Source organism: Microcoleus sp. K5-D4 (assembly GCF_036704575.1).
In the GTDB taxonomy this organism is placed as follows: Bacteria; Cyanobacteriota; Cyanobacteriia; order Cyanobacteriales; family Microcoleaceae; genus Microcoleus.
In genome coordinates, this window is sequence record NZ_JAUBSD010000046.1 from 1 (window position 1) to 54,744 (window position 54,744).

Consider the following 54,744-nt stretch of genomic DNA (forward strand, 5'->3'; position numbering starts at 1 on the left):
TGTCGCTCATGTTTCTGTGTCAAAAAAGCTTGAGGATGGGATCTTATCACGAATTGTTACTATTTTGGAGATGTCTATTGAGAATATTATTTTCTATCGGTAAGTAGATATGGCTTTGAGCGCGTTACTACTCCCCGATCGATCGCAGATGATAGAACTTGATATTACTCGTACATTTTGTAATTTTGCCGATCGACTTGTCCAGGCCCTTGAAGCTGTTTTAAACCTCCGGCGGCAAGTCCACGCTGTAGAGAATTTTGCCTTCAAGGTTGTGCAGCGCCACAGTCATCACCTGACTGTCGCCATTAATTTTAACCGTACCAAAGAACTGAAAACCTTTTGTAGGAGGTAGATTTTCTAATTCTCCCGGCGGCAAACTTTGGAACTTAACTAGGGGGCCAAAAGTATTGTCAAGCTTGTTTGGTCCGTAAGTTCCAGCGTGAAGCGGCCCGGCAACAAACTCCCAAAAAGGTTTAAAATCAGTGAATTGAGCTTGACCTGGATCGTAGTAGTGCGCGGCAGCATAATGCACGTCAGCCGTCAGCCAAACGACATTTTGGATATTGTTTTGCTGGATAAAGCGCAACAATTGAGCAAGTTCGAGTTCGCGTCCTAATGCAGGGCCATCTCCATTGGCGAGGTTTTCAAATTTGCCGCTGTTTTTGCCATCTTCAATCACCAATCCGACTGGCATATCGCTAGCAATTACTTTCCACCTTGCCTTTGAATTCTGCAATTTGTTCTTTAACCAGCTAACTTGGGCATTACCCAAAAACGCCGTTTCTTCACTTGCTGCTGTCTGACGGTTGGTAGTGTTTATTCCTCGGTAGCTACGCATATCCAGCATAAAAATTTCCAGGGAAGAACCGTAATTGAACGAACGGTAAATCCGTTCTGGGTCGTTGGCATCGAAGCGGATCGGCGTATACTCCATAAATGCTTGCTTGCCTCGCGCTGCCAGTAAAGAACTGCTTTTGACTTTGTAGCGGTCATCGCTCATTAGCATCTCGCCGGGATACCAGTTGTTTGTAGTTTCGTGGTCATCCCACTGAACTAGCTGAGGCACTTCGGCGTTGAAGCGCCGGATGTTATTGTCTAGCAGGTTGTAGATGTAATTTCCGCGAAACTCTGTTAAGGTTTCAGCTACTTTTGACTTTTCTTCTGTTGTGATGTTTTTCCAGATGCTACCGTCGTCAAGTTTTACCTCAGATTTAATCGGATTATCGGCATAGATGTAATCGCCAGAATGAATGAAGAAGTCTGGCTTAAGCTGCCTGATAGTTTCATAGATTTTCATGCCGCCCCATTCAGAATTGATACCCCAACCCTGTCCGGCGGTGTCTCCAGACCAGGCAAAAAAGATGTCGCGCTTGCTGTTTGGAGGTGTGCGGAAACTGCCTGTAACGGGGACGCTGTAGATGTTTGGATCGGCTAAATTCTGGAAGCTGACTCGGTAGAATATTTGCCGGTCGGCTGGTAGGTCAATCAGGTTAATACGCGCCGTGTAATCGCTAGTTTCCAACGCTGCTGGGCCGATGATGCGCTGCACGTTGCCGAAGGAGTCGGCGGTGTCATATTCGACTATCATCCGGGAGGAGCGATCGCACCGACTCCAAATCACCGCACTGTTGCCGGTAATATCACCGCTAGCAACACCGTATGGAATGCTGGGGCGCATCCGCTCCGAGGTGATAATTGCCGGTGCAGAAGATTGTGCTAATCCTGATTGCGATCGCAGGTTTGCGGCAATAATACCGCTACCTGCAATTGCCGAACCGAGTAGAAACTGGCGGCGGCTGAGTTGGTCTTGTTTTTTACGTTTCATGGCTACCCTCATCTTTAAAAATACCGAGACTGTACTTCTGCTAATTTGTGATGTACGCAACAATCAGCAAATTCACCGCTGTTTCTGAGACGCCCCGAACTGTGAGGAGTAAAACAAATCCCACAGACAAAAACAGGTTTTCAATCAAGTTTTAGTGGACCCAAAATAAAGGTAGCAGGCGGTCGCTGAAAAAGCAAGCATCTAGACTACCAAAGCACCATATTAACCAAGTGTCTTCGCTTTTTCCTCTGCTAGTGCTTTTGCTAAACCAGCAGCAGCTTCAAAAGAATCATATAAACCTTGAGTATCTATTTTGTTCTGAACATCCAATGGGATTAAACCTGATTCATTATTCAATAATTCGGCTACCACGAAATTTAGTAGCAACAGTTTAATGGGATTAAACCTGATTCATTATTCAATAATTCGGCTACCACGAAATTTAGTAGCAACAGTTTATCGGAGTGAGATAACTATTTGAGGAGGGATAAAAATTCTGTGAGAGGCATAAGTTAAAGGTTTAATAAACTTAGGTAACATTTATTTTAGATTCTTTAGCTCTCACCTTTACAATACTCTCAGGCGATCGGGTTAATCAGGCGGTGGATCGGACAGATTAGAGATATTGAGGTTTTGGTGCATGAGATCGATCGTTGTAGTTCAGCCTTTTGCCAGATGACAACCCTTAACTCATGAAAGCAAAATCGATAATATTTTCAGTCAGAGTCTATGCCACAATACTTCGGAAAACTCCAAATTACAGAACAGCCTTGGTCAACAATAGGCTCGGTAGAGTCCATAAAGAAAACCGATCGCACCCTTCACTTTAATTGCGGCGAAACTTCCCTAAACCTCAGTATCCTCGCGCCGAATTTAATCAGAGTGCGAATGTCCCCGACAGGTGAATTCAAAAGCCGATCGCACTCAATAACTGTCCCTGACGAAGAGTGGGAAATTATACCATTTGAAGTGCGAGAAACAGAGGAAAAAATAGAAATTGAAACATCACAAATAACAATTTCAGTCAAGCGCGATCGCACTTCCATCGAATGCTTGGACAAATCGGGAAAACCCTTTGCTAGCGACTGCGATCCCAGTATGGGATGGCGCACCGGCGCAACCGCAGGCTGGAAACGCATCGAAGCAGACGAACACTTCTACGGTTTTGGCGAACGCACCGGCTTTCTCGACAAACTCTCCGAAGTCAAGACAAACTGGACAATAGACGCGCTTGACTACAATTCCCTCAGCGATGAAATGTACCAGGCGATCCCATTTTACATCGCCCTGAATCCCGATCGCGCTTACGGCCTCTTTTTCAACACTACATTTTGGAGTCAGTTCGACATCGGCGCCCAACAACCGGGGGTTTTGCGGATGGAAACCAGAGGCCCGGAACTCGATTACTACATCATTTACGGCCCGGAACCCGCCCAAATTATCGCCACCTACACGCAGTTAACCGGCCGGATGCCGCTTCCGCCAAAATGGGCGCTGGGATACCACCAATGCCGCTGGAGTTACGAATCCGAGGAGGTTGTGCGGGAGTTGGCGAAGGAATTTCGCGATCGCGCCATTCCCTGCGATGTCATCCACCTCGATATCGACTATATGAACGGCTACCGCGTTTTTACCTGGAGCCCGAAGCGTTTCCCCGATCCCGCGAAACTTCTCGCAGACTTGAAAGCAGCCGGTTTTAAGGTTGTCACGATTGTCGATCCCGGTGTCAAGTACGAACCGGAAGGAGATTATGAAGTATTCGATCGGGGTGTGGAAAATGACTATTTCGTCCGCACCGCAGAGGGAAGGCTATTCCACGGTTACGTTTGGCCCGAAAAAGCGGTGTTTCCAGACTTCCTGCGGCCAGAGGTGCGCCAGTGGTGGGGCGAATTGCACAAAAACCTTACAGAGATGGGCGTTGCGGGGATTTGGAACGACATGAACGAACCTTCGATCGCAGAACGGCCTTTTGGCGACGGCCACCAACACGTCTGGTTTCCGCTGGATGCACCGCAAGGCCCGGAATCCGAGGGCGCAACCCACGCGGAAACGCACAATTTGTATGGGTTGATGATGGCGAAAGCTTGTTCGGAAGGGTTGCAAAAAGTGCGATCGGGCGAGCGATCTTTTGTGCTGACGCGATCGGGTTTTGCGGGCATTCAGCGTTACTCGTCGGTATGGATGGGCGACAATCTATCGCAGTGGGAATACTTAGAAATGTCGCTACCGATGCTTTGCAATATGGGGCTTTCCGGCGTGGCGTTTGTCGGTTGCGACATCGGGGGTTTTGCGGAGAATGCAACCGCTGAATTGTTCGCGCGGTGGATGCAGGTGGGAATGCTGTATCCCTTGATGCGCGGTCATTCGGCGATAAATACGGCCCAACACGAACCGTGGGTTTTTGGCGATCGCACTGAGAAGATTTGCCGCGAATACATGAATTTGCGCTATCAGTTGTTGCCTTACATTTACACCTTGTTTTGGGAAGCTGCGACGACGGGAACACCGATTTTGCGACCGTTACTATATCAATTTCCGCGCGATCGGGCAACTTATCATCTTTACGATCAAGTATTGCTCGGCCCGTCGCTGATGGCTGCACCCGTTTACCGGCCGGGAGTTGAGCATCGCGCCGTTTATTTCCCGGAGGGGACTTGGTACGATTGGTGGACGGGCGAATGCTATCAGGGCCCGACGCACATTTTAGCTTATGCACCTTTGGAGAGAATGCCGCTTTACGTGCGGGGTGGGGGCATAATTGCGATGGAACCTGTGAGGCAATTTGTCAGCGAAGAACCGCTTGAGTCATTAAAAATGCGAATTTGGCCCGGAAGCGGTGAATGGACGCTTTATGAGGACGACGGAGACAGTTTTGAACACGAACAAGGTGTCTGGGCAACGACTAATTACAAGGTGTATTTGGCAGGGGAAAAAATCATCGTTGAAATTGCCGCGCGCGAGGGTCAATTTTCGATTTCTGAACGCGAAGTTATTGTGGAAGTTGTTGGAGTTGGCGAACAGCGATTTACAGATGACGGTACGGTGCGGCGTTTGACATTTGGATAATTTTGGCATAAAGCGGTTTATGCTATGGTGGCATTCAGGGCGATCGCTCGATCTGGCAGAGTTTGAGATGGAAAGGGCGATCGCATCCCTCGATCAAGCTAAAAATATAATTATTCATGTACCTATCACTAAAGAGGCTTTCTGATGACTCAAACAATATCCAAGTTAATAACTTTTGATGATTTTCTGGAAGGAAAGCCAGAAAACGGACATTATGAATTACATAACGGAGTTATTGTTGAAATGCCAAATCCAACTGGTAAACATTCAGCCAGCGCAGGTTTTCAGGCGATCGAGTTTGGGTTAGAAATCAGGCGACTACAGATTCCTTACTTTATTCCCAAGGAATGTACAATTAAATTTAGCGATAACTCTGGCTACGATCCCGATGTAATTGTATTAGATAAACAAGCCGTAGCAGCCAATGAGTCTCGATGGGAAAGAGAATCAGTTATTACTCAGGGAAATTCCGTCAAATTAGTTGTTGAAGTTGTCAGCACAAATTGGCGGGATGATTATGGCCACAAAATGATTGATTATGAAGCATTAGGCATTTTTGAATATTGGATTGTAGATTATTTGGGTTTAGGTGGTAGCCGTTATATTGGTTCTCCGAAACAGCCTACTTTATCGGTTTATCAGTTAGTAGATGGTGAGTATCAAATTAAGCTGTTTCGAGGAGATGAAAGGGTTGAATCGGCAGTGTTTCCAGAGTTGAATTTGACCGCAAAGCAAATTTTTAACGGTGGGTAAGTGTAATGCACTGATAAATTTTCAACCAACCTGGGCGTGAGGATAAAGAAATAGAAATTATGTCATCATCATTTACAATGATTAACCGAGCATCTGGTATAATCTACATAAATAACTTAGATGAACTTTTATTATCACCACATTTACGGGAGAACCCTCTATCACCTAGCTAATTTGTTGCTTGTGGCTGCCCAAAAATCAGAAATTTAATGATTGGGAGAGAAATATAATGTCTACAAGAATTGAAGAAGTTAAGAAGCAGTTATCTAGTCCAAGTGAGCAAGAAAGACTTGCTGCTTTATCAGAGACTCTCAATTATGGTCAACAAGGTTTAGAACTATTGATTGAACAGTCTATCAAAGATGAATCAGACAGAGTTAAACAATTTGCCTACAGAGTTTTTCGTGGTGATAATTCTTATTTGAGGGCAAATACACCAGAAAACTTAACAACTTGCCCAACAGATGTTATTACTTGTCTAGCAATAAGTCCAGGCAATACTATTTTAGTAGGAGGGAGTTGGAAAAAAATTTGGGTATGGGATTTGCAAACAGGGGCACTGATTCGTAGTATTGAAGGACATTCGCATTGGGTTTTGTCTGTGGCTATTAGTCCGGGTGGAAGTATATTAGTTAGCGGAGGTGCAGATAAAACTATTAAGGTATGGAATTTAAAAACAGGGCAGATTATTCGGACGCTCAATGGTCATTCTAGTTGGATTACTGCTGTTGCTATCGCTGCTAACGGCAAAATTGTTAGCGGTAGCGCAGATAAAACCATCAAAATATGGGAGCTAAATACAGGTAAGCTAAGTAAAACCATAAAAAATGAAAAGGAACTATTTTGTGTTTTGAGCTTATGTATTAGCCATGATGGAAAAGTCATCGCTTGTGGAAGCACTAATAATAAAATTACATTATGGAATTTAGATAGCGGTCAACTCATAGGCAGTATTGAAGGGCATTCGGATTGGATTCAATCTTTAAGTATTACTTCAGGCAACACAACCTTAATTAGTGGAAGTCGTGATGGGGTTATCAAATTTTGGCAATCCAAAACAGAAGCAGTGTCTTCAAATCAATCAGCTTCAGTTTTGGGGAAAGGTTTAGTAGATGTAGCAGCTACGGTAGCGGGATTTTCATTAGGAGGGCCTATAGCTGTAGGGGCTTGGGTTTTAGGTAGAGTTATTGTTGGCGCATTAGATAATAAAGATTTGTCTACGTTACCTCTTCTAAATTTAGAAGATACCAATACTTACTCTCACAATCAATCAATTAATTCTCTAGCTTATCATGTCAATCAAAATATACTTGTAGTAGGCTTTTCCCAAAACATTAAAATATTTGATTTACGAGATAATTATAATAAAATCATCTATAATTTACCAGAAGAGTCTGGTTTTATTAGCTCTGTAGCAATTACCTCTAATGGAAAAACTCTGGCTGTTGCAGGTAAAGATTGGGTAACATTGTTGGAGGCAGAAACCGGAAAACCACTTCATGCTATTAAGGGATGTTCTTATCCTAAACTAAGCAAAATTGTTATTTATGAAACTTTCCAAGCACTCTTTTGTGGTCAAGAGCAGCATTTTATTGTTAAAGTTTTAGATCAGAATAATCGAGAGATGAACTTTAACGCTCAAGATATTACATGGGAAACTACTGGTGGTAAAATCGAACAGGGTTTATTTACCGCAGGTCAAAGAGAAGGAAGATTTGAAGTTAAAGCAAAGATAGGCATTTTTGAGACTTCTGTCACAATTACTATTATTCAGCCTCCTAGAATCACTGATATTTCTTTTGCTCCCTCTAGTATTACTTTAGAGTTTGGTAAAACGCAACAATTCACAGCACAAGTTTTAGATCAACGCAGAAATCCCATGCAGGAAACTGTATTATGGGAAGTAAGCGGAGGTGGAAGCATTGACCAAAATGGCAATTTTATAGCTGGAAGCAAGCAAGGTAAATTTGAAATCATAGCTTCAGTTAGTTCAATTCGTCGAGTTATTCCAATTACGATTATTGAACCTCCGAGACTAGCAGAACTAATTATTATATCTTCAATACCTCAATTAGAGTTTGGTCAGAGCTTTCACTTTCAAGTTAAGGGCTTAGATCAGTATGATAACAACATACAAACTGGGAAAATTACTTGGTCAGCAAGTAGCGGAGGTGGAACAATTAACCAAAATGGCAATTTTATAGCTGGAAGCAAGCAAGGAAATTTTGAAATTATCGCTTCAGTCCGTTCTATTCGTCGAGTTATCCCAATTACGATTATTGAACCTCCGAAGCTAGCAGAACTAATTATTACATCCTCAACATCTCAATTAGAGTTTGGGCAGAGTTTTCAGTTTCGAGTAAAAGGTGAGGATCAGTATGGTGACAACATAAATATTGGACAAATAACCTGGAGTACAACGGGTGGGTCAATTCTGAATAATGGAATGTTCCGCGCTAGTTATCAAGAGGAGGAAATAACTGTTACTGCTACTCTGGGAGAAATAAGCGTTTCTGCTGAGGTCACGATAGTTGAACCACCAAAACTAACGACATTAGTAATTTCACCAAACCAAGTAGAAATAAAGCCTGGACAGCATCAACAATTCAAGCTTCATGGTTTAGATGAGTGGGATCGTGAAATCGCAGTTGGGAGGATAGTTTGGAAAGCAACAGGCGGTACGATTGACCAAAATGGCAATTTTATAGCTGACATAAATGCTAAAGGTAAGTTTAGAGTAACTGCTACTTCCACGGAACACAATATCAGTACCTTTGCTGATATTACAGTAGTTTCTGTATTGATAGACTTTTCTATTTTTCCCAAGGAAGTAGCACTTCAACCCGAAGAAAATTTTACTTTTGATGTTATAGGATTTGATCAACAAGATGAACCAATACAGGTTAATCAAGTAGATTGGCAATGTACTCAAGGGGGAAGAATTAACGGCAATGGAACTTTTATAGGAGGTTATGAAAAGCGTGAAGTTACGGTTAATGCGACAGTCGAAGGAATTACTCAATCAGTTACAGTTACGTTGCTCCCAGTTTTAAGACGATTAGAGATTTATCCTCAAAAAGTAGTAAAGCTCAAGCCTGGTGAATGCCAAAAATTTACAGCAGTAGGCTTAGACCAATATGGCAATCGAATAGATACTGGAAAAATATCTTGGGAAACAACAGGTGGCAAAATTGACCAAAACGGTAATTTTACTGCTGGTCACAATGCTAAAGGTACATTTAATGTACGAGCTAATGTTTCTGAAATACCTGAATCTGGGGTAAGGGCTAAACTCTTAACTTTGGGAATATACATGAGGCTTTTAGAGCGTGTATTTTCATTTGTTAACTTTACCCAAAGTAATTTTATTGTCAAGTCTGCTATCGATTTTTTAACCACTAATTTTAATACTGGTGAAAAAACAGAACAAGCTGAAAATACCGAAACAGATTTTACAAATGAAGAAACTGATATCCTTGGTTTTGATATAGAAGCGTGGTTACAGAAAAACATCTTTAAGATTGTCGCTCGGATTCTCGACTTTGCGGGTCAACTATTTATTAATGCAGCTAAGATTAGTGCTTCTGTTGAAGTTATTGTAGTTCCTGTATTGAGACGATTAGAAATTTATCCTAGGGGCTTGCAGCTTAATACTATACCAATCCTTTGGTTGCTCTTTCGACAATACAATTGTATGGCTGGGATTTTATTTATACGCAAGTCCCCTAAAGAAGTACAACTTAAGCCTAATCAGAATTTAACTTTTCGTGCTAAAGGATCTGATCAGCAAGGGGATGTGATGGTGCCTGGGAATATCATCTGGCGTGCAACAAGTGGCAATATAAATTCAGATGGTAAATTTATCGCTGGAAAAAGTATCGGTCAAGTTAAAATAACCGCCATTGTTGGAGAGATTTATGATTCTACATTCATAAATGTAGTTGAGGATCAGAAATTAACACTACCACCATTAACACTTCTACCCAATCCTGCACCTGCACCTGCACCTGCACCTACAGAGACAGTTGATCGGGATCATGAACAAGATGATGATTTTGATGATGATTTTGATGATGATTTTGATGATGATTTTGATGATGACTTTGATGATGATTTTGATGATGATTTTGATGATGATGTCTTCAAAGATAATTTTTTTTATAAGTATTATTTTGCTGAATATATTTATGAGAATGATATCGATATAAGAGGTAATTATTTTCAGGACAAGTATTTTGATTGCGATAATATTCCGAATAAAATCGAGAAGTGGTTTTACAGAAGCCAGCTTTTTTACTACGATGGTTATAGTATTAATGATGTACTCGATGGTTATACTATTTAATGATATACTCGATAATGATGATTATTATTTAAATTAGATGGATGCTAGGAACTTTTTCGAGTATCTAATGGAGTAATGAAAAATTAATTGATGAATAGAATACCATAATTCACAGAGTAAACTAACTAAGGTATTTAATTTTAAATGCTTGGCAAACAGTTAATAAATACTGTTATAATATACCGTCGGGGGATGAGTAGACCCGACACCTACCCACAAACTATGCAAGCCATCCAAATTACCACATTCCAAGCTTTGTGGCGCAGCCTGGGCCTGATAATCAAAGCCGCACCAATAGAGCTCCGAAATTTAATAATACTCAACATCATCGGCGGTGCTGCCCCATCGGCCGTGCTTTTTTTAGATAAATTAATCATTGATGAAGTATCTAGGTTGCTATCGCAAACCCAAACAGCACAGCCCTTTGCTTTAATGCTTTCCCGGCCAATATTGCTGTGGAGTATTGCCGGAGTCTTAAGTCTCAGGTTAGTCGGCGATGCCCTAGACACAATGGGCTCTTTTGTCTCGACATCTTTGCGCGATCGCGTTCAAGGCTTTGTCGAAGGAAAAGTCATCGAAAAAGTCGCCAATTTCGACGATATTGCCCTCTTTGAAAACCCCGAACTATTAAATATAGTAGAATTAGCCAAAACGGGAGTATTCAAAATACAGCAACTAGCCTTTACCATCAGCATGACAGTCACGGGAATTTTTATATTTATTCCATCGATAGGCCTTGCTGCTGCGATAGCTTGGTGGGTGCCAGTGCTGATGTTGATTTCATCCTGCCCCTCAATTTACATCCAAAGAAAATATAGCAAAATCATCTGGAGAGTTCAAAGAAAGCAAGCTAAAATAACTCGTGAAATGAACTTATCCGCTAGAGTCTTGACGGGGGAAGAATACGCTAAAGAATTGCGTTTGTTTGGGTTGCAGGAACTTTGGCTCAAACGCTGGCAAGGTCAGTTTTTGCAGTTTTTTAGCGAGATGCAGCAAATCCGAAAAAAAGGAGCAATTGTTTTACTTTTGTGGTCAGTGTTTAGTAGAATCGGAGTAGCTTTGCCATTTGTTTATGTGGTAATTGGAGCTTTGGGTGGTCGCTATACTTTGGGAGATTTGGCGCTTTATTCGGGTTTGATTGTTCAGGTGGAGCAAAGTTTGCAATTACTTATAGGCAATTATGCTAATTTGTACGATATCTCTCTCGGTGTTAGCCCGATTTTTCAACTTTTGGAACTCCAACCAGAATTGCAGTCTCCGCTTGTGGATGTGGCATCTCGCCTGCCTAGTTTACCAGATGGCGGGCAAGATTCCCACCCCACAAAAGATAAAATTGGCATCGAGATTAAGGATTTATCTTTCTGCTATCCCGGTAGCAATAAAAGCACCGTTGAAGATATCAACTTAACGATTAATCCGGGTGAAATGCTAGTGCTTGTTGGTGAAAATGGCGCGGGTAAAACCACCCTTGGTAAACTCCTCGGTCGCCTGTACGACCCGACAAGTGGTACGATCGCCTGGAACGGCAAAGATTTGCGATCGTACTCTCTAGCATACGTGCGATCGCGCATCGCCGTAGTCATGCAAGATTACGCCCGTTTCCCCTCCACAGTCCGCGAAAACGTCGGTTTCGGCGACTTGCTTTCCCTGTCGGATGACACCGCAATTAACGAAGCTATTTCCGAAGCAGGGATTAGCGCAAAAGTCAACAGCTTAGAGCAAGGTTTAGAGACACCGTTGGGGAAACAATTAGAAGACGGCATCGACTTATCGGGGGGACAGTGGCAAAGAATTGCGATCGCCCGCGCCTTAATGCGGCTTTCTACAGCCGAAGTGCTCATTTTTGACGAACCAACCGCCGCCCTCGACCCCAAGACAGAACACGAAATTTACAGCATCTTCCGCCAAATTGCCGCCGGGAAAACAACCATAGTCATCAGTCACAGATTGGGATTAGCAAAAATAGCTGATCGCATTGCCGTCATGGAAAACGGTAAAATAGCAGAAATAGGAACTCACGACGAATTGATCGCATCAAACGGAATTTATTGTGCGATGTTCACACGTCAAGCTAGCAGTTATATTTAGAGTTAAACAAACAGTCCGCCAGGGGTTAAAACCCCCTCTCTCATAGCGAAAGTCTGTTGAAACCGACTGGGGAGATATTGCAATGCTTGTTCAAAAATGTGTCTTTCAGTCCTCTTTGAGAGGACTTTTGCTATGAGACGGGGGTTTTCAACCCCCGGCGGACTTGTGGGTTAGCGTGGGGAATTTGGCGCAGGTGATTGTGATAAATTATCGCGGATTTGCCATCTAATTTCTCTCGTTAGGTGGCGAGAAACCGAGTTTCTGCGACCATTTTCGGCCTCGTACGAGAAATATCGGAAGAAGCCCGGTTCCTGGGATTAGCTGCGTGGCGAGAAACCGGGTTTCTTCCACAATTTTCCGCCTCTCACGAGAAATATCGGAAGAAACCCGGTTTCTGAGCGGCGATCTTTTTGAGAAAATTGTCAGAAAGTGCGAGTTATAATAAAACAAACCTAGTTGGCGATAATATCAACGATGGAAACTATAACTCTCAACCTACCTGCCGCCGTCGCATTAACCGACGAACAATTTTATCAATTGTCCATCGCTAATGAAGAGTGGCGATTAGAACAAACCCCCGAAGGAGAACTAATTATTATGCCTCCAACAGGCGGCGAAAGCGGCATCAGAAATTCCGATTTGACTACAGACCTAAATTTGTGGAATCGTCAGACTCGATTGGGAAAAGTCTTTGACTCTTCCACAGTCTTTCAATTACCCAACGGTGCGAAGCGTTCCCCTGATGCTGCTTGGGTACTCCTAGAACGTTGGGAAGCATTATCCGCAGAAGATAAGCGCAAATTTCCTCCCCTGTGCCCGGACTTTGTAATTGAATTGCGATCGCAAAGTGATTCGCTAGAAACATTGCGGGCTAAAATGCGGTATTATCGAACTAACGGCTGTCGCTTAGGTTGGCTAATTGACCCCCAAACGCCTTTAGTAGAAATCTATCGGTTGTCTGAAGATGTAGCAGAAGTGATTAATTTCTCTTTTGACCAACCGCCTACACTTTCGGGTGAAGATGTACTTCCCGGATTTCTTCTAGATCTTACACCTATTCTCAATCCTTGAATCTAGATCCAGAACTGTCGCCCAAGTGGCGAGAAACCGGGTTTCTGCGACAATTTGGGTTGAGTACGAGAAATAAGGGAAGAAACCCGGTTTCTGAGATGAGCCTCCATCCACAAAAATGATGAGCAATTATCTCCCCGTCAACGTATCCGCATAAGGATCGGGCAAAGCTTGCTGCACCTCCAAAAGCGGCAAAGGATCTCCAGTCAACGGTTGGCTAATCAAATTTTTTTTTACCCCATCCCCCTTGCGATCGCGCTCTTGCAAATGCGATAATTCCTCTTGATAAACCGCAACAATCCGCGCCAAACTCGCCGCCAAATCATCCCAATTATCATCTCCTCCCAACTTCTCAGAAATTCCCTCAAATAACTCTCCCGCTTGCCTTTTTTGAACATAAGCTTTCAAAAGCTTTCCCGACTTTTGCAAAACGGCCTGATAAATATCCCCATCAGACCACCACAGACCCTGTTGACTCAGCAGCCAAGTCAAAATATACTCGCGAGCGTGTTGCTCCTTCACCCAGGCCGCGAGATACTGCAAATCTTCCATAGTTAAAACAGTCTCCTCAATTTTCCTCAAAATGTCCGCTTGTTTGTATCTACCGTTACCGCGATCGACATAATACCTGCCTTATCATCACCTGCCCGCGTCATTAATATCCCTTAAATCTTAAAAAAACCCTACTGATTTACCAAACAGCAATTCTGAGAATATAAAAATAAACCTAAACCTCCTAGGTCTATTGTCCAATACTTTTAGTCCACCGGAAAGCGCTACACCCCGCCTCGCTTTCCTCTCTCGCAAATCAATCCTCAAGCGGGAACAACAAGCGGGTTATTAGCATGACAAAGCAAAATTTTGGTTTAATCGGTCTAGCAGTGATGGGCGAGAACCTCGCGCTCAACGTCGAAAGCAGAGGCTTCTCCGTGGCTGTATACAACCGCACAGCAGCCAAAACCGACGACTTCATGGCCCTACGCGCCCCCGGCAAGAACATTGTAGGCACCAAGACTCTGACAGAATTCGTCGATGCCCTAGAAACCCCGCGCCGAATCTTAGTGATGGTGCAAGCTGGCAAACCCGTAGATGCGGTCATCGACCAGCTCAAACCCATGCTGTCACCGGGCGACATGATTATTGACGGCGGCAACTCGCTATACGACGACACCGAACGCCGCACCAAAGATTTAGAATCGATGGGGCTGGGATTTGTCGGCATGGGCATCAGCGGCGGCGAAGAAGGCGCGCTGAATGGTGCTAGCTTAATGCCCGGCGGCACCCGCACTGCTTACGGTCTACTAGAGCCAATTCTCACCAAAATTGCGGCTCAAGTAGATGACGGCCCCTGCGTCACATTCATCGGCCCTGGGGGTGCCGGCCACTACGTGAAGATGGTTCACAACGGTATTGAGTACGGGGATATGCAGCTCATTGCTGAAGCCTACGATTTGCTCAAAAACGTTGGTGGATTGAACGGCCAGCAATTGCAGGAAGTTTTTGCCGAATGGAATACCACAGACGAACTCAACTCGTTTTTGATTGAAATTACGGCTAATATTTTCAAGTACAACGACCCGGAAACTAAGCAACCCTTAGTTGAGGTAATTATGGACGCAGCCGGTCAAAAAGGCACCGGCCGCTGGACTGTTATGAGTGCTTTGGAATTGGGCGTGAGCATTCCCACAATTATCGCTGCTGTGAATGCGAGAATCATGTCTTCTTACAAAGACGAGCGCGTTAAAGCTTCCCAAGAACTGACGGGACCTAGTGGCAAGTACGAAGGCGATACTAAAGAGTTTGTGAACAAAGTTCGGGATGCGCTTTACTGCTCGAAAATTTGCTCCTACGCTCAAGGCATGGCGCTGTTGAGCGCGGCGTCGAAGTCGTACAATTACGACTTGAGTTTGAGCGAAATTTCCCGAATTTGGAAAGGTGGCTGTATTATTCGGGCTGGCTTTTTAGACAAGATTAAAACAGCTTTCAAGGACGACCCCACGCTGCCGAATTTGCTGTTAGCGCCGGAGTTCAAACAGAGCATTCTCGATCGCCAATCGGCTTGGCGAGACGTGTTAGCTACTGCTTGCAAACTGGGGATTGCAGTGCCAGCATTTAGCGCCTCGCTGGACTATTTCGACAGCTACCGCCGCGAAAGATTGCCGCAAAACCTCACGCAAGCTCAGCGTGATTATTTTGGGGCTCACACCTACGAGCGCACCGACAAACCGCGCGGTGAATTCTTCCACTCAGAGTGGACGCAGACTGCTAAAGAATCGCTGCAAACTGGTACTACCGATTAATTAATTTTTGTAGGGTGCGTTTCGGCGCACCTTACAAATAGACAATAATATTACTACCAACCGATCTTATTCCTGAATCCACACCGATACTGAACCGCCTTGACAGCGAAACTCGCCCCAACCCCACTCGTTAGTAGAAACAGGTTCCTTAATATGCCCTGTTAAATCCACAAACTTAGCATGAGGTTTACCAACTTCCATCCACTTGGAACCCTCCGGGCCGTCACTCATAATTACTGCCATTGCCTGTGGATGTTTCCCATTGCCCAATCTCGTCCAGCCAATGGTATTCCAATGATCGAAATAGTCATATTGAGGGCCGTAGGCGAAGTGTTTGCGAGCATGGAGAAACTTGTCAATTAGCGATCGATGAGACGGCATAAAAATTTTATACCGATTGCCATCACGCCCCCAGTCTTCATATTCTGCACCGTAATAATCGCCGTAGAAAACGCAGGGATAACCTTCTCTTCGCAATAGAATAATCGCATAAGCAAGAGGTTTAAACCAGGGTTCTACCACAGATTCAAGTGCTTGCAGCGGTTGGGAATCGTGATTTTCGACAAACGTTACTGCATGAGTCGGTTGCTGCTGCATCATTGTACCGTCTAAGATGCGCCGCATATCGTAGTTACCGCCCTGTTGGCTGGCGTAATGAAAGTTGTAATGCAGCGGCACGTCAAAAACTGACATTTTGCCCTTAACTGAACCGACATACCAGTGCAGGATATCAATATTTGGTGCCCAATACTCACCGACAACAAACAAATCTTTGCCGACATATCGCTCCATTTCATCCAACCATTCCGGAAAAAACCAAGACGATATGTGCTTGATTGCATCTATACGGAAACCGTCGGCACCTGTTGTGTCGAGATACCACTTACCCCAGCGTGTAATTTCATCTCGTACCCATTGATCCTGGAAATCCAGATCGCACCCCATTAAATATGCAAAATTGCCATTTTCTAGGGCAACATAGTCATCAAAAATTCTCCCATCTACCAAATAGACTGTGCCGCGATCGTCTTTATTGTATTCGTTGTAGTCTACTGCGTCAAAATGCCACCAGTGCCATTCAAATTGGGAATATTTACCTTTGCGTCCGGGAAAGTTAAAATGAGTGTAGCTTTTGATTTCTTGCAACCCACCTTTGGGATTTAGCCGCTCGTGGTAAGGATAAGGAGTTGCCTTAAATATCTCTGCTGCATCTGCACCCATTTTGTGGTTGATAACTACATCGGCATAGACTTGGATATGAGATTTGTGCAGGGCTGCGATCGCATCCAAATATTCCTGCTTAGTACCATATTTGGTGCGAATTGAACCTTTTTGGTCGAATTCTCCCAAATCAAATAAGTCGTAAACCCCATATCCAACGTCGCTTTGCCCGCCCATTCCTTTGTAAGCTGGGGGCAGCCACAGTGCGGTAAAACCTGCATCAGCCAATTCTTGTGCTTGATTTTTCACCTCATCCCACAGGGTTCCTCGATCGGGAATGTACCAGTGGAAATATTGCATCATCGTGCCGTTGATATCTGCCATTTTTCACCCTTGCCTTGAGATGATACTGACAATTTAAGGCGATCTTAGGCTACAGCCTTGCCCATTGTCACTGTATCCCCATTAATTTTTTCTAAAACTCCGGTTGGGGTGTGATTAAAGTTTTGTTACAGTTCTCAACTAAAACATCTCTTGACTTTCGCCTTACTCTTTGAACCATACTTGAACTTGAGTGCAGACAAAAAGCCCAAGTCCTAGATCGGGAATCTAAAAGAATCAGTAATTAAGATCACAATGTGCTTGTTATCTTACTTGTGATCTTAGTAGATAACTATACTGAGCAAATCTGTTACCATCATAATTACTCCTTTTAAAAAAATGTAATTTTATGAAATCTTTTATTGGAAGAGACGCTGCCGTTTTGGGTGTGATTGCGACATCGGTATTGGATACATTGAAAGAAGAAGAGGAAAAAAAGCGTTTATTAGACAGTGGTATTTTGGAAGTGGATGAAATGACGGGAAAAGAGTTTGAAAAATTTCTAGAGTTTCATTTTATAAATTTTGGTTATACTGTTACTTTAACTCAAGATAGTCAAGATTATGGGGCGGATTTAATTTTATACAAAGATGGCTCCAAAACCGTGGTTCAAGCGAAAAGAAGCAAAAATCCAGTTGGGATTAAAGCAGTTCAAGAAGTAGCAGGAGCCGTCAGACATTACAAAGGAAATAAAGGAAGAGTCATCACCAACAACAGATTTACCGAAAATGCTTACAATCTTGCTAAATCTAACGACGTAGAGTTATGGGATAGAAAAAAACTCATCGAATTCATCCTGACAGCTAAGAATTGTAAATAACTTATATACTAAACTAAGTAATATATAAAAGATGGACTGCTTTCCCAGTATCTTTAATTTCACTGATGATGAATCATGCTACAAATTTCTAATACAGTGTTCATAGACGATCGCGAAATCGAGATTAGTGCGATTCGCTCTCAAGGCGCGGGGGGGCAAAATGTAAATAAGGTGGCGAGTGCGATTCACTTGCGCTTTGATATCCCAGCTTCCTCATTGCCCGATCGCTACAAGGAGCGTTTGTTGCAAATCAACGACCAGCGCATCACCTCCGAAGGTGTGATTGTGATCAAAGCCCAGGAACACCGCAGCCAGGAACAAAACCGGGAGGAGGCTTTGAGACGGCTGCAAGAACTGATTAAAAGTGCGATCGTCATACCGAAAAGGCGCAAACCCAGCAAAGCAACTCGTAGTTCCCAGCGCAAGCGTCTCGACAGCAAAACCAAGCGAGGGCAGATTAAAGCTCTGAGAGGGAAAGTCACGGATTGAGCGATGAAAGGTCGATCGGGCTTCTGAGTTTTTAGTTATAGCCTTAGTATTTTCCGGGCTTGGGTGCATGACTCAAACCCATTTCCCTACACATTTCCGAACCCCTGCAGGTTAGTTGTCGTTAGGCGAGGGCGATCGACTTGGTAAGTCATCGGGAATTTTGGTTACGTCTAATCCTAAAACCTCAAACATAGTTTTTAGAGAAACCTGGTACAGGTTAGCCATAGCAAGTATGTTTTCAGCGTTAGGTAGAGCCTTGCCTAATTCCCAGTCAGCTTGTCTTCGCTCGGAAATTCCGATTTTTTCTTTGACTTGAGGGCGTGTTAGTCCAGCTTGTTCTCTGAGTAGTCTCAATGGAGACTTCTCCTTTTCTTGTAAATCTTCTTCTATCATAGGACGAAATATTCATGATGCAAACGTCTTGACAAAGACTTTGATAAGACGTAAACTTCATGTTGGTAGGCACAACAAAGGCCGCTCAACGAGCCTCCTTTCGTCAAAATGCAGGTTTGAAGAACCGCCGGATTTTTCGTGTCTATCAATTGTGCCTGCATACCCAAGCGTATTTTTGCGGCTTGGGCGCATACCTCAAGCCTCTTTTCCTCAACTCCGAGGAGGTGATGCCATGTAAAAGGTCGATCGACCTCACAGGACAACACAACTCAAAATTGTATCAAAGATCCAGACCAAAACTTCTCCTTTGCGATCGCACAACTTCCGTGCTATCGTGCCCTTTCTCGAACCATTCCAGATCATGTCCACATCAATTGACAACTTCTACCTAGGCGATGTCGCCTCCAACTTTCACTTTGCAGGCCCGCTGCTAGACTTTGAAGAAGAAATCCAGAATCAATCTCCCTTTCACGATTTAGACTACCTGACAGGCGAAATTAAAAGGGGATTTCTCGACTACGTGCGTCAAGGAATCATGCTAGACGCGATCCGAAAGCTGCGATTGTACAAAGACAAGTTCAAAACTTTTAAAAGTTACTGCGAACAAGCATTAGGCAGGCAGTATTTTTACTGCACGCAAATTATCAAAGCTGCTGGCATTTGCCTGCGCTTAATTAAAGCCGGATTTGAGATTTTGCCTAGCTGCGTTGCTCAAGTTGTTCCTTTGTTCAAACACGCGATTACCGACCAATATGGCGACTGTCGTTTACAGGAAAAGTGGCAAGAAGTTGTCGATGTTATACCAAAAGAAAGGATTACCGCAGTAACTATTGCCGAAACAGTTGACAACAATCCCAACCTCCGGCTCAAACAAATTCGCATTAAAACCGACACCTACGCCCTTTTAACCAAAAAAGCAGCCGCAGCCGGACTGTCTATTTCGGAATTTTTGGCAAGGTTGGTTGGCGAATACAATCCCAGAAATTTAGACCAGCCAGCCGAACATACTCCCGAACAAGAGGAGATTTTAGACCAATTAGACGCGGAGTTTAAGAAGCCGGCAACGGAACAGATTTCAACTTCTGCCCCAGGAAAAGTTAAGTCTAAAGGTTTTGGAGTCAAAGTTGGCCCTAAAGGTGGTAAAAGGGAAGTTAAGGCGAAAACTTCGGAAAGGGAAGTTAAGGCGAAAACTTCGGAAGGTGAAGTTAAGTTCAAAAATCGGCAAAGTGAAATCAAAGCCGAGAAACAGTCGAATTCATTTAATGAGAAAAATCATGAAGTCATCTGCCCAAAATCCAATCATGCGTCAACTGAAATTAATGGAGGCTCAACTGAACGAAATTCAGTGCCACCTTATTAAAGCCACAGTGTTGAATTGGTGGCAAATAGTTTTGCCTGACGGACAAAAGATTGCGATCGAACACGCGGGCGGCGGACACTGGATTTTTCGGGCCAACGGGCTTGAAAAATCTCATCCAGAAGTGCGGCTAGCGGTGTTAAGGGCGATCGCCGAAGGCTGTCGCCGATAAGTTACGGTTAAGGACACGGCGCGGTGCCGTGTCCTGAGATGGACTGGCGGACTGGTGGGCTGGGGGCGATCGACATTGCTTAAGGTTGCGATCGGAATTTCCCAACTGTGAGGCAAAGTTAAAATTTCCCGCGTTGTCGGCCCAGGGCTGGTGTCAAGGATATATTATCGGGTTTGGGGAGCAATGCCTTAGCAGAGCCTATTCATACATCTAAGCCAAGCAGCATTAGGCTAGCCCTCAATTCGTGACATTTTCGCAGACTATACTCAAAATACATCTCCAATAATCAATTTGAAATCCTTGTACCGAGGTAGCTGAATCTTACTTTCCACAGATGTCTAATACTCGGCCTTACTCTATTGGATGAAGCAATTTCTCAATTGTCTCCACTAACGTTTCAGGCTCAACAGGCTTGGGAAGATGCCTTTGAAATCCGGCTGCTAGTGCTTGCTGTTGATTTGTCTCCCCTGCATACGCTGTCAGGGCGATCGCGGGAATTTCTCCTCCCTCCTGTGTGGATAGTTGTCTGACTTGACGAATCAACATATAGCCATCAATTTGTGGCATCCCAATATCAGCAATCAAAACATCTGGCTTAGATTCATTGAGCTTTTGTAGCGCATCTTTTGCTGAAGATACAGAGATCACTGTGGCTCCCGCTTCCTCCAAAATACATTGAACTAACTCTAAATTGTCTACTTCGTCATCGACGGCCAGGATACATAATCTAGCCAAGGGTGAAGAGTGAGATTTGAGTGAGAGATTATCATTGCGATCGCTGTTTGCATCATTGCTTCTGGCTAATAAAGGAAGTGTGACAGTAAATGTTGATCCCTGTCCTTCTCCAAAACTTTCGGCTTTGACAGTCCCACCATGTAGCTCAACGACGTGACGCACGATCGCTAATCCCAGCCCTAACCCACCAAAGCTTCTGGTAATACTGCTATCGGCTTGTCTAAATGTGTCAAATACATAGGGAATAAATTCTGGCTTAATCCCTTTCCCTGTATCCCTGACTTGAATTTGAGCATAGGAATCAATTTTTTTTAGTTCAACTTCAACTCGACCTCCAGTTGGGGTGAACTTAATGGCATTGGTGAGCAAATTCCAGACAACCTGTTGCAATCGGGTAGCATCTCCTAACACATCGCCAACATTGGGTTCTAGATGAGTTTGAATTTGAATGTTTTTCGCTTCGGCGGCTAAACTAACTGTTTCGAGCGCAGCTTTAAAAGTTGTTTTCAAATTAATAGGAGTAGAGTCCAAACTCAGCTTCCCTTGCAGAATGCGAGAAATATCCAGCAAATCCTCAATCAGTTGAACTTGCAACTGGGTATTGCGTTCAATCGTTTCGAGAGCTAGCGCCGTCTTGCGAGAATCCAGGGTTCCCCTTCGCAGCAGTCGAGTCCAACCCAGAATCGGATTCAACGGAGTTCGCAATTCGTGCGACAAGACAGCTAAGAACTCATCTTTAATTCGGTTAGCTGCTTCTGCTTGTGTCCGTGCTTGCTGTTCTGACTCGTAGAGCCGTGCTCGGTCGATCGACTGCGCCGACTGCTGTGCCAGTGCCAAAACAAAAGCGCGATCGCTCTCGGAAAGTTGGGGAACATTCGAAAAACTCAGCGATAGTCCACCAACGGCTTGTCCTTCAATCAACAATGGTACTGAAATCCAGGCTTCTGAACCAGCCTTGGCATACGCTTCGGCTAAATGAGGATAACGGGCAATTCGGTTTTCAATAGTTTCTAGCCAAACAGGTTGCCCACTTCGCACGGCTTCTGCCAGAGGATAGGGTGCATGAATCGAAAAACTGCGGTGAAATTCTCCTACGTGCTCATAGCCAATGGCTTGAATAATCTCCAGTTCGCTTGCATCCTGATTTAATACGGCAACCAAACCAGAACTTGCTCCCAGTGCGGACATTCCCTGTTCAATAATCACCTGAGCCACTTGAGCCGAGGTTAGCGATTCAGACAAAGCCGTCATCACCGCCAGCAGTCGAGCCGTCCGGTTAGCAGCGAGTTCGGTGGCTAATTTCGCTTGTTGTGTTTCATTATAGAGACGAGCATTATCAATGGCGATCGCTGCTCGCTGAGCCAAATCTTCAGCCAAGGGAATGTCTTCCAGGCGATAGCGGCGATCGGATTCAGTAAACACAAAGGTAATGCTACCCAACACGCGCCCGCGTGCCTGTAGCGGTGCAATGATGCAGGACTTTAACCCAACTCCACGTAAGATTTCCAGGTATTCACCATTCGGCACTGTGGCAACTAACTGTTCATCTGTAATCTCAATCCCAATTTCAATCTGTCCTGTTTGCATGACTTTAGAAATGCCATACCCATCATCAAGATGTCTCGGAAAGCGTTGAGCCAACTCCCAGCCCAACTTCACTTTTTCGGGATCTGAATGAGCAACTGCAACCCGACCAATTGTGCGATCGTCATTCAGCACATCAACACTACACCAATCTGCAAAATAAGGAACTGCCAGCTTTGCAACGCTTTGGAGAGTTTGTTCATACTCTAGTGAAGAGGAAAGGACAGCACTGACTTGGGCTAAAAATGCTGATTGTTGTTGAGAATTCTCTGCTAAAGCACGGGCTGCCTGTTCTTGAACAAGTTGTACTCGTTCGTCTTCGGTTTGCTTGCGTTCAGTAATGTCGCTGAAAGCAGCAATGATATTGATAATTTGTCCCTCTGCGTCAAACAAAGGGGAAGCATTGATCGAGAGAATCGTGCGAGTTCCATCGGCATGGCTAATGCCATGTTCAATACCATAAACAGGCTCACCTGTTTGCATAACCCTCGCAAACGGCAGTTCCTCTTCTGGGAAAGGATGACCTTCCACGGTTGTAATGAACCAGGATGGATCGTTATAGCCTCGCTCCACAATTTCGCTGCTAGTTAATCTTAAAATCCTCTCTGCTGCCTTATTAGCGGCAATAATCTGTCCGGTAGAATCTAGAATAGTGATGCCATCAGGAATAGTTTGGAAGATGCTCGATAATTGCGCTTCACCCTCACGCACAGCAGTTTCGGCCTGCTTGCGTTTTGTAATGTCGTGCATCACCACAACAGCACCCTGTTTTTCGCCATTGGCGGCAATAATCGCCTGTCCAGTTGCTAACAGCATTCGCGCAGTTCCATGCTGCGGAACAATCATCATTTCCACCTCACGAACATTCTTTCCTTGCAATGCCTGAAACAGGGGAATATCCTCTGTATTCATCCGTGTTTTGCCGTCGGGCAAATACAAGTCATAATACTGGGCCCATTGATCCGGTGGAACTGGCTGCTGAGGTAATCCATGAAAATCTTTAGCTGCTTGGTTAAATACAGTCAATATGCCATCGGCATCGCAAGCGACAATGCCAGCTTGAACGTTGTTTAGGATTGCCTTCAAAAAGTCCTGTTCTTTCTGAAGAGTGGCTTCCACCTGCTGGCACTTGGTGATTTCGGCTTTCAATTGTCGATCGAGTTGAGATGTTTGAGTCGTGTCTTGGAAGTAAATAAGTAAGCCATCTTCACTCTTGATGAGGCGAATTCTCAACCACTTGTTGAGTGAGGGGTAGTGTTCTTCAAACTCGATCGCCGTTGGCGTTACGATCGCTCGATGACAATACTTATATAGCTCAGAGGTAAGATCGACCGAAAATATAGTCCATATATTTTTGCCTATCAGGTGTTGCCGCTTCCTGTTTAAAAGCTGCTCTGCTTTATGGTTGACATAGGTGCAGTGCCACTCTGAATTAATAGAAATAAAAGCCTCAGCCATGTGATCGACTATCACCGCAAATCGTCGTGCTTCGAGTAGTTGGCAGTGCGTACATAGCTCTTGAGAAAAATTTACAGTCAGCTCTTGTCCATCATTCAAGGAGTGTGTACGTTCTACATTCATTGCGGTTAGTCCTGCCTATTTACCTATTATGCCAGTTATTGTTAGGGAATCAAGATATAATATGCCCAAAACCTAACTCATTCAGTGTTTAAGCACACGGGCGATCGCCACTCATGGGACAGCACCGCTAAAAATTCGTCTTGAATCCGGTTAGTGGCTTGTGCTTGGGACCATGCAAGGCGAGCGCATTCTAACTGTTGTTCTCTTTCTTGTTCTGCTTGCTTGCGCTTTGTTCACGGATGGGGATAGTGCCGACGAAAATGGGGCTAGCGTTTCTTTAACAGCGAACTCATGCAAACTACGCAACTGCCCAGCAACAGCCTCGACAAAACGTGGCGACTGTACTAAATCTCTGCCCTAGACATATTCTGTCATTCCTAATTGATAATGCCAAATCTACCAGTTTGGTTGTAGAAAAAACAAAACCCGCTTTGTGGGCGGGTTTTAGGTGACAAAACTGGACTATAACAAGTGACCCCTACAATGCCATTGTAGTGCTCTAACCAACTTAGCTATGCGATCGCCTCAGCACTTATCCACCGTTAAAAATTTGCTTAGCGGTCAAATTTAACTCGGGAAACACCGCTGATTCAATCCTTTCCTCTCCCCGAAACAGCTTAATTTGATACTCACCATCTACTAACTGATAAACCGATAAAGTAGGCTGTTTGGGATAACCAATATAACGGCCACCCCCTAAACCCAAATAATCTACAATCCAATATTCAGGAATGCCTAATGCTTCATAATCAATCATTTTGTGTGCATAATCATCGCGCCAATTTGTGCTGACAACTTCAATAACTAATTTAACCGAATTTCCCTGAGTAATAACTGATTCTCTTTCCCATCGAGGCTCATTGGCTTCTACGGCTTGTTTATCTAATACAATCACATCTGGATCGTAGCCCGAGTTATCGTTAAATTTAATGGTACATTCCTTGGGAATAAAGTAAGGAAGTTGTAATCGCCGAATTTCTAAACCCAATTCTATCGCTTGAAAACCCGCGCTCGCTGAATGTTTACCAGTTGGATTTGCCATTTCAACAATAAGTCCGTTATGTAATTCATAGCGTCCCTTTTCTGGTTTCCATTCCAGGAATTCATCAAAAGTCATTAACTTGGATATTGCTTGAGTCATCGTAAAGTCTCCAATGCTCTAATATCATTTGATTCTGACTCAGTAGGGTGTGTCAGATTTGTTAGTTCATTATCTAACTAATAGGTTAATTGTCCAGCGAAAGACCACACTCTCGGTAGGACGGCCAACCTCAAACCCTGGATGTATAAATGATGGAAATTTATGGACACAACTGGACTCGAACCAGTGACCCCTACGATGTCAACGTAGTGCTCTAACCAACTGAGCTATGCGTCCTCACGAATTCCTAATGTAGCAGAACATTCGATCGCCTGTCAAGCAGAAATATGAGATTTTTTTAAGCGGGCACTCTTGACATCGCCCCTAATGCCCAATCCCCAGCCAAATCTTCACAGTTCGATCGCCCGCACCACTAGCCAAACTCCCCCCATCAGGACTAAACGCCACCGACAAAACCTCCCCCCCGTGGCCCGTCAGAATTTCCAGCAAACCCCCCGTACCCGCATCCCACAAATAAATCGTGCCATCCCGACTCCCCGTCGCCAAAACCCGACCATCGGGACTCAACGCCAGACACAAAACATCCCCAGAATTGTCCCTCATACTCCGCAACAGCGTCCCTCGCCCCTCTGCATCCACCCGCCACAGCTTCGCCGTACCATCCCGACTGCCGCTAGCCAAAATCAATCCTTCTCCTACTCCCCCCCTTACCAAGGGGGGGCTGGGGGGGGTCTGACCGGCCAGGGAGTTGGGGGAGTTCGCCGCAAAAACGATCGCCCGCACCCAATCCCCGTGCTCTGCTAAAGTACAAATCGATCGACCCTTTTGCCAATCCCACAACTGCACAGTCATATCCCGACTGCCACTAGCCAAAAACTCCCCGCCAGGACTAAAAGCCACCGCCTCCACCCCGCCAGCGTGACCCGTCAAAGCCGACATCCGCCTTCCCTTATTCAAATTCCACAACTGCACAGTTTTGTCCCGACTGCCGCTAGCCAAAACCTGACCATCCCGACTAAACGCCACAGCATAAACCCTGTCAGAATGACCCGTGAGAGTGTACCACCACTTACCCTTATTCAAGTCCCAAATTTGAATTGTTTTATCACGGCCGCCACTAGCCAAAGTAGCGCCATCAGGACTAAACGCCACACAAGTCACCCAGTCAGAATGACCCGTGAGAGTGTACCACCGCTTACCGGTCTCCAACTTCCACATCTCAATCGTCTTGTCCTCACTGCCGCTAGCTAAAGTCGCGCCATCTGGACTGAAAGCTACCGACGTGACAGCATTAGAATGCCCTACCAGAGTATGAACACACCTCCAAGTGGGCGCGCGTGCGGGTACAACCCGCTGCATCGGCGGCACAGGTAGAATTGTGCCTGCAACCGTTGGTGGCACTGCATTCTGCACCGCAGGGGTTCTCTGCGGCACGGAAATTTTAGGCGGTGGTAGGGGCGGTGTCCCCATGCCCGCCCCCGCCGACTGCAGCTGCAAATCTTTCAATACCTCAGCTACTGATTTGTAGCGGCGACTGAGACTTGGTTCGATCATTTTGTCGAGGATGCGACTTAATTTCGGATCGATTTGAACTTTTAAAAAGTCTCGCCAAACCCAAGCATCTCGATTGATATCAAACATATCAAAAGGAGATATTTGAGTCAGCAAATAAATGCAAGTTACTCCTAAACTGTACAAATCGCTGGCATAAACCGCTTGACCTCTAATTTGTTCCGGCGCCACGAATTCGGGAGAACCGATGACTGTACCGGTGTGTCTCAAACCCTCCACAACTTTTGCAGCGCCAAAATCAACTAAAACTAATTCCCCGGTTAATGTTGGGTAAGTATAAATGGTGGGAGTTTGAGAAATGCGGCGGCGGATAATATTGGGCGGTTTAATATCTCGGTGAATTACACTGCGATCGTGCACGAACTGCAATACTGGCAATAAATCCTTCAGCAGACTGAGAATCTGACTTTCGCTAAAAGGCCCAGTCCGCGCCAACTCTTCCTGTAAATTCTGACCTTCTATAAATTCCTGTACCAAATACTGATAGCGTTCCTGCTGAAAGTGCGCCAGCAGTTCGGGAATTTGCGGGTGTTTCCCCAATTCGTCCAGCCGCACCGCTTCTCGGTTGAATAATTCTGCTGCTTTCTCGCTGCTGCTGGTACCTTGAGATAGCGGGAAAAACTGTTTAATTGCACAGCGGGGTTTTGAGGGTTTGTCTTCGTCTATTGCTAAAAAAGTGCGACCAAAACCGCCGCGCCCCAGGGGTTTGAGGGCGCGGTAACGCTCTCTCAGCAACAGTTTGGAGCCGCAATTCAGGCAGAATTGGGTACGATCGGCATTTTGCGGGTTTTGACAGGCGGGGTTTAGGCAGTAACTCATAACTGAACCGAGAAGGAATCAGCAGCACATCTCTATGATACTGAGGCCGGGGGGCGATCGACTCTCGCGTTACAATTAAAAACCAAACGACTTTAGTCCTCAGAATTTAAGATGTCGCTTTTACTTTCAGAGCATACTCTTTAAACCTTTCCAAGTCAGCCTGAATTGTCGATTCAACCACGCGGCCCAGAAATAGGTTATCCATCAATTTTCCCAGCCAGCCGGGAATTCCGTAAGCCACTGTCAGCTTGACGATACTGCTGTCTTTGCGATCGTAAAATCTTACCGCACCTCGATTTGGCAAACCGTCTACCGATTCCCACTGAATTATCTGATTCGGCACTAATTTGAGAATCCGAGAAAGCCAGCTAAATTCTAACCCGCCAGTTGCGAGTTTCCAGCGAGACAATTCTGGATCTTCTTCGAGAACATGAACAGATTCTATCCACTTCATCCAGCGCGGCATTTGCTCTAAATCTGACCAGAGTTGCCACGCTAATTCGATGGGAATTGCCACTTCTACTTGGACGCTGTGTTCTAACCAATCAGTCATGCGATTTTAGATTTTAGATTTTAGATTTTAGATTGAAGAATTGTTTGTTTCTTGTTACCAGGCATAGCCGGGTAACGCAGATCCAGAGGCTCCGCCTCGCTTTTCCTCTCGAATATTGGAGGCAGAGCCTCCTGATCGGCATTCCCAGGCATAGCCGGGGAACTAGGAATATCACTTGTAGTCGATTTTTCGATCCCCCTAAATCCCCCTTAATAAAGGGGACTTTGAGAACGCTCTTTTCCCCCCTTATTAAGGGGGGTTAGGGGGGATCGAGACGACTGATGACTAATGACTGTAAGCTTCGAGAATTGCCTTAGCCGCTTGATGGCCTGAAAGTGTCGCTCCTTCCATGCTATCAATGTAGTCTTGCTGAGTGTAACTTCCTGCTAGAAAGAAATTGGCGATCGGAGTTTTTTGAGCAGGGCGGAAAACATCCATTCCCGGTGCTTCGCGATACAAAGATTGAGCTAGCTTAACTACACTGTACCAAGTCATGTTTAATTCCCGCGCTGACGGGAATAAATCCTGAACTTGCTTAAGTACGTGTTGGGCGATCGCCTCATTGCTTTGTTTAATAAACGGATCTCCCGGTGTCAGCACCAACTGCAACAGCGAACCTTTTCCTTCTTGATAATAATCCTTGGGGCTTGTCAGCGCCAAATCTGCAAAACAAGAAAAATCTGCATCTGCTGAATATAGCAAATTATCGATTCCTACAGCGTGGCTCAACTGTTTGCGCTTGGCTTCGTCTTCCAGTTCCGTTACCCAACCGTCGAACCGCAATTGTACTGTAGCAACCGGCACAGCATCTAATTTATAAATGTTGTCAAATTCTGACCATTTGCGCCAAGCTGGGGGCAATATTTTCTGAATTCCGGGCACGTCGCAGGCGAAAACGTAAGCGTCTGCGGTAATATTTTCTTCTGTTTCGCCGTTAGCTACTACCAAGCCTGTTACGCGGGTTTCTTCGCCTTCTTCAAACTGAATTTCTCTCACTCTGCGCCGCGTGTAAATTTTTGCTCCTTTCTTTTCCAAATATTCCACAATTGGTTTGTGCAAATATTCGTTGGGAGAACCAGCCAGCATCCGCATGACAGAGGCTTCGGTTTTTGATGCAAAGAATTGAAAGATTGTCAACATACACCGGGCAGAAATATTTTCTGTGTCGATAAAACCCAGTGCGTAGGCGATCGGATTCCACATTCTTTTGAGCGAGTTTTGGTTGCCACCTTGGCTGCGGAACCAGTCAGCAAAGCTAATTTTATCCAAATCGCGGATAGTTTTCATGGCCCCGTCAAAGTCTATCAAACCTCGGACGATCGGGCTAGTTCCCAGGGCGATCGCATTTTGAATTTTGTCTTGTACGGATAGCTGAGATGTCGTGAAAAATGCCTTCAAACCGTGCAAAGGAGCACCCACGGGAAAGCGAAAATCTAAAGAACCAGTTTCGCCGCCTCGATTAATAAAAGTGTGGACGTGTTCTTTGAGGAGCAAATCGTCAAAAGCTCCCACTTTTTTCATCAGCGCAAATAAGTTATAATAACAGCCGAAGAAGACGTGCAAACCCATTTCAACGTGATTGCCGTCGGGATCTACCCAACTGCCGACTTTGCCGCCGACAAACGGGCGGGATTCAAAAATTTCTACTTCGTGGCCGGCCTCCACTAAATCGACTGCTGTGGTCATTCCAGCTAGTCCCGCACCTGCGATCGCAACCCGCATTTTACCTATCCTTTACAGTATTTTTACAAATTGTAACAAAATTTAGAATATCAGAAATATTATTAAAGTTCGTAAATGCCGATCGACACTTGTACAGCCCTCTGAATTCTTGCCAAAGACACAGCACTAATTTGACCGTAAGGGCCTTGTTCTAGAAATGTCTGTCGCAAAGCAGAAACGTTTTCACATACAGCTAGAGAATCAGCTTGCAATCCTCCCTCACCCGCAGGAATCAAGACGCGAGTAGGATTTTCTACTCCTGCAAGGTTACTGGTGAAAGGAACAACAATGACAGAATCCGTAAACTCGTTGCGGATATCGGGAGAAACCACAACTACAGGTCTTTTTTTGGTATCTCCTAACTGACGCAAAGCTCTTGAAAGGTAAATCTCACATTGGCGAGGATAAGTGTTCGCTATTGAGTTAGAGTCCATCGCTGCTCCATGTTTCTTCTATCTGTTCCTCTACCAAATTAAACCATTCTTTTTCATCCTCAATATCTTCTTGGCTGCGGTTTTGATAAAATTTCCGCAACTTATCTTCTATTTGCTTAGCGTACCAGAGACGGAGAGCTTGTTCGATCGCCTCCGTCCAATTATCAGTAAATTGGTCTATTTTCTCCGCGAATTCAGCATCAAGGGCGACTAACACTTCTCGCTTTTGAGTAGAATTTGACATAATCATTCTCCTTAATAATTTAAAAACTATGGTGCGCCCCAGCGCACCTTACAAATTACTTTTACCTCTTTATTCTCAAAACAGTCAACATTCAACAGTCAACTAACTTCAAAACATCGGCATCAACTGAAGTGGCCCAATTCCCAAGTCTTTAGCAGACACCCAGCGCACCTCAAGCAAAGCGATCATATCCTTAAACTGAGGCTGACCGCGAGAAGCACCCATCAACCCTTTAGCAATAATCAAACCGCACCAACCGTTGGTTAATTTACAGCGGCGATCCCACTTCTTGCGAGCTTCCTGATGCACCGGATCGTCTTCATTAAACTCTCCAAACAAATACAGCTCCCCATTTTTGGTTTGCAAAATACCCAAGTCATATTGCTCATCCTGAAAAGGATTTTCGCCCGGATTAAAACCAATCCCCTTGACGCCTCCAGCTTCTTTCAAATCCTGAATCATAGTTTTTGCCTTCGGATGAGAAGTTTGGATCATCACCACCGGCAAACCATCTCCGGCGGTATTAATATCAATTTCTGCACCTTGGTGAAACTGGACATTTTGGCGCAGGAACTCTACCGTTTCCCAAGGTACGGCGCCGAGACTCAAAAATGAATTTTGCGGCACCAAATCGTCCCGCAGCAGTGGCTTGTCAAAGTCATCATCATCCTCATCCTCGTCATCATCCTCATCACCGAGCATCTGTAATAATTCGTCTGACACATCCGGCATCGTTGAAACTTTAACGGATACCTGTTGAATTTCTCCGTCAGGCTGCGGAACTGGGATGCGGTAGCGGCTGCTAAGACTGGGAAAAGTGTCTGATCCCAATTTCCGGCGACCGTTGCGGAAAAAGCGATGAAATGCTTCGAGAGCAACTAACATCGTGAGGGCTTCTTCTTCGTAAAGAATCGATCGCAATCCTTCTAAAGGATGCAGGTTGCCGAAATTTGGTTCAATTTCCGATGGAGGCAAATCAGCTAAATCAATTTCGTCGTCGTCCTCATCAATATCTGCTGCACTTTCAAAGGTGAGAAACAAACAGTCTTGCCCTAAAAAAGCCTGTTCTAAATCTTCAAAAGATTCATCATTATTGACGACTCGTTCTCGAAACCGTTTCAAGGATTCTAGAGAACGATACAGTAAAACTCCGTAATCCATTCTGCCTTGGCCTAATACGGACACGTAGAGGCTGGCGACATCCCATTGATTGATTTCAATAGATATAATTTGGTGTTCGCTCAAAGTCCGCCACGGAGCGTCCTGCCAAATTTGAGCCGCTTTTTCCATTAAAACTTCAGCATACTGAGGGGGCAACTCAGGAGGTCTGTTGATCGCGACCTCTTCCATGCCGCGAAAGATTTCGTCAATTAGGGGCAATTCCGGCACATAGTCAATGGAAATGCCTAAATCTTGAAGTACGCCCCGCAGATAAAATTGAATTTCTCGGTTTTTGACTACTATTTTTTGGGGGCGGACTGCGGGAGCCGGACTTTGGGGATGTTCCATTGCCCGTAGCAGGGCCCGGACGATCGCCTCTGGGCCGGCATCTGGGCCTACCATGTCCATAGCCCTCACGACTCCTTCGGAGCCATCGACCCAGAGAATGCACTCGCCACCAGCTTCTAGAACGTCATCGTCATCTAGCATCATGTGCGAGTCAGCATTAGATAAGGGTCGGCGATCGCCCTCCCACACGCTGGGAATTTGAGGTAAGTTTTGTAGCCGACGAAGAGTAGAGCGATTCAGCGCTGCCATAGAGTAAGCCCGTTGGGTGAAGCATTGTTGCGGTGCCGGTAGCCGGTCAACCGCTGCTTCTCAATCATAAACCCTATAGGGGGAGAGGGCATCAAGCTTGGGAACGAGGCCCCACGGGAATTAAAAGTTAGAAGCTAAAAATTCGGCCTTCAGCATCTAACCGAATGCCTTCCGGCGAATGCCTGTACAATGGAGGGATAAGATTAAACTCTTAGCATTAGACAGTCTCAGGAGTTCGGCAAATTATGACTCAAGCGATTTCTGAAAAGCGCGGCATTCAAATGACGGACTCTGCTGTCCGTCAAGTTTTAGCCCTGAGAGAAAAACAAGGTAAAGACCTCTGCTTGCGGGTAGGGGTGCGCCAGGGCGGATGCTCTGGAATGTCCTACGTGATGGATTTCGCAGATCCAAGCACTGTGAAATCCGACGATGAAGTGTTCGACTACGACGGTTTTCAGGTAGTTTGCGATCGCAAAAGCATTCTTTATCTCTACGGTTTGGTTCTCGACTTCAGCGATGCTATGATTGGGGGCGGCTTTCAGTTTACTAACCCCAACGCAACTCAAACTTGCGGTTGTGGCAGTTCTTTTTCTACATAAATCGGAAAAGAGGGCATGGGGCAGAAAGTTGTTAACTGCCCCATGCCCTTTTCCATGCAACATCCCAAATCTAAAATCTAAAATCGAATGACCCCTGAAGAATTGTTTAAAGACGGTTTCGATCGCTACCAAGCTGGCGAAGCCCCGGCTAATCTGATCCCCGTGTTTAAAGAAGTGTGCGAAAAAGCTCCCAAAAATGGCAATGCCTGGGCTAGCCTCGCGTGGCTCTACCTGTTGGAAAATAAACCTGCACCGGCTCAAAAGGCAGCGAAAACAGCCGTTAAATTGAACCCTCACGACCCCCAAGCTCGCATCAACCTAGCAGTAGCGATCCTGGATCTCAAAGATAAAGGAGTGCGCCCCCACGTCGAAGTGGCTCAGCAACTTCTCATGGCTTCCGAAGAGTTGCTCGACGAAGTTAAAAAAAATTTTGAAGAAGGATTAAAGAGAAAACCCGACTGGAAGAGTCTCGCCCGCGTTAAACAGTGGCTTCTGGAGCCGTAACCGCGCAAACAAGTCAATGTGTGGGCGGGGATCGACGAAAGTGGCTTTGCGGTTTATTACGACATCGTAATAAATCAATAAATAACTTTATGGAAAACTCAGAAAGTCAGTGCTAGTATTTGAAGACTTAGACGATTGACAAACCCGCTCAGCGGTTTTCAGATTTTACTACGATAATACTAGGAGTTGTAAAAACATGAGCAATGACAGCCACGTTAACATCAAACCAGCAACCCGCAACCACAAAGGTTTCTTTATTCAGCCAGCTTCTTACAAGTTGATGAGCATCGATAAATCCGGCTGGGCCTTGATTTGCATGGACAAAGCAGTTTGTCACTACGTAGACCCGGATGATTTGCAATTGCCGAATAAATCAGGAATGTCTGAAGGTTAATTCTGAAGTTTTGAGAGACTTTAAGATGCTTTATTTGAGTAGCTGCCCTCCATTGAGGGCAGCATCTTTTTTTGGTCAGAAAAAAGTCCGGCAACAAAGCCGTGTACGGGATTTAACGGATAGAAAGAATTAAGGAAGAATTACCGATTACAAATTAGCGATTACAAATTCCCTAATTGTTAGATTTGAAGGCAAAAAGCATCTCCAACTCAGCAGTTGTCGGTTGCGTAGAAGCTGTGGCTACGCTAACTCCTCGGAGAGAATTCAGCAATTCAGCGGCGGGGGGCGAAACTAAATTTGGCTGTACTGCGAGCAAATATTGGTTAGCCCAAGACATGGTTTTTTCCATATCTATGTAAAAATAACCTTGATTGGCCCGCGGTAAAGAAGTAGCGATCGCCTGAAAACTCGGACTGCTGCTTAACGGTTGCGGTGGCGTCGAAGTAATCACATCAACTAAAGGCCCGCCGAAAGCTACAAACACAGAATTTTCATTCAGCCAACCGTGCCCGAATAAAGTGCCTTGCTGGGGTATTTGCCACTCCGTAACTTCTTTGCCTTGAACTTGTCTGGGGGCGACACTGACTGTAGGATTGCTTTTGGCGATCGCATCGAGTTTTTTCAGGGTTGCTTCTGCAGCAGGGCGATCGTTCGTTTCAAAAATCATCGCCGCCCCCATCCCCAACTGAGACAAAATCCCTTGATTGGAACCGATCGCCCCGATCGCAAATTCCCCGTTCATCCAACCAAAAACATCACGATCCGCATCCAAATCCAACCGCTTAAAACTACTCCTCACCTGCTGAACTCCCCTGTCAACTTCCGGACTATCTTTCGCCTGGGCTGTCGCTTGCGACCAAATTTGATCTAGTCCCTTGCCGCCGACTAAAGCAATAGTTTCGCCGGGAAATCTGGGTAACAATTTCGATGGGACTTGTGGATTTTGCTGGACGAATTTAGGATCTAACTGAGCGATAGTTTTTACCCTCAATCCCGCACTATCCGCACCAATTCCCGCAACCATTGACTTGACTTGTTTGAACTGCGAAAACACTGTCCAAGGCAACTGGATATCTGCGGGTAAATTAGCTTTTAATTGCTCAATTGCAGCAGGATAATCAGCAATATAAACAGTTGCGATCGGATTCTTGACACCAGCACTCTCTGCAAAAAACTTAGTTGTGCTCTGCTGCGTAGCGAGAGAGGGTTCTCCTTTAAAAGTATCGATCGCCAATTCCACAGGCTTTTTCAAAGGAGCCATCACTAATTGGTCGTTCAGCAAAGCCACACTGTAGCGCTTGCCAGTTGGCTCTGCAATCTCAAAAATTTTAACTCCTTTATACTCGGTTTCTTGAGTAGTTGCACCGGGCTGAGATTTTAATTTATTAGCAAAATTCCAAGCGCTAATTTTATTTTTCACGCTGACGACTACCAGTAGTTTTGGAGGCTCTGTATTCGTCACAGCATCAGGGGGCAGCAAAGCGACCATCACCCCCCCTAACCAAGGCTTTAAGTCCCTGTCAAAGTCGATTTGAGTGCCTGCCAAGCTTTGTTCTTGAAAGCCCTTCAAACCCTGACCGATCAACTTTTGAGCTCCTGGCGTGCCAAATCGCTGCAACTTGGACAACGCTTGCGGATTGGGGGAGATAAACGCGGCCATCATTGCTTCGTCGGGCACAACTTTGGCGCTGTCTTGAGGGTTGGATACTTGTTGGCTCAAACCCTGGAAGTAAAAGTAGACCGCAGCGCTACCTGCTGCGACGGTGGAGGCAGCAATTAGAAGCTTTGATTTTTTTGCTGGCATGGTTTGTGTTCCTCGCGTCCATATCAGTTTAATCAAAATACAGAAAGCTTGTGGGGAGGCGATCGGGCAGGCTCTCTAGTTTTGTATAATTCAAAACAAGTTTGGACGATCGTCTAAACTGCTAGAACTGTGCATTATTGGTAAAAGATGAAAGTAGCGATCGCGGGAGCAACGGGATTTGTAGGTAGCCGGCTGGTGGAGAAGCTGCAAGCTGCGGGACATCAAGTGGTGGTTTTGAGCAGGGATGCGGCGAAGGCTGGCCGAGTTTTTCCCGCTTCAGCTTATCCGAATTTGGAAGTTGTCGCCTACAGTCCAGCGGAGTCTGGTGATTGGCAAAAGTCGATCGCGGGCTGCGACGCTGTTGTCAATTTAGCCGGAGTGCCGATTGCAGAGGAAAGGTGGACGGAGGCGCGCCAGCAAGCAATTCTGGACAGTCGCAGACTGACGACGGCAAAATTGGTCGAGGCGATCGTCAATGCTAATCCTAGACCATCGGTGTTTGTTAGCGCATCGGCGATCGGCTATTACGGAACCAGCGAAACCGCTGAATTTGACGAAACTAGCCCTGCTGGGGATGATTTTTTAGCAGCAGTTTGCAAAGACTGGGAAGCAGCCGCCCAACCTGCAAAAAATGCGGGAACGCGGCTAGCAATTTTGCGGCTGGGGATAGTTTTGGGAATGGGAGGCGCGCTGGCAAAAATGCTGCCACCTTTTAAACTATTTGCTGGTGGCCCCCTCGGCACTGGGAAACAGTGGTTTTCTTGGGTTCATCGCGAGGATGTGGTTGATTTAATTTTGTACGCTTTGCAAAATCCGCAAGTTGAAGGTGTTTTGAATGCGACAGCACCGAATCCGGTGCGGATGAATGAATTGTGTCAAACTTTAGGGGAAGTTTTAAAGCGGCCTTCTTGGTTGCCGGTGCCAGGTTTTGCTTTAGAAATGCTGTTGGGAGACGGGGCAAAACTTGTTTTGGAAGGGCAGAAAGTGTTGCCGAAACAAACTTTAGCTAGTGGTTTTCAATATCAATATCCGACGCTGAAATTAGCACTCGAAGAGATTTTATCGGGAAGTTAGTAACCTACGGAATAGAACCCGGCGAATAGAATTCGGATGCTCCACAAACAAAGTCCGCAAAGGCGGACTGGAATAAATTTCCTCGTTACCAGGCTCTGCCTGGTAACGCAGTTCCAGAGGCTCTGCCTCGCTTTTGCCGAAAGCAGATGAACAATCAAGAAATAGCAACCGCATTTAAAGTTCCCGCAGAACTCCCATTTCTTCAAGCTATTTGCTGGCAAATTGCTGATGTCAAAAAATTGAGTTTCAAGGAAATGCTATGCCGCTACGAATCTGGCTGGCATTATTGGGGAGTTTTGGGAAAACCTAGCTCCGAGGAACTGGCTTTTATTCAAGCAATTAGCCAACAGCATCAATCTTGGTTAATAGCGGAACTGGGAAGCAGTTGCTCGCCCAAAACTCCCGAAAATGGGGTAAGTTCTCAAGCAATGTTTAAACGCGAAATTCATCAAAAGATATTAACTGTACTCAGCCACTTGAATGTCGAATTTCTACAGGAATGTCGGGCGTATTTTGGCGGCGGAACGTTGGTAAGTATGGAACACGGAGAATATCGGTTGAGCCAGGATATTGACTTTATGTGTCCGATGGATGATGGCTACCGTCTCCTGCGCCGAAAAGTTGCAGAAGGGGGCTATGATGCGATTTTTGCTAGTCGCGATTCCCTTGGGGATAGCTTCGCTTCACGAATTGTTCTCCCGAACGATATTCAAGCCAACCAGTATGGGATAAGATTTCCTGTTATTGTTGACGGCACTACTATTAAATTCGAGATGGTTTGTGAAGGGCGAATTGAGTTTGGCCAGCCCAATTATCCAAATTGGTCGCCTGTTCCTTGTTTGAATCAAATTGATAGTATAGCAGAAAAGTTGTTGGCAAATGCCGATCGATGGCCGAGCGATCGGGTAAATTCTAGAGATTTAATCGACTTGGCTGTGCAAAGGTTAGCGACTCCGATTCCCCAAGAGGCGATCGACAAAGCTGAAGCAGCTTATCAAGTTATGGAACCGCTCGATCGAGCGATTCAGTATTTCCAAGATCGTCCCGATTATCGGGAAAAATGCTATGAGGTTTTGAGTATTGCAGAACCAAATAAAGTTATTGACGGTATCGATTTACTAGCTCAGGATTTAGGCCGGGAAATAACAGTCAGGACATTTAGCGAGACTATTTCCTCGTTCCCCGGCAGGCTTGAAGATTAGATGCTTAGATGCTGGATTTGGTATTGCTCTCCTTCCAGGCAGAGCATGGGAACTTGAGATTTCCTGTTTAAATTATCACACGATCGTAATAAAGGTGTCAAGATAAAAATCTTAATACTCCTCTACAAACTGCTCGTGAACCCACAGAAATTCGCGGCGTCTGTCCTGCACCCGCTCCAAGCCACCAAAACCAGGATCTTCTTTTTTTAGCTTGGCGTGTAATTCTCGCAAAATCGAGCCTTGGGCGCGGATGGCTGCTTCGGCCTGTTGCCAATCAGGGGCATCTGTTTCGGCAGACAAATTAGTAGCTAACTCACTTCCTTTCAAGGTAGATTCGATGCTTTTTTGTCCTAAATCGAGTCCCTTTTCAATCCCTTTGTAAGTGGTCTCATCTAGCATGAACTTAGCTCCGGCAACCGCTACAGGTGAGACTAGACTCAGGGTTCCGGTCAAAATTTTGAGATAGGGGGCTGCTTTGATAAACCATTCGCGGGGCACTTCCAATTCATAAACCCCCTTTTTCTTGTCGTTAGGATTTAAGGCGGGAAGGGGCTGACGAGAGTGTTCGCACCAGAGGGTAATTTGCAATTTTGTACTTATCCATTTGGGGCGATCGAGAAACTTCGGATCGACGGGCTTGAAACTGAACAGGCGCGGGCCATCTTTCGCTTCATCTGTGAACATTTGCATCAGCGACGCAAATTCCTCATCGATTTGGCTGAGAATCTTGCGCTGATCTTGAGACAATGACTCAAAACGTTCTTGACCTCGACGATCGAAAATTACTAAATCTTTGCGGATAATTTTTAGCTCGTCTTTGACAATATTTCGGAACTGCTGAATGCCGATTTCTTGCGATGGGGGTTGAGTAGTCGGCGCGTTATTCAGGAGACAATCGATGTTTTGCCATTCACCACAGCCTGAAATGGGACAGGGATACTCATGACGATTCTTCTTTTTGCTGTCAATTAGTGTCTCTACCTCAAATAGCCCATTTCCAGGCGAATTTTTACCGCAAGGCGCAATGCAGGGAACCATCACATTACATTGCAATCCTTTCCACTTATACTTGACTAGCCATTTAATCTCTTCCGTGAGATAAGACAAGAACCGTTCTGGATAAGCCGCCCGCACGGTAATTTTTACATCAGTGTTAACATATTCCAGCAATGCCCGACCGTTGTACTCATTATCAAGCATCAAACCCCGTTGCCAATGGATACTTTTTTCGTAATTGCAGCGCCCCAGTGAGTATTTGTGCAAGCGCACAATCAACTGGTAAAACAATCCTTCTGCTACTGCAAGTTGTCCTCGATCGTCCACAATCCGGCAGATTTGCACTTGTTGTCTGTCTCCCGCTTCCGGTTGCTCTCCCCAATTGGGCAATTCCGGGCGTGTATCGCGTACAAGTTGAGCAATCAAACTGGTATTGCTGGGTTTAGCGGGGTCGAGCACCACCCGGTAGGACAAATCGAAGCGTTCCATCAGCTTGAGAAAGATGGGATGTAGTTCTTGGGGGTAGCCGTTCTCGCCTGGAAACGGGGGATTACTCCATAATTCGCCCAGATGCTCAAAATCTACTAAACCGTTGCGACGGCGTGTCAATTCATCATCGAGTACGAAGCTGATTGCCTTTGCTAGCCAGTCGGGTTTGAGGATGACGATATCGCGCAGTATTGGATCGTAATCGTAATGGATCAAATACCCCAACCTATCGGAAATGCGAAGGAAAACTTCTGCTTGTTCCTTATCGATTCCGTGTTGAGCGCAGATGGCAAGGACATTATCGTAGGGCAGATAGGCTTTGTCGTTTGTCTGCAAGATTTCCCGCACTCGCTGCCAGTTTGCGGGAACAGAACGTCCCATTTCGGGAAGAGATGCGGCGACACTAGCAATCTTTTGTTTTAATTCTGCCAGCCCGGTGCAGAAGTTCCGATCGTCAGGTTTGCTGTCTATATGGAAGAAGCCAAGCACCGTATCGCTGCCGAATCGATCCTGAATTTCCTGTCTGTCAATGTCGGGTTGTCGCTGTCCGGGGCCGCCGTGGGTTGCGACTACTAGCACCTTGGCATCCGGTGCGCGATGCTTGATCAGGGTAATCCACTCTTTGACAAAGCCTTGCTGGGGGCCTTCTCGCGGCTTCCACACCACCAGATACACGGCTCGTGCACTGAAAAACAACTGGTGTGTGGGTCGATAAACCGGTTGACCGCCAAAATCCCAACCATTGAGTGATATCTCTGTGCCACTGTCGGGATGGGTGACAATAACTGGCTTAATTTCAATGCCGTGAGTGGTGGGACGACTTTCTAGCCATTCATCCTCGCGCAATGCTCCCAACAGACAACTCTTGCCCACCTCGCCTTCACCGATCAAAATCAGTTTGGCTTCATTCTGGGTGATTTGTGCTTGTGCTTTTGCCCGCAGGTATTGCAAGACGGCTTCAGTGCCTTGCTCATAGGCAGCAGCGAGGTCAGGATTCAGAGGATTGTTGCTGAGGTAAATCCCTTGCAACTGGGTGAGGGATGCGAGCGCCTCTGGCAGTTCCCTCAGTTGGTTGTTGCTGAGGTTAAGCTCTTGCCACTGGGTGAGGGATGCGAGCGCCTCTGGCAGTTCCCTTAGTTGGTTGTTGCTGAGGTTAAGCTCTTGCAAATGGGTGAGGGATGCGAGCGCCTCTGGCAGTTCCCTCAGTTGGTTGTTGTGGAGGTTAAGTAGTCGCAACTGGGTGAGGGATGCGAGTGCCTCTGGCAGTTCCGTCAGTTGGTTGTTGCTGAGGTCAAGCCTTACCAACTGGGTGAAGGATGCGAGCGCCTCTGGCAGTTCCGTCAGTTGGTTGTTTTGGAGGTAAAGCACTTGCAACTGGGTGAGAGAGGCGAGCGCCTCTGGTAGTTCCCTCAGTTGGTTGTTTTGGAGGTAAAGCACTTGCAACTGGGTGAGGGATGCGAGTGCCTCTGGCAGTTCCCTCAGTTGGTTGTTGCTGAGGTTAAGCCTTTGCAAATGGGTGAGGGAGGCGAGATCCTCTGCCAGTCCGCTCAATTGCATGTTGCTAAGATCAAGTGTTATTGCTATCTGTCGCCGTGCCCGTTCAATGCGCCACTGTGCTACCCGATCGCCCTCAGTTTCTAACATTGCCAATTCCTTGTTTGGATTTTTGTATATAAGTACGATCGCCTTTTGAGATAAAAGGGCGATCGCCAGACATGATTTGATTTTGAATATTGCTTAATCTCACTTCAAAATAACATCAATATTTTGTCGATCGTGAGGTTTGAGTAAAGGAGAGAATGGAGCGTTTGTTAGAGGGTTAAGGCGAGGCAGAGCCTCTGGGAATGCGTTACCACGCAGAGCCTGGGAACGAGCTAAACCCGGTTTCTGATTCCCTGCGCGATCGCCCAAGCATCCAAGAAACCGGGTTTCTGCGATAATTCTGGCATCTTCACGCCCGATTTTGTTAAGAAACCCGGTTTCTGACTCCTGCGCGAGCGTGAGGTTTGAGTAAACTCGCCGGATCGGGCCCAGCGGGGATAATGCAGCCGGGATTCAGCGGGAACAAATTGCCGTAATAATCGCGCTTCACAGCCTCCAAATCGCAAGTGCCAGCAACTCCCGGTAACTGGTACAAGTCGCGCAGATAGGCTCCCAAATGCTCGTAATCTTGAATGCGGCGCACATTGCATTTGAACAAGCTGTAATAAACAGCATCAAAACGGAATAGAGTAGTAAAAAGCCGCACGTCTGCTAAAGTCACCCGATCGCCACAAAGGTAACGACTCCTCAAGAGCGAGCGATCGATCTCGTCTAAAACAGCAAACAATTCACTGCAAGCCGAGTCATAAGCAGCTTGAGATTGCGCGAAACCGCAGCGATAAACGCCGTTATTCACCGATTGGTAAATCTTCTCATTCCACTCGTCAATTTGTTCTCGCAAATCCAGAGGATAAAGATCCATTTGAGGATTGCTAGCAAACTCGTTAAACTCCGAGTTTAGCATCACAATAATTTCCGAACTCTCGTTATTGACGATCGTCTTTTTCGACTCATCCCACAGCACCGGCACCGTACACCGCCCTTGATAGCCCGGTAAAGCCAACTGGTAAAGTTCCGGCATCGTATTGCAGCCAAATGTCTGCGACTCCATCACCCACATTCCCCCTTCCGAGGGATAGACAATCGACACCGATATCGCATCTTCAAGCCCTTTGAGGGCCCTCGTCACCAGAGTGCGGTGCGCCCAAGGGCATCCCGTACCCACAAAGAGGCGATAGCGTCCCGCAGCGGGCCCGTGAGGGTTGTCTGGTGCAGTGCTGACAAAGTTGCGGAAACTGCTGGTGGGGCGAATGTATGCTCCGGTGCGATCGGGCGGCGCTAGTTTTGACATCATTAATTGCCACATTGATGTCCAGACAAATTTGCCTAGCTTGACTGTTACGGATGAAGGAAGCGATTTGTTTTTCACAATGCGATTAAAACAGGTTTGCTAAACATAACCTGCTTATTTTAACTCACATTGCGAGGTTTATTCCCTCGTTCCCATGCAGAGCCTGGGAACGCATATCCCGAGGCTCTGCCTCGCTCTGTTCCCTCACCTGGGAACGACTTTTCTAGTCTCTGTCAGAGGCTATTTCGCGATAAGCTCGATCGATCAATCGGCGAGCAACCGTCTGAATTCCCGTATGTTCGTAATAATTGGTAGTCATGTCTAAAAACGCCGCCACATAATCCAATTTGTCATCAGTAACATCAACGTATTGCTTGAGATTGCCTAAAACTATGGCCGGAGTTAAGCCGCGAGACTGTACTAAATTGTTCATCCAACCTTGGGCTGAGGCGAAAGTTGCTGTCACAAATCCGAACTTTTGTGAATTATTTGCACCCGGAATTAGGTTGCTGATATTTTGGAATGTGGAGTTTTGCTGCAAGGTTGAAGGATTCAATCCGCCTAGGGTATTTTGTGCTACTCTAATGAAGTCCGGGCCAAGGGGAATTAAACCGTCTGCACACACTAAAGCAGCCATCCGCATCACAGATTCGCCTTTGTAATGAGATAAATAATTACCAAAGCTTCCCACATTGTCAAGGGAAATATTGTTAAGTTTGCAGAAGGCAATTAGCTCGATCGCCACTTTGACGCACAAGTCGATCGTTTGAGTGGTGTCAGCTTTGGGAGTGAGGCGGTTCAGAAAGGAAAGAAAGCCGATGTTTTCGCCGATTTTATTCGCCATAGCCGTTGCACCTAACGCACTGTCGGCGCTGTCTGCTAACTGATAAAGCCTGACTGCGCCTTGATATGGCTCGTTGGGGTTAGCGTAAAGATTGATCGCGCGATCGCGAATTTTTTCAACTAATTTGCGCTTGGTTTCCCCAGTCACCGCTTGAATAGTATTATCAAAAACCGTTAGATTATTCCACTCCCCCGGAACCACAAAATCGAGAGATTTTAACATCATCACAGTCACGCCACCAGACGGCAAATTGTCAACCAGTTCCGCAATAGATTTACTCACAGCAAACTCCTGAATAGCCTGATTTAAAAATGTTCTATCAAATACTCCAACTTCGGGCAAAGGGATTCCAGAAAAGTCTAAATTCTGACGGATGCCAGCGGTTAATAGTTTTGAGTTATAATAATTCCCAAGCAGCGAACTTACATATGACAGTCATCATGGCAAAACTTACACTTCAAGTCCGAACAAATGATAATTTGCTAGATCTGCTTGCCAAGTCAGAGTCTGGGGCTTGGGTTATTGCAGAAGACAGGGTTCAGAGAATTACTCATGTTCAAGTTATAAACTTTGTCGGATCACAGATGATTGAAGGTATATTTGACCGAAGCGCCAGCTATAGAGAAGAGGATAATAGGCTTGTTGTAAAGTTTTTAGACGGGCGTATTGTCAATTGCAATGTTCAGTTTGTTGGACAAAACCCTGTCCGCTATATTTGAGATGTACTAATTCATTACCTCCATGACGCTTAACTAAAATTTATGGATTTCACAGCCACTTTAAATCAGATCGTCGCCCTCAGCATTCAAGATCGGATTCGTCTTGTACAAGCAATCTTGGAAAGTATAGCGGCAGAACAGGTTCACCCCGACCTTACAGAGTTTCAAAAGCAGGAACTCGATCGCCGAATTAATGATTCTGAAGCAAATCCTGAAAATGTGCTGACTTGGGAAGAAGTTAAAGCTTCAGTCAAAGCACGAAAATGAACTATGAATCCAGTGCCGTGGTAAAATAACTATCGCCAAATAGAAACAAATAAAATATGACTGCTGCTGTTAACACAAATCCAGGATTAGCATCGCGCTTAGTAAACGGCGTACTCTCCATCAAACCTTTGGCCGATTTAGCTAAGCACCAAGCGCGGGAAATGATGATTAAAAGAGCCGAAAGAATCGGCGTGCATTGGCGGCAAGATGCCCAAGCACTTTTAGCCCGGAATTGGGATGCAGAATTGTTCAGCGTCCAAAATCCCGCTCTTGTTTACCCGAAATATTATCTAACTTCATTCCACGCTTATGAAAAAGGTAATATGAGTTGGGAAGCGGCTACAGAAGTTGAAGTTGCCGCCCGTACAGTTCACGCGGGAATTTGGCCCGAAGCGGGTGCAGAAGGCGATGCTAAACTCCGCGCCAGCTATCACGAAGTCATCAAATCTCAAATTGCTTCTTCGCCGCAAGATATTGTTGATTTGGGATGCAGTGTGGGAATGAGTACCTTTGCCCTTGGGGAGGTTTACCCGGAAGCGAAGATGACTGGGGTGGAGTTGTCGCCTTATTTCTTAGCCGTTGCTAAATACCGTTCCCAACAGCGAGAATCTGAATCTTTAAATCAAAAATCTACGACTTGGGTTCACGCTGCTGCTGAATCTACTGGTTTGCCTGCGGCTGCTTTTGATTTAGTTTCTATTTGTTTAGTTTGTCACGAATTGCCGCAGAAAGCTACTAGAGAAGTGTTCCGGGAAGCGAGGCGTTTGCTACGTGTTGGTGGACATTTGACAATTATGGATATGAATCCTCAGTCGGAAGTTTATGCCAAAATGCCTCCTTATATTTTGACTTTGCTCAAGAGTACGGAGCCTTATTTGGATCAGTATTTTGGGTTGGATATCGAGCAAGCTTTAGTTGATTCGGGTTTTGCACAGCCGACAATTACTTGCAATACAGTCAGACACCGCACTATTGTTGCTGAGGCAATGTAGCGCTTTTCAGTATAGTGAAGTACAGATATCGGGTAGGACACGGCAGTGCCGTGTCTAAAGCTGTATTTATTTAATTCGATTGAAAACTGCTATAAATGGTAAAGTTACATAGATATTATTCAATCCTTGGGACGGTGCCTGAGTGTAAATAGTCTAATCTGTGGATTTAAACATTCCTGCGATCGCGCCCCCTACCGATAAATAATTCCCATCCTACCGGATTTGATATTGGACAGCCGTAGAAGCTATTCACAGCGCCATTTGTTAGACATTTTGATAGAACCCTAAAAGAAGGACATCTTCATGAACCCGACAGCCCCCTCTCAAAACATCATCGATTGTTTGCAGGTTATCTTGGATGCCACTGCAACGAAAAATTACGAGCTTTTTACTACAGTCGGTGATGCAGGCTACAAAGCGAGCATTACACAAAAAATGTTTGACGACGTTAGCGAGCAGCTTGCTTCCCGCCTGCAAAAGGGATACTCAATTAATTATTTTGGTGAGATAAAACAAGGTAATTTTCCGATTTATTTGTGGAAGCTGAGTTTTGAAGATGGTGGAGATGAATTTGTGGCACACATGACTATGAATGAAGACAAAGTTGCTGGGATTTTCATCGAATAACATATCTTGCTTGACACGGCGTTTCACTCTCATCTAACGCCGATCGCCCACAACTGTTAATCGAAACCGATCGGGCGGCACAAAGGTGATTCCCCGGCGGGCCGGACGAATTGGCCGATCGAGATTCGATACAAACTCACGGGAAGACAAAACCGTTGCTAAAACCAGCTTCATTTCAAACATCGATAACGCCATCCCGATGCAGCTTCGACTCCCGCCTCCAAACGGTAAAAACTCAGAGGCGGAAAACTTGCGATCTAAAAAGCGATCGGGATTGAACTCGGCGGGATTTTCGTAGGTTTCAGGGCGACGGTGCGCCAAATAGACACAGGGGATTAAAATCGTTCCCGGTTGATATGTATAGCCTTCGAGTTCGATCGTCCGTTTCACCTTGCGCGGCTGCGAAATTAAGGCAATTGGATAAACCCGCAGCGCTTCCTTGCAGACTGCTGTTAAGTAGGGCGACTGCGAAAGCGCGATCGGATCGGGATTCTCGCCCAATTCATCCAATTCCTGCCGCAATCTAGCGAGACATTCGGGAAACTGATGCAGCCAGTAAAACGCCCAAGTCAAGGCCGATCCAGTCGTTTCATGTCCCAACAACAACAGCGTCATCAACTGATCGCGCAATTCTCGATCGCCGAGGGATTCGCCGCTGTCGTCGCGAGCCATCATTAACACTGACAGAATATCCGTGCGAGACGAATCGAGAGAATGCGATCGCCTCTCGGCAATTTCCGCATAAATCAGCGAGTCAATCTGCGCCATCTGCTGCAAAAACTGCCCCCACGGGCTCCAAGGCCCTAAATTTTGCTGCAACGGTTCAAAGAAAAATTGCATCGAGTACAGTTCAGAGGTAATAGCCTCTAAAAGATTGCTGAGCAATTGTTTCAGCCGTTCGTAGCGCTCTCCCGGCACTAATCCAAACACGACTTGCAAGATTACTTGCAGCGAAATTTCTGACATTTCTTCGCGGACTGCGATCGCATCTGGGGCTTTCCAGTCGATCGTCTGCTTTTTCGTCAAATCAACAATCAAATGCCCTTGACTGTGCAACTGTTCCCGATGCAGCGCGGGCATTAATAGCTGTCGCTGTCGCAGATGTCGCGGCCCTTCATTCATAATGAGGGATTCATTTCCCACCAGCGGGCGAAATACGTTGGTCACTTTGCCAAACTCAAAGGCATCGGCTAAGGTCGTAAACACCGCCTGAATCGCTTCTGGACGGCCCAGAAACACCACGGGGGGCGAAGCGGGCCCCAACACGCGGGCGGTAAATGTATCGCCGTATTTGGCAGAGTAGCGATCGAAAAATGCGATCGGGTCAGCTACCAGCGAAAGCGTTTGGAACAAAGCAGGAGAACGAGATCCGGTAGGCAGCGTCATTGAAAAACTGGCGATACACAATGTTTCTAGTGTATATCGATCGACCTTGCACCCTGAAATTTATCTGCGATCGATCGACATTGGGTAGAAACCGGGTTTCTGAGCGTAAGTTACACCAGAACTATGAAGAGAGCATTCGCTTAAAATAATCTTCAAGAATTAGGTAACAAAATAGATGAAAGCCAAAAAGCATCTTTTTATCAATTTAGCTTCTGGTATCTCAGCATTTCTAGTGGTTGGCTATTTCGGCATCTCAGCTTATGCAGGACATACTCTTTCAAAGCCAAACAGATGCTTTGACCCTCTTAAAGCATCTGTTTTTGCTGTTCCTCCTGAAAATGTAAAATTTCGTACACCTGATGGCGTGGAGATTGCTGGTTGGTTTATTCCAGAAAAAGCAACAGACAAGGTATTAATTTTAGTACATGGATTGAATTCCAGTCGGACTTGTGAGCTGGCTGGAAAGTTTGCCGAGTTTGGTTCAGCTATGAATCAAAAAGGCTTTTCGATACTTATGATCGATCTGCGAGGACATGGGCAAAGTGCTGATTCTCGCTTCACCTTTGGAATTACAGAAAGGCGAGATGTTATTGCAGGAGTGGATTGGCTTAAAACCAGGGGCTTTAAGCCAAAAAAGATTGGGGTTTTAGGTTTTTCAATGGGTTCTGCTACTGTAATTGGAGCAGCAGCAGATGACTCAGACATCGGAGCAGTGGTCACTGACAGTAGTTACGCAGAGGTTTATCCAATTATTCAGAAGCATTGGCAGTCAGCTTCAGGATTACCTGGGATATTTCTTCTTTCTACCATGATGTTTGGACATTTGTTGACTGGATACGATCTAACTTCTTCTAAGCCAGTGCAGGAGATAGGTCGTATTTTCCCTAGGCCTGTTTTAATTATTCACAGTGCGATCGATCCTTATACGCCTATACAAAACGCTCGCCAACTCCGAGAAGCATATCCTTCGGCAGAATATTGGGAAACCAATGCGAAGAAACATCCAGAAAGCTACAATACGAACCCCAAGATGTACGTTGACAAAGTTGCTGATTTCTACAATAGGAGTCTAAATTAGGGCGGCTCCTAGAGCAAGCAGATATCCAGATGCAGCTTAAGTTTTCCGTTAGGAAAATTTAATTTTTGCTCGCCAGATCGCAGCCTGAAATTTATTTGTGGCTGATGGCGAAGGCAAGTAGCAAAAAGAGTAATGCTATCCCGAGCGATCGATGATCGATCGCAGATTGTATGGCTAACTTGCCAGCCTAAACTGCTAAAAGTTGTAGTTTTAGATGAAATGGATGTTGGCGATCCTTTGGTTTGGCATTCTGCTTACGAAAATCAAATGACTTTGGGATACAATTGTTGTAAAAGCTGGTAGCCCGTTGGCTGAATTTGTTATGACATTAACATCCCGTGTTGTTCATAGCGACCCCGATATTCTGGGGGGAACCCCTGTTTTTGTTGGGACTCGTGTACCAATGAGAACCCTACTTGATTATCTTAAGGCTGGTGATTCATTAGAGGTATTTCTAGACCATTTCCCTAGTGTCAGTCGGGAACAGACAATAGCAGCTCTTGAATTAGCAAAGGAAATGTTGACAGCCTATGCGAATCCTGCTTGATGAATGTGCCCCACGACCTTTAAAGCGTGAACTTGCTGATTACGAGATACGCACAGTTGTTGAGATGGGATGGTCAGGAAAAAAGAACGGTGAATTACTGCTGCTTATGAGTCAAGAGGGCTTCACGATTCTGCTTACCACCGATCAAAATTTGCGTTATCAGCAAAACTTGCAGCAAGCTGGAGTAGCAGTCGTTGTTCTTGTAGCATCCAGCAACAGACTTCCTGATTTACTTCCTCTGCTACCAGATGCTCGTAACGTTTTGAATACTATTACTCCGGGGGAAGTGATTGAAGTCGGAGGTTCTTAAAAGTTCTCTAGGTGACGCAGCAAAACAACGCCCATGCACCCGATCGCACAGAGGTTATGTGTTGGGAACGGAGGTAGTCTGCTGCGGGTGATTGACACCGTTAGATCGCTCTATTCCTGCGAGGGTGGTTCCGCAGATTGTATGGCTAGCTTCCCAACCTAACATGACTGTTTTACGCTCTACTCCCCAGCCATAGCCACCAAGTTCTCCAGATTCTCGAATGACTCGGTGACATGGAATTAGATAGCCGATCGGATTGTTACCGATCGCATTTCCTACAGCTCTAGCAGCAGTTGGGCGAGCTACCATTTGAGCTATAGTTTGATAGGTGGCGATCGCCCCAAATGGCAATTGCAAAAGTGCTCGCCAAACTTGAATCTGAAAGTTAGTGCCTTTTACCAAGAGCGTTAGTGGTTTTTGCTCGCTGAGAGTTTCTGAATTGAAAATCAGGTCACACAATGATTGAGTGGTTTGCTCATCACGAATGATTTCAGCATTTTTCCATGCCAATCGCAGTCTTTGTGCGGCGGTTTGTTCGTCTGTTGTCTCCAAGAAATAAAGATTACAAATACCACGGGCAGTTGTCGCGATTAGAGATGTGCCAAACGGGGTATCATGAATACCATAGCGAATTTCTAAACCTGCTCCGCCTGCTTTGAACTCCCCTGGTGACATTGCTTCTAAGTTCACAAATAAATCGTGTAATCGTCCTGGACTCGATAGCCTCACGTCCAATGTTAGGTCGAGAAGGCTTTTAGTCTGAGTGATTTTTGACTTGGCATATTCAACTGTCAGATATTGCAAAAACCGCTTGGGGCTAATGCCGGCCCATTGAGTAAATAGCCGTTGAAAATGATATTCACTCAGTCCTATGTGTTGGGCCACAGTTGCCAGATTGGGCTGGTTGAGGTGGTATTGTCGCATAAAGGCGATCGCCCGAGCAATCCGGTGATAATCTTCGCTAGCATAGACACTCGCATTCTGCATCGAAATCATCTAGTCTAAATCGAGGGAATTTTGATGTTTCCTTACTTTAGCCATAGAGCAGGCTCAAAGCCACCCGTTTCTTGCGGTGAATGCAGTCAGTCGATTTTAGATTTTAGATTTTAGATTGAAGAAAGCGAGCTCACTGCTAAACCTGGGGGCTGGCGATGAGGATGAGCGAGCTTTTTTCTCGCTCCACGGATGCCTCGGGCGACTTGTAACCAAATTTCTTGATTGTCAGTCACTTAACCGAACTTTCGCTCTCACCCTCCCCGCAACTGCGTCACCAAGTGAACTAATTCAGGTAAAATTAGCTTTTCCACAGCTAGTTTTACACCATTGCTAGAGCCCGGAAGAGAAAAGACTAACTTGCCTTGATACACCCCTGCAACTGCGCGAGAGGCGATCGCCCTCGAACCAATTTCTTGATAGCTCAAAAACCGAAATATTTCACCAAATCCTGGTAAAATCCTGTCTAGCAAACTCTCCATCACATCATAAGTCGTATCTCGGGGAGCGATGCCCGTGCCGCCGTTAAAAATGATTGCATCTACATCTTCACGCTGGGAAAAAGCCTGCATTTGCAATACAATTTTGGCCGCATCATCTTTAACAACAGTGTAAGCTACCACAGAGTGACCCGCATCTTTTAGCAGCTTCTTAGTTAACAAGCCACTATTGTCTGTTTCCGCCGAGCGGGTGTCGCTAACAGTAATGATAGCGCAGTTTACGGTTATTTTAGATAAGTCGGGGTGAGGAATTTGCGTCATAGTTTCTTCTTCTAAGCAATCGGCAACCGGCAACCGGCGATCGGCTAACTACCAATTACCAATTACCAATTACCAACTACCCATTATGCCTTGCTAAATCCTAAGCCGTTTGATTCCGAGTAGCGTTCCATAAAACGCATAAATCGATCCCATTCTGCGGGACTTCTCATTAGATAAAGAGCTTCCAAACCTGCAGGCTGACCGTTGATGAACTTAGCCTTAACCTCGCGAGTGAGGAGTTCGCCTTCTTCGTCGATCATGTACATTCCAGTAATGTCTTCGGTACTGGTGCTGCTGAGAGCTTTGGGATTTTCAAAGATAAACGTGGCAGTGCCTTGAGCTCCCGTTTTAGAACGGGTTAGGCGCACTTCGGGCACAGCATCTTCGTCTATACCCCGAGAGAATTGAATTTTAGCCATAATTTGACAGTCGAACCTTAAGGATTGCTTAATTTCTTAATGTTTAATCATAAAACGATTCGGGTACTCGCAAATCAAGACTTGGGAGAGTGGCAGTGGGTGAGAGTGGGGCAGAGTGGGGAAATCGGAGACAAGAGAAAGGGGAGAGGGGTTGGTACTTCTGAGATATTGCACCATCCTCAATAATCCTTTCAGAGCGGGCTCTCCTACCCACCCCACAAGAAAATCTACTCTTTGTGGAACAGGCCCGAAAGCGTGTTAATCGAGAATGGTGCAAGATGTGAGTTCTTTGTACCCCAAGTTATCCTCTCTCTTGTTTCCCAATTCCCTTAGACGATGTAGGGAGAGTTAATGGGCTCGGCCCGCTTTGTGGCTACCAGAGTTTGGTAGATGAGGGCGGATATCTCGCCACGGGTGATGTCGTGGGCGGGGGAAAGTTTTTCGCGCGCGGGATAGTTGACCACGATTTTGCGCTCTGTGGCGGTTGCTATCTCGTCGGTGGCAAAACTGGGAATCTGAGCTCGATCGACATAAACGCTCAAAGAATTGGGGTTGCCGCCGCCCAACTGCAAGCCGTTTACCAAAGATACGATCGCCTGAACTCTAGTCAAATTCTGCTCCGGGCGAAACGTGCTATCTGGATATCCAGCCAAAAAGCCAGCTCGATTAGCTTGGTTGATCGCTCCCTGGGCCCAAAAATCCGCCGCCACATCCTTAAAAACCGTCACCTCACGGCGCGGCACCAATTCAAACGCCTTCGCCAACATAGCCGCATACTGAGCTCTAGTTACAATCTCGTAAGGTTGAAAAGTGCCGTTGGGAAACCCGCTAACAATATTCATCTTTGCCAAGCGATCGATAAAATCCTTAGCCCAATGCGTGCTGATGTCGCTGAACTTTAGCCCGCCAGGAGTCGGAGTTGGCGTCGTCACATTGCCCAAATCAAATAAACCTTTCACCCGCGAAGAATTGAGCTGATTTCCCCCCGCAAAAATCTTAACCCCAGTCGCATTTTGCAAGTCGAATTCGCCGTTATTGTGAAAGATATTGCCGCCCAAATCTTGAGCATTACCCATATCTGGCAGCGACTTTCCCAGCGCAGTCAAACCGTCTTCCGTATTTTTTTCGATGCGATTATTGCGTAAAATCGGCTGAGATTCCCCCGCTAAAACTATACCGGAGCGATTTTCCAAAATTTGGTTATCAGCAATCAAAGGAGCCGACTGAGCTTGCAGAGAAATGCCGAAACCCGTCTTTTGAAAAATATTGCGCCGTATTACTCCCTTAGCAGTTCCCGCCATAATCACCCCAGCCACAGAGTTTTCCACAAATATGTTGTCGAGAATCGCAGGATGAGCGCTGCCCGTGGCAAAAACGCCTTCGCGTTTACAAAGTGTGAAATTGCAGTTAGCCACAGTGGGAGAAGTTGACTCAATCCAGACTCCCGTGCCGCGACTATCGAGATTAGTAACAGTTACTCCCCGCAATTGGGAATTAGTTGCTAGCAGTATGGTGATATTTTGGCCCGCAGCGGTGGGGCTGACAAATTTGCCGCTGCCTTGAATCAGAATGCCTCTACCTTTGTTAGCTTCATTGCCAATAACTTTTACTCCCGATGGAATTTCCAAGGGGAATTGTTCGCCGCTACTAACGCTGTAAGTTCCCGGTGATAACTGAATCGTAGTTCCCGATGCAGCGCGACCGATGATCCCGCGGGCTATAGTTTTGAATGGGGCTGATTGGCTGCCGGCTGCGGAATCGCTGCCTGTTTGCGGGTTGACGTAAAGTGTTGTCATGTTTTTGCCCAAGAGATAATTGGCGATCGAGCTTTTGTGCAATTTTCATTGTCTGCGAACTTGACCCCGGATCTATATTCAGCTTTGATTGCGGAGATTATTTAATTGCACGATATCCGCAACATCACCTCTCAGGAATGGCAACAGCAGGGGGATTGCCCCTACAAAAGACTGTATTTCTCGTTCCCAGCAACAGCAGAACCAGACTTATTTAAAAAGTCCGGGATGTGGGGATGCTATTTTTTCCAGATGTTGCCAAAACCACTAAAATTTCGAGCGCCAATTAGGAAAATCGAACGTCTTGCTGTCATGTAATATCGATCGAGATTCCCTGGCCAAAAACCTTAACCGCTTCAGCCAAATCCGTTTCACCCATTAAAATGCAGCGTCTTAGCAAATCGATATCCAGCGTTTCCAATCCTGACAGTTGACTCTGAATTACTTGCTCGTAGCCATCTTCGCGGAGATGATACAGCCGCAGCGTGCCATCTTCCCAAAACCAGATTTCAGGCACGCCCAAAGCTCGATATTTTGGCAACTTGCTCAGTCCACCGCTAGTATAAACCACCTCGATCGACAAATCGGGAATCAACTTAGGTTCTCCTAAACAAAACGATTTGTCTGCTTGAGTAGAAGCTTCTCCCGTCTTCTCCTGGGTCATTGAACCAGAAGGGTAAAACTTAATACCTTGTTGCAGCAGAAAAGTGGTCACTAAGTAACCAATGATTTCAGAAAAATTTTCGTGTTGGAATCCCGGCATCAGAATCTCGATCGCCCCTGCAAAAAAAGACAACTTTATGCCAGGGGAATCTTCCGAAACCTTCTGGATTAACTTGAATTGCTCCCAAGTGCCGTTGAGCACCACTCGCCCATCGAGAGTTTCCCGATCGAGAACTTGTGTCATTGACCCGCACCATTATCTCCTATCGGCATTATAACGCATTGGGCGATCGCTTCTACAGAAGAGCCATGCAGCAATTGTAGCTGAGGAATCCGAACAGTTCTTTCTGGTTTTTGAATATAATAGGAGCGACGTGAGTCTTAATTTTGAAATATAGCCCTGAAGGGCAGCAAATGGGATTAGCAGCAGATTTGGTATTAATTTGGCTTGTTCACTCATGGCTGCCGCTGATTATAGAAATTACATCTAATTCTGGTATTGAAAAGCGTCGGCACTCGGCAACGCTGATAGTGTAGCGAACATCGCCAACGCCATTTCGGATATCCGATTCAATAATTCTGGGAAAATCTCCCTCGACTTTGAAATAGTTAACTTCTCGTGGGGTATAGCCAATTTGTTCATAGTAGGGAATATGTATATCCAGATAGCCAGCTTCAAAAAGGAGTATTTCTAATTCTTCCTTGGCTATAGGGTCGTTTTGGAGAAGTGACCTAAGACTGGCGACAATATCCGGTAGAGATTCACCTCGTTTTTGCCTAGCATCAAGGGATAGGTGCAGTAAAATCAGTGCGCCAGTGCCAGTATCATCTAGTTGCCGTTCGCTTGAGATCGCTAGTTTCTGATGCTGTTTAGCTGTAGTAGTTTTGACTTCAACAGCACAGTGTTGAAACTGGAAATCTTGTTGAGTTCCTTTTGCACCTGTCCAGCATTTGACTCCTTGGCGAGAGCCGAGTTGAGGAATGACAATAGACCTCTTGCGAAAGTCTCAGGCGATGGCTAATTTGTCTTCAAAGAAAGTTCATAATTATAAATACCAGCTATCA

General features: G+C 45.7%; 48 protein-coding genes and 1 tRNA gene. 24 read left to right on the forward strand and 25 right to left on the reverse strand.

Annotated features, from left to right (window positions below; translation table 11 throughout):
- Positions 1–220: 220 nt before the first annotated feature.
- Together QUA77_RS15755 and QUA77_RS15760 are read right to left on the reverse strand one after the other, a co-directional pair.
- On the reverse strand, positions 221–1,825 hold the full coding sequence (locus QUA77_RS15755; RefSeq protein WP_333038803.1) for an alkaline phosphatase D family protein: 1,605 nt from the start codon (positions 1,823–1,825) through the stop codon (positions 221–223).
- A 222-nt stretch (positions 1,826–2,047) separates the two neighbouring features.
- Entirely contained in the window at positions 2,048–2,197 is a 150-nt protein-coding gene (locus tag QUA77_RS15760; protein WP_333038805.1) for a hypothetical protein, read from the reverse strand.
- A gap of 357 nt (positions 2,198–2,554) precedes the next feature.
- Between QUA77_RS15760 and QUA77_RS15765 the strand changes: the two genes are divergently transcribed.
- The 6 genes from QUA77_RS15765 (at position 2,555) to QUA77_RS15790 (ending at position 13,148) form a co-directional block, all read left to right on the forward strand.
- Positions 2,555–4,891 (forward strand): glycoside hydrolase family 31 protein, encoded by a 2,337-nt coding sequence (locus tag QUA77_RS15765; protein ID WP_333451059.1) that lies wholly within the window; start codon positions 2,555–2,557, stop codon positions 4,889–4,891.
- A 19-nt stretch (positions 4,892–4,910) separates the two neighbouring features.
- On the forward strand, positions 4,911–5,036 hold the full coding sequence (locus QUA77_RS15770; protein WP_333038808.1) for a hypothetical protein: 126 nt from the start codon (positions 4,911–4,913) through the stop codon (positions 5,034–5,036).
- On the forward strand, positions 5,036–5,644 hold the full coding sequence (locus tag QUA77_RS15775) for a Uma2 family endonuclease (protein WP_333038811.1): 609 nt from the start codon (positions 5,036–5,038) through the stop codon (positions 5,642–5,644). Before QUA77_RS15770 ends, QUA77_RS15775 begins: the two co-directional genes overlap by 1 nt.
- 229 nt (positions 5,645–5,873) lie before the next feature.
- Positions 5,874–9,989, forward strand: coding sequence for a WD40 domain-containing protein (locus tag QUA77_RS15780; RefSeq protein WP_333038813.1), 4,116 nt, complete (start codon positions 5,874–5,876; stop codon positions 9,987–9,989).
- Between the two features lie 222 nt (positions 9,990–10,211).
- Positions 10,212–12,077, forward strand: a complete 1,866-nt coding sequence (locus tag QUA77_RS15785) for an ABC transporter ATP-binding protein (RefSeq protein ID WP_333451062.1) — start codon at positions 10,212–10,214, stop codon at positions 12,075–12,077.
- Between the two features lie 474 nt (positions 12,078–12,551).
- Entirely contained in the window at positions 12,552–13,148 is a 597-nt protein-coding gene (locus QUA77_RS15790) for a Uma2 family endonuclease (RefSeq protein WP_015176293.1), read from the forward strand.
- 129 nt (positions 13,149–13,277) lie between these two features.
- Here the strand turns inward: QUA77_RS15790 and QUA77_RS15795 are convergent, their stop codons facing one another.
- Positions 13,278–13,700, reverse strand: a complete 423-nt coding sequence (locus tag QUA77_RS15795) for a hypothetical protein (RefSeq protein ID WP_333038816.1) — start codon at positions 13,698–13,700, stop codon at positions 13,278–13,280.
- Between the two features lie 293 nt (positions 13,701–13,993).
- Here QUA77_RS15795 and gnd point away from each other — a divergent pair, with 293 nt between their 5' ends.
- On the forward strand, positions 13,994–15,448 hold the full coding sequence (gene gnd, locus QUA77_RS15800) for a decarboxylating NADP(+)-dependent phosphogluconate dehydrogenase (RefSeq protein WP_333451064.1): 1,455 nt from the start codon (positions 13,994–13,996) through the stop codon (positions 15,446–15,448).
- Positions 15,449–15,514: 66 nt separating this feature from the next.
- Here the strand turns inward: gnd and QUA77_RS15805 are convergent, their stop codons facing one another.
- Entirely contained in the window at positions 15,515–16,993 is a 1,479-nt protein-coding gene (locus QUA77_RS15805) for an alpha-amylase (RefSeq protein ID WP_333451066.1), read from the reverse strand.
- A 346-nt stretch (positions 16,994–17,339) separates the two neighbouring features.
- Here QUA77_RS15805 and QUA77_RS15810 point away from each other — a divergent pair, with 346 nt between their 5' ends.
- Positions 17,340–17,810, forward strand: a complete 471-nt coding sequence (locus tag QUA77_RS15810; RefSeq protein ID WP_333451068.1) for a restriction endonuclease — start codon at positions 17,340–17,342, stop codon at positions 17,808–17,810.
- Positions 17,811–17,885: 75 nt separating this feature from the next.
- Positions 17,886–18,299 (forward strand): alternative ribosome rescue aminoacyl-tRNA hydrolase ArfB, encoded by a 414-nt coding sequence (gene arfB / locus QUA77_RS15815; RefSeq protein WP_333038823.1) that lies wholly within the window; start codon positions 17,886–17,888, stop codon positions 18,297–18,299.
- Between the two features lie 111 nt (positions 18,300–18,410).
- Here arfB and QUA77_RS15820 read toward each other — a convergent pair whose 3' ends face one another.
- Positions 18,411–18,692 carry a helix-turn-helix domain-containing protein gene (locus QUA77_RS15820; protein WP_172187560.1) on the reverse strand — a complete coding sequence of 94 codons (282 nt, stop codon included), beginning with the start codon at positions 18,690–18,692 and terminating at the stop codon, positions 18,411–18,413.
- A gap of 361 nt (positions 18,693–19,053) precedes the next feature.
- Here QUA77_RS15820 and QUA77_RS15825 point away from each other — a divergent pair, with 361 nt between their 5' ends.
- Both QUA77_RS15825 and QUA77_RS15830 read left to right on the forward strand, forming a co-directional pair.
- Positions 19,054–20,052 (forward strand): hypothetical protein, encoded by a 999-nt coding sequence (locus tag QUA77_RS15825; RefSeq protein ID WP_333451071.1) that lies wholly within the window; start codon positions 19,054–19,056, stop codon positions 20,050–20,052.
- Between the two features lie 7 nt (positions 20,053–20,059).
- Positions 20,060–20,221 carry a hypothetical protein gene (locus tag QUA77_RS15830; protein ID WP_246276752.1) on the forward strand — a complete coding sequence of 54 codons (162 nt, stop codon included), beginning with the start codon at positions 20,060–20,062 and terminating at the stop codon, positions 20,219–20,221.
- Between the two features lie 351 nt (positions 20,222–20,572).
- Here the strand turns inward: QUA77_RS15830 and QUA77_RS15835 are convergent, their stop codons facing one another.
- From QUA77_RS15835 to QUA77_RS15875, 9 genes are all read right to left on the reverse strand, one after another.
- Complete coding sequence (locus tag QUA77_RS15835) at positions 20,573–24,121, reverse strand: PAS domain S-box protein (RefSeq protein ID WP_333451073.1); 3,549 nt, start codon at positions 24,119–24,121, stop codon at positions 20,573–20,575.
- Between the two features lie 532 nt (positions 24,122–24,653).
- Positions 24,654–25,262, reverse strand: coding sequence for a Uma2 family endonuclease (locus tag QUA77_RS15840; RefSeq protein WP_333451075.1), 609 nt, complete (start codon positions 25,260–25,262; stop codon positions 24,654–24,656).
- 163 nt (positions 25,263–25,425) lie between these two features.
- Positions 25,426–25,499, reverse strand: a tRNA-Val gene (locus QUA77_RS15845).
- Positions 25,500–25,586: 87 nt separating this feature from the next.
- Positions 25,587–27,614 (reverse strand): serine/threonine-protein kinase, encoded by a 2,028-nt coding sequence (locus QUA77_RS15850; protein ID WP_333451077.1) that lies wholly within the window; start codon positions 27,612–27,614, stop codon positions 25,587–25,589.
- Between the two features lie 106 nt (positions 27,615–27,720).
- Positions 27,721–28,167: an SRPBCC family protein gene (locus tag QUA77_RS15855; RefSeq protein WP_015175311.1), complete on the reverse strand. Its 447-nt coding sequence runs from the start codon at positions 28,165–28,167 to the stop codon at positions 27,721–27,723.
- Between the two features lie 285 nt (positions 28,168–28,452).
- Positions 28,453–29,889 carry a 9,9'-di-cis-zeta-carotene desaturase gene (zds, locus tag QUA77_RS15860; RefSeq protein WP_333438208.1) on the reverse strand — a complete coding sequence of 479 codons (1,437 nt, stop codon included), beginning with the start codon at positions 29,887–29,889 and terminating at the stop codon, positions 28,453–28,455.
- 62 nt (positions 29,890–29,951) lie between these two features.
- Positions 29,952–30,323: a type II toxin-antitoxin system PemK/MazF family toxin gene (locus QUA77_RS15865; protein WP_333451079.1), complete on the reverse strand. Its 372-nt coding sequence runs from the start codon at positions 30,321–30,323 to the stop codon at positions 29,952–29,954.
- Positions 30,313–30,567 (reverse strand): hypothetical protein, encoded by a 255-nt coding sequence (locus tag QUA77_RS15870; RefSeq protein WP_333451081.1) that lies wholly within the window; start codon positions 30,565–30,567, stop codon positions 30,313–30,315. Before QUA77_RS15870 ends, QUA77_RS15865 begins: the two co-directional genes overlap by 11 nt.
- A 108-nt stretch (positions 30,568–30,675) precedes the next feature.
- Complete coding sequence (locus QUA77_RS15875) at positions 30,676–32,325, reverse strand: DUF6930 domain-containing protein (RefSeq protein ID WP_333451083.1); 1,650 nt, start codon at positions 32,323–32,325, stop codon at positions 30,676–30,678.
- Between the two features lie 245 nt (positions 32,326–32,570).
- Here QUA77_RS15875 and QUA77_RS15880 point away from each other — a divergent pair, with 245 nt between their 5' ends.
- The 3 genes from QUA77_RS15880 to QUA77_RS15890 all read left to right on the forward strand — a co-directional run bounded on the left by QUA77_RS15880 (position 32,571) and on the right by QUA77_RS15890 (position 33,822).
- Positions 32,571–32,924 (forward strand): HesB/IscA family protein, encoded by a 354-nt coding sequence (locus QUA77_RS15880; protein WP_006632680.1) that lies wholly within the window; start codon positions 32,571–32,573, stop codon positions 32,922–32,924.
- Positions 32,925–33,011: 87 nt separating this feature from the next.
- Positions 33,012–33,428, forward strand: a complete 417-nt coding sequence (locus QUA77_RS15885) for a tetratricopeptide repeat protein (protein WP_333041347.1) — start codon at positions 33,012–33,014, stop codon at positions 33,426–33,428.
- Positions 33,429–33,624: 196 nt separating this feature from the next.
- Positions 33,625–33,822 (forward strand): hypothetical protein, encoded by a 198-nt coding sequence (locus QUA77_RS15890; RefSeq protein WP_172187588.1) that lies wholly within the window; start codon positions 33,625–33,627, stop codon positions 33,820–33,822.
- A 172-nt stretch (positions 33,823–33,994) separates the two neighbouring features.
- On the opposite strand, the gene QUA77_RS15895 is transcribed toward QUA77_RS15890, so the two are convergent.
- Positions 33,995–35,626, reverse strand: coding sequence for a DUF3352 domain-containing protein (locus tag QUA77_RS15895; RefSeq protein WP_333451085.1), 1,632 nt, complete (start codon positions 35,624–35,626; stop codon positions 33,995–33,997).
- Between the two features lie 147 nt (positions 35,627–35,773).
- On the opposite strand from QUA77_RS15895, the gene thyD reads away from it, so the two are divergent.
- The gene (thyD, locus tag QUA77_RS15900; protein ID WP_333451087.1) at positions 35,774–36,700 is read left to right on the forward strand and encodes a thylakoid membrane protein ThyD; all 927 of its coding nucleotides are present in this window, start codon (positions 35,774–35,776) and stop codon (positions 36,698–36,700) included.
- A gap of 146 nt (positions 36,701–36,846) precedes the next feature.
- The gene (locus tag QUA77_RS15905) at positions 36,847–37,902 is read left to right on the forward strand and encodes a nucleotidyl transferase AbiEii/AbiGii toxin family protein (protein ID WP_333451089.1); all 1,056 of its coding nucleotides are present in this window, start codon (positions 36,847–36,849) and stop codon (positions 37,900–37,902) included.
- A 111-nt stretch (positions 37,903–38,013) separates the two neighbouring features.
- Here the strand turns inward: QUA77_RS15905 and QUA77_RS15910 are convergent, their stop codons facing one another.
- From QUA77_RS15910 to QUA77_RS15920, 3 genes are all read right to left on the reverse strand, one after another.
- A complete protein-coding gene (locus tag QUA77_RS15910; RefSeq protein WP_333451091.1) occupies positions 38,014–41,031 on the reverse strand; it encodes a COR domain-containing protein in 3,018 nt (1,005 codons plus the stop codon).
- A 322-nt stretch (positions 41,032–41,353) separates the two neighbouring features.
- Positions 41,354–42,295, reverse strand: coding sequence for a glutathione S-transferase C-terminal domain-containing protein (locus tag QUA77_RS15915; protein ID WP_333451106.1), 942 nt, complete (start codon positions 42,293–42,295; stop codon positions 41,354–41,356).
- Between the two features lie 208 nt (positions 42,296–42,503).
- Positions 42,504–43,406 carry a hypothetical protein gene (locus QUA77_RS15920; protein ID WP_333451093.1) on the reverse strand — a complete coding sequence of 301 codons (903 nt, stop codon included), beginning with the start codon at positions 43,404–43,406 and terminating at the stop codon, positions 42,504–42,506.
- A gap of 146 nt (positions 43,407–43,552) precedes the next feature.
- On the opposite strand from QUA77_RS15920, the gene QUA77_RS15925 reads away from it, so the two are divergent.
- The 4 genes from QUA77_RS15925 (at position 43,553) to QUA77_RS15940 (ending at position 45,729) form a co-directional block, all read left to right on the forward strand.
- Positions 43,553–43,843, forward strand: a complete 291-nt coding sequence (locus QUA77_RS15925; protein ID WP_333451095.1) for a hypothetical protein — start codon at positions 43,553–43,555, stop codon at positions 43,841–43,843.
- A 42-nt stretch (positions 43,844–43,885) separates the two neighbouring features.
- A complete protein-coding gene (locus QUA77_RS15930; RefSeq protein WP_106148069.1) occupies positions 43,886–44,110 on the forward strand; it encodes an addiction module protein in 225 nt (74 codons plus the stop codon).
- A gap of 56 nt (positions 44,111–44,166) precedes the next feature.
- Complete coding sequence (locus QUA77_RS15935) at positions 44,167–45,102, forward strand: class I SAM-dependent methyltransferase (RefSeq protein ID WP_333451097.1); 936 nt, start codon at positions 44,167–44,169, stop codon at positions 45,100–45,102.
- A gap of 303 nt (positions 45,103–45,405) precedes the next feature.
- Positions 45,406–45,729, forward strand: coding sequence for a hypothetical protein (locus tag QUA77_RS15940; protein WP_333041792.1), 324 nt, complete (start codon positions 45,406–45,408; stop codon positions 45,727–45,729).
- A 33-nt stretch (positions 45,730–45,762) separates the two neighbouring features.
- Here the strand turns inward: QUA77_RS15940 and QUA77_RS15945 are convergent, their stop codons facing one another.
- The gene (locus QUA77_RS15945) at positions 45,763–47,115 is read right to left on the reverse strand and encodes a cytochrome P450 (protein WP_333451099.1); all 1,353 of its coding nucleotides are present in this window, start codon (positions 47,113–47,115) and stop codon (positions 45,763–45,765) included.
- A 175-nt stretch (positions 47,116–47,290) separates the two neighbouring features.
- On the opposite strand from QUA77_RS15945, the gene QUA77_RS15950 reads away from it, so the two are divergent.
- The 4 genes from QUA77_RS15950 to QUA77_RS15965 all read left to right on the forward strand — a co-directional run bounded on the left by QUA77_RS15950 (position 47,291) and on the right by QUA77_RS15965 (position 49,050).
- The gene (locus QUA77_RS15950; protein WP_333041789.1) at positions 47,291–48,193 is read left to right on the forward strand and encodes an alpha/beta fold hydrolase; all 903 of its coding nucleotides are present in this window, start codon (positions 47,291–47,293) and stop codon (positions 48,191–48,193) included.
- Between the two features lie 132 nt (positions 48,194–48,325).
- Positions 48,326–48,496, forward strand: a complete 171-nt coding sequence (locus QUA77_RS15955) for a hypothetical protein (protein ID WP_333041787.1) — start codon at positions 48,326–48,328, stop codon at positions 48,494–48,496.
- Positions 48,497–48,515: 19 nt separating this feature from the next.
- Entirely contained in the window at positions 48,516–48,740 is a 225-nt protein-coding gene (locus QUA77_RS29320) for a DUF433 domain-containing protein (protein WP_333041786.1), read from the forward strand.
- Complete coding sequence (locus QUA77_RS15965) at positions 48,724–49,050, forward strand: hypothetical protein (RefSeq protein ID WP_333041785.1); 327 nt, start codon at positions 48,724–48,726, stop codon at positions 49,048–49,050. The genes QUA77_RS29320 and QUA77_RS15965 overlap by 17 nt, the downstream gene beginning before the upstream one ends.
- Positions 49,051–49,104: 54 nt before the next feature.
- Here the strand turns inward: QUA77_RS15965 and QUA77_RS15970 are convergent, their stop codons facing one another.
- The 6 genes from QUA77_RS15970 to QUA77_RS29325 form a co-directional block, all read right to left on the reverse strand.
- The gene (locus tag QUA77_RS15970) at positions 49,105–50,037 is read right to left on the reverse strand and encodes a methylated-DNA--[protein]-cysteine S-methyltransferase (RefSeq protein ID WP_333451102.1); all 933 of its coding nucleotides are present in this window, start codon (positions 50,035–50,037) and stop codon (positions 49,105–49,107) included.
- 260 nt (positions 50,038–50,297) lie between these two features.
- Positions 50,298–50,804 carry a MogA/MoaB family molybdenum cofactor biosynthesis protein gene (locus tag QUA77_RS15975; RefSeq protein WP_006632696.1) on the reverse strand — a complete coding sequence of 169 codons (507 nt, stop codon included), beginning with the start codon at positions 50,802–50,804 and terminating at the stop codon, positions 50,298–50,300.
- 83 nt (positions 50,805–50,887) lie between these two features.
- Positions 50,888–51,223 (reverse strand): photosystem II reaction center protein Psb28, encoded by a 336-nt coding sequence (gene psb28, locus QUA77_RS15980; protein ID WP_333061896.1) that lies wholly within the window; start codon positions 51,221–51,223, stop codon positions 50,888–50,890.
- A 329-nt stretch (positions 51,224–51,552) separates the two neighbouring features.
- Positions 51,553–53,019, reverse strand: coding sequence for a DUF1565 domain-containing protein (locus tag QUA77_RS15985; protein ID WP_333451104.1), 1,467 nt, complete (start codon positions 53,017–53,019; stop codon positions 51,553–51,555).
- A 307-nt stretch (positions 53,020–53,326) separates the two neighbouring features.
- Positions 53,327–53,923, reverse strand: coding sequence for a Uma2 family endonuclease (locus QUA77_RS15990; RefSeq protein WP_333075280.1), 597 nt, complete (start codon positions 53,921–53,923; stop codon positions 53,327–53,329).
- Positions 53,924–54,131: 208 nt separating this feature from the next.
- On the reverse strand, positions 54,132–54,668 hold the full coding sequence (locus tag QUA77_RS29325) for a PD-(D/E)XK motif protein (protein WP_445302081.1): 537 nt from the start codon (positions 54,666–54,668) through the stop codon (positions 54,132–54,134).
- Positions 54,669–54,744: the final 76 nt, after the last annotated feature.

Excerpts from the sequence above, each read along its gene's own strand:
- QUA77_RS15755 (WP_333038803.1), bottom strand. The coding sequence starts at position 1,825 with ATGAAACGTAAAAAACAAGACCAACTCAGCCGCCGCCAGTTTCTACTC.
- QUA77_RS15765 (WP_333451059.1), top strand. The coding sequence starts at position 2,555 with ATGCCACAATACTTCGGAAAACTCCAAATTACAGAACAGCCTTGGTCA.
- QUA77_RS15770 (WP_333038808.1), top strand. The coding sequence starts at position 4,911 with ATGCTATGGTGGCATTCAGGGCGATCGCTCGATCTGGCAGAGTTTGAG.
- QUA77_RS15775 (WP_333038811.1), top strand. The coding sequence starts at position 5,036 with ATGACTCAAACAATATCCAAGTTAATAACTTTTGATGATTTTCTGGAA.
- QUA77_RS15780 (WP_333038813.1), top strand. The coding sequence starts at position 5,874 with ATGTCTACAAGAATTGAAGAAGTTAAGAAGCAGTTATCTAGTCCAAGT.
- QUA77_RS15785 (WP_333451062.1), top strand. The coding sequence starts at position 10,212 with ATGCAAGCCATCCAAATTACCACATTCCAAGCTTTGTGGCGCAGCCTG.
- QUA77_RS15790 (WP_015176293.1), top strand. The coding sequence starts at position 12,552 with ATGGAAACTATAACTCTCAACCTACCTGCCGCCGTCGCATTAACCGAC.
- QUA77_RS15795 (WP_333038816.1), bottom strand. The coding sequence starts at position 13,700 with ATGGAAGATTTGCAGTATCTCGCGGCCTGGGTGAAGGAGCAACACGCT.
- gnd (WP_333451064.1), top strand. The coding sequence starts at position 13,994 with ATGACAAAGCAAAATTTTGGTTTAATCGGTCTAGCAGTGATGGGCGAG.
- QUA77_RS15805 (WP_333451066.1), bottom strand. The coding sequence starts at position 16,993 with ATGGCAGATATCAACGGCACGATGATGCAATATTTCCACTGGTACATT.
- QUA77_RS15810 (WP_333451068.1), top strand. The coding sequence starts at position 17,340 with ATGAAATCTTTTATTGGAAGAGACGCTGCCGTTTTGGGTGTGATTGCG.
- arfB (WP_333038823.1), top strand. The coding sequence starts at position 17,886 with ATGCTACAAATTTCTAATACAGTGTTCATAGACGATCGCGAAATCGAG.
- QUA77_RS15820 (WP_172187560.1), bottom strand. The coding sequence starts at position 18,692 with ATGATAGAAGAAGATTTACAAGAAAAGGAGAAGTCTCCATTGAGACTA.
- QUA77_RS15825 (WP_333451071.1), top strand. The coding sequence starts at position 19,054 with ATGTCCACATCAATTGACAACTTCTACCTAGGCGATGTCGCCTCCAAC.
- QUA77_RS15835 (WP_333451073.1), bottom strand. The coding sequence starts at position 24,121 with ATGAATGTAGAACGTACACACTCCTTGAATGATGGACAAGAGCTGACT.
- QUA77_RS15840 (WP_333451075.1), bottom strand. The coding sequence starts at position 25,262 with ATGACTCAAGCAATATCCAAGTTAATGACTTTTGATGAATTCCTGGAA.
- QUA77_RS15850 (WP_333451077.1), bottom strand. The coding sequence starts at position 27,614 with ATGAGTTACTGCCTAAACCCCGCCTGTCAAAACCCGCAAAATGCCGAT.
- QUA77_RS15855 (WP_015175311.1), bottom strand. The coding sequence starts at position 28,167 with ATGACTGATTGGTTAGAACACAGCGTCCAAGTAGAAGTGGCAATTCCC.
- zds (WP_333438208.1), bottom strand. The coding sequence starts at position 29,889 with ATGCGGGTTGCGATCGCAGGTGCGGGACTAGCTGGAATGACCACAGCA.
- QUA77_RS15865 (WP_333451079.1), bottom strand. The coding sequence starts at position 30,323 with ATGGACTCTAACTCAATAGCGAACACTTATCCTCGCCAATGTGAGATT.
- QUA77_RS15870 (WP_333451081.1), bottom strand. The coding sequence starts at position 30,567 with ATGTCAAATTCTACTCAAAAGCGAGAAGTGTTAGTCGCCCTTGATGCT.
- QUA77_RS15875 (WP_333451083.1), bottom strand. The coding sequence starts at position 32,325 with ATGGCAGCGCTGAATCGCTCTACTCTTCGTCGGCTACAAAACTTACCT.
- QUA77_RS15880 (WP_006632680.1), top strand. The coding sequence starts at position 32,571 with ATGACTCAAGCGATTTCTGAAAAGCGCGGCATTCAAATGACGGACTCT.
- QUA77_RS15885 (WP_333041347.1), top strand. The coding sequence starts at position 33,012 with ATGACCCCTGAAGAATTGTTTAAAGACGGTTTCGATCGCTACCAAGCT.
- QUA77_RS15890 (WP_172187588.1), top strand. The coding sequence starts at position 33,625 with ATGAGCAATGACAGCCACGTTAACATCAAACCAGCAACCCGCAACCAC.
- QUA77_RS15895 (WP_333451085.1), bottom strand. The coding sequence starts at position 35,626 with ATGCCAGCAAAAAAATCAAAGCTTCTAATTGCTGCCTCCACCGTCGCA.
- thyD (WP_333451087.1), top strand. The coding sequence starts at position 35,774 with ATGAAAGTAGCGATCGCGGGAGCAACGGGATTTGTAGGTAGCCGGCTG.
- QUA77_RS15905 (WP_333451089.1), top strand. The coding sequence starts at position 36,847 with ATGAACAATCAAGAAATAGCAACCGCATTTAAAGTTCCCGCAGAACTC.
- QUA77_RS15910 (WP_333451091.1), bottom strand. The coding sequence starts at position 41,031 with ATGTTAGAAACTGAGGGCGATCGGGTAGCACAGTGGCGCATTGAACGG.
- QUA77_RS15915 (WP_333451106.1), bottom strand. The coding sequence starts at position 42,295 with ATGTGGCAATTAATGATGTCAAAACTAGCGCCGCCCGATCGCACCGGA.
- QUA77_RS15925 (WP_333451095.1), top strand. The coding sequence starts at position 43,553 with ATGACAGTCATCATGGCAAAACTTACACTTCAAGTCCGAACAAATGAT.
- QUA77_RS15930 (WP_106148069.1), top strand. The coding sequence starts at position 43,886 with ATGGATTTCACAGCCACTTTAAATCAGATCGTCGCCCTCAGCATTCAA.
- QUA77_RS15935 (WP_333451097.1), top strand. The coding sequence starts at position 44,167 with ATGACTGCTGCTGTTAACACAAATCCAGGATTAGCATCGCGCTTAGTA.
- QUA77_RS15940 (WP_333041792.1), top strand. The coding sequence starts at position 45,406 with ATGAACCCGACAGCCCCCTCTCAAAACATCATCGATTGTTTGCAGGTT.
- QUA77_RS15945 (WP_333451099.1), bottom strand. The coding sequence starts at position 47,115 with ATGACGCTGCCTACCGGATCTCGTTCTCCTGCTTTGTTCCAAACGCTT.
- QUA77_RS15950 (WP_333041789.1), top strand. The coding sequence starts at position 47,291 with ATGAAAGCCAAAAAGCATCTTTTTATCAATTTAGCTTCTGGTATCTCA.
- QUA77_RS15955 (WP_333041787.1), top strand. The coding sequence starts at position 48,326 with ATGCTATCCCGAGCGATCGATGATCGATCGCAGATTGTATGGCTAACT.
- QUA77_RS29320 (WP_333041786.1), top strand. The coding sequence starts at position 48,516 with ATGACATTAACATCCCGTGTTGTTCATAGCGACCCCGATATTCTGGGG.
- QUA77_RS15965 (WP_333041785.1), top strand. The coding sequence starts at position 48,724 with ATGCGAATCCTGCTTGATGAATGTGCCCCACGACCTTTAAAGCGTGAA.
- QUA77_RS15970 (WP_333451102.1), bottom strand. The coding sequence starts at position 50,037 with ATGCAGAATGCGAGTGTCTATGCTAGCGAAGATTATCACCGGATTGCT.
- QUA77_RS15975 (WP_006632696.1), bottom strand. The coding sequence starts at position 50,804 with ATGACGCAAATTCCTCACCCCGACTTATCTAAAATAACCGTAAACTGC.
- psb28 (WP_333061896.1), bottom strand. The coding sequence starts at position 51,223 with ATGGCTAAAATTCAATTCTCTCGGGGTATAGACGAAGATGCTGTGCCC.
- QUA77_RS15985 (WP_333451104.1), bottom strand. The coding sequence starts at position 53,019 with ATGACAACACTTTACGTCAACCCGCAAACAGGCAGCGATTCCGCAGCC.
- QUA77_RS15990 (WP_333075280.1), bottom strand. The coding sequence starts at position 53,923 with ATGACACAAGTTCTCGATCGGGAAACTCTCGATGGGCGAGTGGTGCTC.